Raw genomic sequence first — 57,671 nt, 5'->3', positions numbered from 1 at the left:
GGGTTTGAGCCGTCGCCGATGGATCCGATGATGCTGATGGTGACGTTGGGGGATTTGGTGGAATTAGTTTAATGGTTATTTATTCCTAAATGCCTCCTCTGATGGATTTCACAATTATATAACTGTATGAAATTATTTAAGATGAGTAGGGGTTTTCTTCATTCCTTGTACGCGGAAAACAACGACTGAATAGGTTGCTGTCCCACTGTGAGGAGTTTTCTGGAATACATTGATCAAATTACGAAGATGATCACTTCCACCTCCTCGATCAAAAAGATCAAGTACCATTAAGATACAGAACCTCATGTTGGTTCGTTGATAAGCAGTTGCCTGTAAGCCAAATTCATCAACCAGCTTTTCGAGGGTTCGATCGTGGTGAGTTTTCTTCAGTTCCGCCACTGTTTTGATACCGTTTTGCGTGAAATAAACATCGACTCTCCCATGTGCTACATCTCTACTCTCACTTTGTGCCAATGCGTGCAAGGGAGTTGCTTGAAGAAAGTTAAAATAGTCTTTATGAAGATCGGCTTCTAAGGGGGGATTATTCGGATCTCGATTAAATAAATACTCGATTCCAGATACTGAACCCATCGACATGTTCTCACGTGACGTTACGAATAAAATTGTGTAGTACAGGATCAGACAAAAAAACTGCTGTGCGTTTCTTTGGTAGTCAGGGTTTTCCTGTAATTGATTATGAATAGATTCCAGTATTTCACACGTAACTGTATCGCTCCTTTCCAGCTCAAAAGTAATTACTGCATCGGTAAGTAATTTTTGAGCACTCATATTCAATACTGTGGGAAGCTTGGCTTTATCGAGGATCGCAGCAGCGCTAGCCGGAATCACTGCTGCGTCAATGGGGTTTCGGTATAAGCTCGCTTCTATAGCTGCATCAATTTCCTTTCGCATAATTAGTGCGGTGGGCGTAGATAGCGAATTCTTATTTTCAATTAACCACTGGTCTAACATTGTAAGCTGAACCCGATTTTCTTGTAGGGTACCAATGATCTGGGGCCGAACGATAGCCTCAATTCCGCCAGCGGAGTTACGTCGTAATATTGACCTACTCGCTTCGAATATTCTGAAAAGTTCTTCTTCGATAATTATTGCCGCGTTTAGCCATGCTCTCTTCAATAAGTTAATATCAAGCATTGCCAGTCGGATTCCTAATTCAGCCCACCGCAGCCCTTCGAGCGATGAAGCTCCTGGCCACGTATCGCGATTAATTTGTCGATCGGACGGAATGAGAAATGCGGAATACTCAAAAGCAGCCTGACGGAGCATTGTTAACTTTTCTTCCAGACTTTTATCGTATGTTCCCTTCTGAAAATCGAGTAATATGCTTAGGCATGCGACATACAGAGATACGTCTTGTCTGCCTTCACTGGAAACAATTGCACGTTGCATGAAGCAGTGCGCACGGTGAAATGCTTCAAGTGCAACTTTTCTTTCATCCTCATCCAGAGCATCTGCGATTGCCAATAAACCGAGTGCAAATGACGCTTCATCTTCTGCCTCTGGAACCAAAAGTAGTTCATGCAACGCCAAATTTAGATCTTGATCTCGAATGTGTGTAAGCACTAACCCATTAATTTTTGCGACGCTTCGCAAATAGTCACCATCATCCTGCGACTCGATATCTAAAAGATGGGCCTGTAGCCGCCTTAATAGTGAGGGATATTCTTGAGATAGGTTTAGTGAACCGAGTAATGCTAAAGCTCGTGTACCGCTATGGAGTCCTTTATTACTGGATTTATCCAGAAATACCTTATGTAAACTACGGATCACATTTTCGGATAAACTAAAAGGAACAGTGAGATGCTGAACGATCTCAGCCATGACTCCTGGATCATTGGTTGAAGTGAGCAGGTTAATCGCAGCCAATACAGTTGAAGTGGTTTCTGTATCAAGGAGCGCCATAAAGAAAGCGGCGCAAGCTGGGGTATCTGCAAGTTGTACTGATGCTTCGGTAAGTTCGGTAATTGCCTGATTCGACAAATCAATAGATTCATCATGTTGAAACGCTTCTAAAAATCTATTCGCCAGATCGCTCATTCGATTCTCCTAGAACAACGTTTCTGTACCTACTGCGATTTTGCGTCGTTTTTGAGGTACTACGGGTTCTAATTCAGATCGCATTATTGCGCCGACTATAACCTGAATACCGGGGATTTCATTAACAGTCGCTGCGACTGCACCAATCAAAGCTGAAAAATTATCGGCACTCATCTCGGAGGCCGCCGGTGAATCAAGAATAAGTAGGCCAGGATGTCTGCCGAAACCTCGCGAACGGGCCACCTTTAATGTAGCCAACGCCGCAGCCACACGAATCCGTAGATTTTCACCAGAGTTGAGGCCACTGAATGTAACATCAACCCCACCCTGGCGGAGATCCATGCGGTGAGCTTTGAATGACAATGCTTCGAGGTTACGAACACCAAATCTCTCTGCAAGATCGAAAAGCTCCTTTTCTACTTCTTTCATTATTTCTGCTTGGAGCCCCTCCATAGCTTTTTTTGTAATGATTTCTGCCGAATTGAGTACCCGTATTATTTCATTTTCTTGAGGTGTTTCTTGGCTGGAGGTAACGAGCATGGAATTCAACTCTTCGATTCGTCCATCAATTCCGGCAATTTCTCGTAAAATCCGATCTGTATCATCGGAACCAGATAATACATCTCCCAACTTATTGAGTTGTTCGAGCGTCGCATCACGTGATTCATCTGCTTTGAGAAAAATATTTTTAGTTTTCGCTAATACTTCAACTGCATTTTTTCGTGCTGTATCTGAATCATTGACAGCTATTTCCAGTTCGTTGAAATCTATAGCCTCATGCCCATCTATTTGAAGAGATTCATTACCGCAAAGACCACATGCCTGAATAATATGGGAGGAGAAACGGTCTGGTTGTAGTTTTGTTTCGCATGCCGGACAGCAAACAGGTTGAAGTTTGCGGAAAACATAACCAGCAGCAGCCTCATCCTTGGCTTGTTGTAACATTTGTCGCGCTTCGGCATGAGCAACTGTAGTCTCCTGAACAAGAGTTTGGGCTTTATTCAATTCATTTCGTAGGCTTATGACTTTCTCTTGCTCTATTGATAATTTGTAATCTAGGGAACTGAGCTCTCTTCGTATGTGGTTACGATCGGATAATTGAGACAGTTCGCATTCCTTTTCCTTTTTTTCCTCTTGCAGGGACTCGATTCGTTCAGCAACCTTAAAGTTACCTGCCAGATTATCGTTTTGAGCTTTATCGTATTCACTCTTTGCTTTCTTTAAGGCAGTAGAAATAGCTGTATAAGTGGATACCCAAGGCAAACCTATAAACATCTGGATCAGGCGCAACGGAAGGCCATCCTCGGTATGATCTCCAAATATAGCCGGGCCTGGTCCGGTTACGAATAGTGCCGAGGAAAGTGCGGTCCAGCCGTGCTCTACTACCGTGTTTTTATTAGATCTATAAGCATGAAAATGGTCAAAACCGAGTTCATCCATAAAAACATCTTCGATAGCTGTACGCAGTCCCTCTCCAGCCAAACCTGTATAGAGCGGGAGCTCTATGCCGCCAATAATGCGAACTAGTGAAGCCTCGGCCTTATTCTCGTCGGTTTCTGTGGGCTGTTTTTGCAATTCAATCTCATAGGAGGTATCGTCGATTTTGAACCGTACTTTTAGATTAGCAATCCAGCTCCAGACATCAAGCTTGATTTTACCCGGAAATCTCCCTTGTATAGCAGCACGAAATACAGCTAACGTGCTGGATTTCCCTTTGAAATTTCCCTCTGACAGGAGAGCCCATAGTCCATCTGAGAGCTCGGACCATTCAAATGAAAATGGTGTTTCTTGGTTTTTCTCACACTTCTTTCCCGTCATTTGAATGGATAACAAATTTAGTGTTCGAGCGCGCGGCAGAACCGGCCTTGGTCGAATTTTCAGTTCTTCGAGAATAGATGCCACTTTCTCAGGCAGTGAACCTGCTCGTTTTGCAATAGCCGCATGCCATTCGTTAATACTCATGCTGGTGTTTTTTTCAGTCATGCTGGCTCCTGTATACTAATATTTGATATCCGTTTTAATACACGATCTTTGATAGAGGGGATGGTTGCTCCATATGGTGTTGCGGCATATTCACCCTCTGAATAATGCATGTCTTTTAGTGCGCTTCCGCTTTTATTTTTTGCTACTAAAAATGCAAGTTGAGTTTGCTTTTCATACCAGGCAAGCTCTGGATATTCAGCGATAGTTTCATCTAAGAAAGTGCGCGCCAGAGTGCCAGTCAAATATTCATACTGATAATGACCAGTTGGTAACTTGCGTTTCATTGAACGAGCCAGCCCTCTGTACCCTAACATTGCCAATGATGTTTGCAAGTTGTCAAAGGCCCCTCTGCGCCAGCGAATCATTCTGACAAGACGAATGTCTGGCTCATCATCATCGAAAATATGCTTTGCGGCTTCAAGCACCGATATATCCAGAGTATGTGAGTAGATGTTTAGTAATTGGTCTGCGAGATAGTCTGGATAGCGAAGCCAGAAATCAATAGCCAGTGCACGTTTTTCTCCCAAAAATACGCGATCCCAGCCATCAGCAGGTTGTTTCAAGGGTTCACTTCCCCGAACTAAAATGAACAAGAGACGGAGTGCATCCCGGTAAACGTAGCCATTACTGGTTGAAATTGAATGTTTCATACCATCTGCTCCACTTATTTCGTGACGAATCGTATCACTGAGCTGTTTAGACTTTTATCCTTATACTTCGCTGTTGTGTTGCCACCACTTGAGCCAACTTTGACCTCTGGTACTGCCTGCGTAGTGGTTTTAATGCCGACGATGTTTATTTTACGGACAGTCCACCAATAAAACAAAGAGATAAAAGAATATTCTGACAGGGTAAATCTACATATAGCTTGGATTGTTGTATCAGTTCCCCTTGCCGCCTACTTCCAATCGCAGTATCCTTGTTTCGCACCTGCAAATTCAGGTGCCGGGCTTGACCTCCTGAATATATTTTGTTGGCGACATATTGACGCGCCTGCGTCTTTTTTTATGTCGTACGCGCGGCTACATCTCAATGGTGGGCTGGGCGGGGGCACCGCAAGGTGCGCCGGTTGCCAACAAAGCCGGTAAGGTCAACCCCGTCCAGTTCCACCACCCACGAGATTGACCTCTCAGGTGGTGGTTTATCAACTTTTGTTGGAGATTGCCACCATGGCTACGATCCCTACCCAAACACACCCGTTACTTACCGTTCCCTTCAGCGCCGCCACGGATTTCACCGCTCTGGCCGATCACTGCGACCGCTTCGCCGAAACCCTGATTGAAAGCGACGATCCGACGCTGCGGCTGGCGCTTTGCGGACGGCTTGCCGCCTGCCTCTCGCTGCTCCAGCCCACTCTGAACGATCCCATCCCGCCCCACCTGATTGAAAGCCTGACCACTGATACCCTTCCCGCCAGTTACCCCTGCTTTGAACCCGGTTCCGAATTACTTTGTGACTACTCACTCACGCTGGCGCAGCTTCTGACGGGGCGGGCGTTACTGCCGAAAATGGAACAGACGCTGACCGGATTACTGTGTGAGCTGGTCTGGTACTTTGCCGCCGAACTCAAAGCCCCGCGCTGGATACACACCGCCGACGGCGTAAAGTTTATTGACGAGGTGACAGTATGATGCAGCAAGACTGGCACTCCGCCGACATTATCGCCGGGCTGAGAAAGCGGGGCACCTCACTGGCGGCGTTGTCCCGTCAGGCCGGGCTGGCGTCCTCCACGCTGGCAAATGCCCTTAACCGCCGCTGGCCTAAAGGTGAAAGGTTGATCGCTGAAGCTCTGGGCGTTGCGCCAGAGCAAATTTGGCCTTCCCGCTACCGTAAACCTGAAAATTGATAAATAGCTCTCCCGTTCTTCTGATGGCTCTGTTGTCAGAAGAGCGGGAGAAGGCAAGCGAAGCGCGGCAGCGCAGGTTCGCAAAAATCCTTTTTGACGCACAAACAGTTTTTCCTTTCTGCACCATCGATACTGGCATAGTCTCCCTCCTGCTCCATGCTGTCGTTGACAGCGCCCAACGCTTCACAACCTGAAAGAAGCGCCTGTTATCAGGACGGTTGAGCCGTTTACCAGTGCAGAACTCTGCAAACACCGGGTCGCAGAACATCGCGACGGAGGCCCGAGTTTTTACAACTGTGCCAGAGTACTGCGCCCATCTCACCACACCGGAATTATCCCGGCCAGCGTATATTGGCTGACACCATCAGCGCCTTTTACCTTACGGCCTGCGGCCTGCATTTGCCGCAAGGCATTTGCTGCCGCGTGGCCGTAAAACTGCACCAGAAACGCAACGTTTAAACACTGAACCAGTGCCAGTGCGTCACTTTGACCGCGTAAAGCGGGAAAGTGACGCACGCAGCCTTTTCGACCTGCACCAGAAAACTCAACTGCGCCAGCTCATGGCTGGATCCTGACACCGCCTTTTCAGGCCATTTGACCAATAAGGAGAACATGAACCGATACCGGAGGGGGATCAGGACGATCCGGGGGATAACCCGCTAACGCGGGCGGCTGCTCAGAGAGCACAACCGAAGCCCCACCACACCTCAACGGCTGCCGCCCCGGCGCTCAGGTATCGTTCGCAGCCCCGATAAAACTCAGGGGCTATTGGCCTACGCGCCGGGGAAAGTTGTATCCGTGTTGGGTTTTTGGGATGAGTTTGCGGCAATCATGAAAAGGGGAATGTATGGGAATACTGGAGCAGGAAATGAAGCGACTGGCGCAGCAGGCAGGCGGTAGCCATAAGACCGTTCACGATCGCATTAAGCTGGCGCAGCGGCTTTGTGAGCGTCTGGTACTGGCGCAGAATGTGCAGATCCGCCGGGTGGAGCAACTTAAGGAGCGGCATATTGAAGGCTATATCCGGGAGCGACTGGCGCAGGGCATCACAAAGCGTTCCCTGCAAAACGAGATGGCAGCGGTACGCTGCATTCTGAAACAGGCCGGGCGTGACAGGCTGGCGCAGAGTGAGCGGCTAAATAACCGCTCGCTGGGATTATCCGGCGCATCCCGTAACGGTACGAAGCTGGCTATCACGCCGGAGCACTATTGCGATGTGCTGGGGACGGCCCGCGTAAAAGATCCGGGGATGGCGGTAGCGCTGGAACTTTCAAGACTGATGGGGCTGCGTTCGCAGGAGGCGGTGCAAAGTGTGCAGTCATTAAGAACGTGGCGGCAGGCAGGCGCTGGAGCGTGGCGATACCCGGTTAACTGTAGTTTTCGGCACTAAAGGCGGGCGGGCGCGTGAAACCATTATTCTTGATGCTGGCGCAGTCAAAAAAGCGCTGGATAATGCGCTGGCTGTGGCAGAAGATCGTCACGGCAGGCTGATAGATAAGCCGGATCTGAAAACCGCCATGAAATACTGGCACAGCCAGGCGTCGGGTCTCGGGTTAACTGACGCATATTCCCCGCACTCGTTGCGCTATGCGTGGGCACAGGATGCGATCCGTCATTATCTGGCGCAGGGATTCTGTGAGAAGGAAGCGCTGGCAATGACGGCGATGGATTTAGGTCACGGCGACGGGCGCGGACGGTATGTGGCGCAGGTGTACGGGCAGGGGGATACTGACTGATAGCCGTTGTCTTTCGTAAGACCCGTTATTAATCGGTTTTTGTACAAAATTATTTGCCCCCAAATAATTCTGGGTGATTTTCTATTAATCCCGGGTTATTCATAGGTTTTCGTACAAAAAATTTTGGGGCCAAAATTTTTTATATACGTTCCTATCAATACTGACAAGAACAATAACTATCGGCTATTAAATTCATGATTATTAATTATAAATTAATGAATTATGTTTGGATGGTCGATTTTTGATAGCCATTACGTTATAAAATACCCTTTATTCATCGTTATCCACCGAAAAAATTTCTACGTAGAAATTTTTTGTACGGTTTCCTCTTAATAACGGTACTTACAAACGGTATAGCCTATTAACAGGATTCTGGTGCAGCATTACAGTATTTTTCTGATGATTGCGCCAGCAAAAGGAAAAAGGCCAGATAAAGGTAAAGGGCGACTAAGGGTAACAGCGCCAGACCGGAAAAGGCCAAAGGGCTGAAAGGGCCTTAACACTGGCGCAGTTCTATATTTATCCGATTATATCTGGTGCAGTTGTGGCGTATTGGCAAATCAGGTTCTGGTGCAGATTGTCTGGCAGTTATCGCCTGAAGTATTCACCTCAAATAATTTTCGATATTCACCTATTGATTTGTGATGAATCGATAGAAGAGTACCCAATTTTATATGGCCCCGTATAAAATCGGGCGCTTTCCGATGAATAACCAGAAAAACGAAGTCAGAACCTTTTAATGCAAAAAAGCAGCTCCCGGACAACCAGAAACCGCTTTTCCATGACGCTGCGACTAACTCAGGCCGCCTTATGCCGCCGCGCATAAATGTACGGTGCCACGTACCCCTCGCGGCTCACATCGAGATAATCTGACCACCACTGCATCATCTCCATACGCGCTTCCAGATGCTCCGCCTTATGCACATACGCCGCCCGCACGCCGTTGCGCTCCTTGTGGCTCATCTGGCGCTCGATGGCATCTTTAGACCACAGCGCGGATTCGTTCAGGGCGCTACAGGCCATTGTTCTGAAACCATGACCGCAAACCTCGGTTTTGGTGTCGTAGCCAATCACGCGCAGCGCTTTGTTGATGGTGTTTTCGCTCATCGGCTTATTCATTGAGTGCGCACCTGCAAACACGAAGACAGACTCTCCGGTAATTTCCTTAATCTGCTCCAGCAGGGCGACGGCCTGCGCGGATAACGGCACCAGATGCTCATCCTTCATTTTTGCGCCACGCGATGAAAATCTCACTCCCTTAACCGCTTCCCGCTGTGCAGGCACTGTCCAGATACGGGCTTTCAGGTTGAACTAATCCCAGCGGGCGAGCCGCAGTTCGCTGGAGCGCAGGAAAACGTGCAGATTAAGCTCCAGCGCCAGACGGGTCAGCTCCCGCCCCTTGTAGCCATTAATCTTGTCCAGCAGCTCCGGCAGGCGTTTCAGGGGCAGAGCAGGGTGATGTTGGGTCACAACTGGGGTCACGACGCCATCCAGATCGTAAGCCGGATTATATTTAATCGTTCCCTGCTGTACGGCGTGGCGCATGATTTTGGTCAGATGCTGGCGCACCCGCCCGGCGACATCATGCACACCTTTATCATCGATAGATTTGACCAGTTGGGCCAGATGGCGGGTTTCAACCTCTGCAATGTCCATTGCGCCAATATCAGGGAAGACATAGCGCTTCAGGCAGGTCAGGATTTTGTCCGCGTGGCTTTCCGACCAGAGCTTAAAGCAACTGGTGTGCCACGCGGTAGCGATGTACTGAAAGGTGCGCGTGCCGTCAACGGCGGCTTTTTCCGCCTTGCGGGGCAGGGAAGGGCAAATGCCCGATACCAGCAGCTTACGCGCCGCATCGCGCTTTTCGCGCGCTTCTGCCAGCGTAACCTGTGGTAGCGAAGGCCAGACGGTTTTCCTTACCTTCAAAACGATAGCGGAAATACCACAGCTTAGAGCCGCTAGTGGATACCGTCAGGTACAGACCTTGTGCATCAGTGAGTTTATAGGATTTTGTGAGGGGTTTCGCGGCGCGGATCTTGCTGTCAGTCAACATGAGGGTCTCTCCATTCATCGAACTGAATGAACCCTCAATCTGACCCACAATTTTCCGGATACGTAGGGATAAATCAAAACGCATCCGGAAAGATTTTTACGCTAACTCATTGAATCACAAACACATAGGGATTTATAAGGAAGCATAAAAAAGGAAAGGTGGTGCCCGGACTCGGAATCGAACCAAGGACACGGGGATTTTCAATCCCCTGCTCTACCGACTGAGCTATCCGGGCAACGGGGCGCATTAAACCGTAATCGCGCCCGCCAGTCAACCTAATTTCCCGAAAAGCAGTTCAACTGCTTAACTTTGCGGCGATTCGGGCATAATTCAGCGACGTTAACCCGCCATCACAGTGCGCCGTTATCGCCTTCCCGAAACTGCCAGTCACTTTTTATCGACGTTGCCTGCCGCAGGCCGGAGATCGCATAGCCGCCCACAATATCACCTTTTTCAGCGGGCGAGCTGAGGACCACCTCGGCATCCACACCATGGTCATAAAATCCGTGATGGCTGAAGACGGTGCCAATATAACATTTCTCGTTTAGCCAGACGGGAACCAGGGCGACGGTTTCTATGGTGTAATGGCCTGCCAAGCCGCTATAGTACCATTCCGCGTCTTCTGCTGAGATGCCTTCAGGAACCGGGCAGATAGCGGTGTCAGGCTGGTCTGGGGGGAGGTCTTTAAGCAGATGGTCCTGCATTACATCCAGCGCCCTGAATAGCCCCGCCTTGTCCTTGTCGCTCAGCGCGGGGGTCAAGGGGCGGCCTTCTTCTGCTGAGTCGATGACGTCAAGCGTATAGTGATAGCGGAGGGTCACTACCGGCACCTTATTGTCTGTGCTGAACGGACGCAGCAGATAAATGTTATCTTCGCCAAAGACGCCGTTGAACCAGAGTGCGTAAACCTGACCGTTGATCCGTACCCACTGGCTCCACTGGTTAGCACCGCGGCCATTTTCCGAAAATAGCGCGCCGGGTACCCCAACGTCATCGTCGTTAGCGTTTTCATTCACGGTTAAGAATGCGCCATCACCCCGTTTAAGCACGCCGGTATAGCTGAAGAGGCCCGTCCCGCCAATATAACTGTCGATAATAAGATCGCGCTTGCCATCGCCGTCCAGATCAACCAGCGTAAAATTCACCTGACCATTTTCTGCATAAGCGCGAATGTTGGAATGCAAAAATGCCCTCCATTCATCGTCACTGATTTCCGGTGATGGTTTTGTCGTCGGCTGCGATGAATCTTCCGTGTATGAAAGGGTGAAGTCGGTGAACTGGCCCGTCAGCGGGAACCGTTTGGCGATTTTGCTCAGGTCGAGTTCGGGATCGATTTTTTGTTGCTCTGTTATGGCGTCGTAAAGCGCTTTCAGGGCGGCGTTGTCCGCATCCACATCAGACTGCGCGCGTACGTTACTGACAAACGTCGGGAGCGTCCAGACGCCGCCGACAGAGAGCGTTCCTTGTCCGCCGCTATGGTATTCATCACGCAGAATGAAGTGCTTTCCATTCCAGACCCAGAACTGAACGGGGCCGCTGAAGCGCGCTATCTCGCCATTTTCATATTCGCTGGCATCGCTGGTAATCAGTACGGGCGGAGAGGTCAGTTCGGCATTGGTCAGCCAGAGAGCAAAACGGGAAGCGTCAAAGCATTCGGTCTGGATCAGCGTATGCTGTTTATCCACCGGAATGCGGTAATAAAGTCTTTCCTGACCCTCTGCAGGTTCACGGCACCCCATCTCCGGAGTAAGTCTGAGCTGATGCGCCATTTTTAGTCGCTGTGTCGCCGTTAAAGGTTCCACCTCCGGAGTGCGAATGACCGGTTGGGTGATGATGAGCGGAGCAGGCTCGGCCTGCAGCACATCATTGCTGTTTTTATCTCCCGGATGCAGCAGAGCGCTTTGGGTAGAGAGACGTTTTTGAAACTCATCCATTTTCAGCAACACCGCGTTGGAACCGGCAGAGGAGAGCGGTATGCGGTTCCCGTCGGCTGCAAACTCAATGGTATTATCCTGGCGTAAGGCGGTGAGAAACGCGCTGCGAAGTGCGTAGCTGAGGGTGAAGTAGCCCTCTGCGGAGGGGGTTAATGCCCCTTCCTTTTGACCGTCAATAAAAAGCGCCGCGTCTGTCAAGGGAGGCTGGTTTTCCATACGTTGGGCAAAAGCCACCTCAACTGTTACGCTGGTGTCGGGGCCTGCCGGCCGCTTGAGCAGAACGCTAACCGCATTATCACTGTAACCCGCAGCCCGACAGGTGCCTGTGTTATCACAGGCGACCTCCCAGTCTTTGTGAGCAAATGAAAAGCCGTTTAGCGGTGCGGCGAAGAGCGGCATAGAGAGAAGGCCCGTCAGAAGGGCGCAGGGCAGGAGACGCATATAATTCCTTTTAATGAGTCGGCAGTGGCGAAATTATATGCGATTCAAAGAAGTAACGAAATGATAATCAGGTCAGCGCGCCGCCCAGGCGGCACTGGGCAAAGCGCAGAATGTCCTCCGCCAGACGGCGGGCGGTGTCCACATCGGCCTGACTGCGGTTGACCAGCATTCGGCTCAGGCAGCCTTCCAGCACCAGTTCCATCTGCCGGGCGACCATCGCCGGGTCGTCAACTTCGAGCGTGGTTAGCAGCTCATGGGTGAAGTCGTGCGCGGCGCGCTTTTGCTGGTCCGCCAACTGATGGATGGGATGCGCCGGATCGGGATAAAAGGTACAGGCGGCGATAAACAGACAGCCGGGATAGCGGTTATTGCTTACGCATTCGGTCAGCGCGGCGTAACGCGCCAGCAGCTTCTGTTCCGCAGTCTGCGTCTCATCCAGCATCAGCTGGCGCCGCCAGGTATCCACTTGCTGGCTCAGGTAGCGCAGAGCATCATACAAAAGGGCCTCATCATCGGGCCAGAAACGCTGCATCTCTTCTGGCGGGTAATCAACGCGTTCGGCCACCATCTTCAGCGTGGTATTGGCGATCCCGTGGATCTCTAATAATTTTAGGGCTTCTCCCAGGACATCTTCACGTTGCACGGTATTTTCCTCCGACTTTCCTTTTGCAAGTGTCGCTCACGGTTGGCGATCGCGCAAATGCGCGCTAAACGTCGCCGCGTCCATAAAGCCCGTCACCCGCGCCTGCGGGTGCTCATGACCCTGCGCATCGAAGAACAGAATGGTGGGCAGGCCAAGCACCTGCAAATGTTTCAGCAGCGCGACGTCCTGCGCGTTGTTGGCGGTCACGTTGGCCTGTAACAGCACCGTATCGCCCAGCGCCTGCTTCACCTGCGGGTCGCTGAAGGTGTATTTCTCGAACTCTTTACAGGCAACGCACCAGTCGGCGTACAGATCGAGCATCACTGGTTTGCCACTGGCTTCCGCCAGCGCCTGATTCAGCTCGTCGATATTCGTCACCTGTTTAAAGCTCAGATGCGTCTGCGACTGTACAGGAGACGCGCCAAACGTCCAGTCCTGTAACGGACGCACGCTGACCAGCGCCGCCGCCAGCAGGATAATCTGCACGATGCGCATCCAGCCGCGCCTGGCCTGCAGACTGGTGATAAACGCCCAGCCAAAGAAGGCGACGCCCAGCAGCGACCACAGACGCATACCCCAGACATCGCCGATAATGCGCTCCAGCAAAAAGACCGGCAGCGCGAGGATCACAAAACCGAAGGCGGTTTTGACATGCTCCATCCACGGACCGCTTTTCGGCAGCAGACGGTTACCGAAAATGGTAACCAGCATTAGCGGCAGCCCCATTCCCAGCGCGTAGAGGTAGAGCGTCCCGCCGCCAAGCCACAGATTGCCGCTCTGGGCGATGTACAGCAGTATGGCGCTCAGCGGGGCGGTGGTGCACGGCGAGCAAATCAGCCCGGCGATAGCCCCCATCGCAAAAACGCCGCCCGCAGAACCGCCCTGCTGACGATTGCTCATCAGCGTCAGGCGCGTTTGCAGCGCAGATGGCAGCTGTAGCGTGAACAGGCCAAACATCGACAGCGCAAGCAGGGTAAACACTGCCGCCAGAGTGATGAGCACCCAGGGATGCTGAAGCGCGGCCTGGAACTGCAACCCGGCGGCCGCGACCACCAGGCCCAGCGCGGTATAAGTGAGCGCCATCCCCTGCACATAAATAAAGGTCAGCAGCAGCGCGCGTCCGCTGGAAAGGCGCTGTTTACCGCCCAGCACAATGCCGGAAATAAGCGGATACATCGGCAGTACGCAGGGCGTAAAGGCGATACCGATGCCGATCAGCAGCGCCCATAGCGCGGAGAAGGGAAGCTGCGCGGGCGGCTGTCCGGCCGGTTGAACGGCTACCGGCGCTGGCGTTGCGGCAGACTGCGACGTGGCGCTGGCGACCACTTCGCTTAGCGGCACGGTTCGGGTTTCCGGCGGATAGCAAAAACCGGCGTCAGCGCAGCCCTGATACGTTACCGTCAGCGTCGCGCCAGCGGCAGCCTGTTGAACGATAACCGGAATTGTCAGCCGTTGGCGGTAGATCTCACTTTTGCCGTAAAACTCATCTTCATGCCAGACGCCCGCCGGCAGTGCGAGAGTGTCGATTTGCGCCTGCGCAGGCGTAACGCGGATTTGTTTGCGGTACAGGTAGTAGCCGTCCTTTATCTGCCAGTTGAGATTCAGGTTGTGCTGGTTTTGCTGAAAATCAAAGGCGAACGCCTGGTCAGCAGGGACAAAATTCGAGCGACCCGGCGCGTCGAACAGTCCGGCAAAAGATGATGCGCTGCAAAGCAGCAGGATCAGCGTAAGGATGCGTTGAGCCATGAGAGGTAATCATTGTCTCCGTGAGTGACGGGTAAAACCAGAAGTTCAGGCGTCTGATAAGGATGATGCGACTTCAGGCAATCGAGTAAAGCCTGCTGGTGCTGCACCGACGTTTTTAGCAGCATTTGCACTTCATACTCCTGCTCCAGTTTGCCTTCCCAGTAATAGAGCGACGTGGCGCCGGGAATCAGCGTGGCGCAGGCGGCCAGTTTTTCGGCCAGCGCTTTGGCGGCCAGATCCTGAGCGGTGGCTTCATCCGGTGCGGTGCAAAGCACAACAACGGCATCGGGGATGGACTTGTCCTGACGGCTAACATCAAGCATAAACACCTCGAATGAACGGAATGACCAGCAAGAAAGTGGTCACTATACAACGGACAAGGGCGAGATGTCAGATAAAGGGGAGGGAAATGCGGGGCGTGAACACGCCCCGCAGGTCATGCTTACAGTATAACGCTGCCCAGCAGGAAGCCGAAGCAGACCGCCAGAACCACACCCAGCGTACCGGGAATGAAGAACGGGTGGTTGAAGACGAACTTACCGATACGGGTGGTGCCGGTGTCATCCATCTGAACCGCCGCCACCAGCGTCGGGTAGGTTGGCAGAATGAACAGACCGGAAACCGCCGCGAAAGAGGCCACGGCAGTCAGCGGAGAGACGTTCAGCGCCAGCGCCATCGGCATCAGCGCTTTTGCGGTTGCCGCCTGAGAGTACAGCAGAGCGGAGGCAAAGAAGAAGATCACCGCCAGCAGCCACGGATGGCCCTGAATCACTTCGCCCGCCGTATCTTTGATCCAGTCAATATTGTGGGAGACGAAGGTGTCGCCCAGCCACGCCACGCCCAGAATACAGATACAGGCGCTCATACCGGCTTTGAAGGTGCTGGAGTTAAGAATGGCGTCGGTTTCCACTTTACACAGGATAGTGGTCAGCGTCGCGACGCTCAGCATGATGATCAGGATAGCGTTAGTGGTGTTCATCAGCGGCTTCTCAACCAGACCGAGGCTCGGGCTGTTGATAATCGCGTAAATGACCACCCCGACCACGCCCAGCAGGAACAGCCAGACGGAGTTTTTCGCCATCGGTTTGATTTCAATCTGCTTCTCGCCGCGCAGTTCAACCAGTCCCTCTTCCAGACGCTTGCGGTACACCGGATCGTCAGAGAGTTTGGAATTGAACAACATGGTGACGATGAAGGACATCACCAGCACCGCCAGCAGGGTGGACGGAATGACCACCGACAGCAGATGGATGTAGCTAATGCCATGTCCTTCCATTACCGAAGACATATACACCACCGCCGCGGAGATCGGCGATGCGGTAATGGCGATTTGAGCAGAAACCACGGCGGTGGAGAGCGGACGGCAAGGCTTGATGCCCTGTTCCTTCGCCACTTCCGCGATAACCGGCAGCGTCGCCAGAGAGATGTTCCCGGTGCCTGCAAAAATGGTCAGGAACCAGGTGACAATTGGCGCGAGAATAGTGATGTACTTCGGATTGCGACGCAGCAGTTTTTCCGTCTGGTTAACCAGATAGTCCAGGCCGCCAGCAACCTGCATTGCGGAGATGGCAGCGATAACCGCCATGATGATTGAAATGACATCGAACGGAATGTTACCGGGTTTGACGCCGATAGCGGCAAGCACCAGTACACCCAGCCCACCTGCAAATCCTATCCCGATGCCCCCAAGTCTGGCGCCCAGAAAGATTGCCAGCAAAACAATGATAAGTTCGACAACTATCATATTAGCCTACCTTGTTGTTTAACAAGTTGATATTAAATTGTTGTTATTTAGTAACTTCCGATAAGAAAAAGGGCACGTCATCTGACGTGCCCTTTTTGGTACTACCCTGTACGATTACTGTTCGCTTTCATCAGTATAACGTTTTGCTTTATAAGCCGGGTGCATCAGGTTTTGTGCGGAGAAAATATCGTCAAGCTCTGCTTCCGTCAACAGGCCGCGCTCCAGCACCACTTCACGTACGCTCTTACCGGTTTCGGCGCAGATCTTACCGACGATGTCGCCGTTGTGATGGCCGATGAACGGGTTGAGGTAGGTGACGATGCCGATAGAGTTAAAGACGTACCCTTCGCACACTTCTTTGTTAGCGGTGATACCGTTAACGCATTTTTCCAGCAGGTTGTAGCAGGCGTTGCTCAGGATATGAATGGATTCAAACATTGCCTGACCAATCACTGGCTCCATCACGTTCAGCTGCAGCTGGCCTGCTTCAGCGGCCATCGTGACGGTGGTGTCGTTGCCGATAACTTTGAAGCACACCTGGTTAACCACTTCCGGCACGACCGGGTTCACTTTCGCTGGCATGATAGATGAGCCCGCCTGCAGTTCCGGCAGGTTGATCTCGTTCAGGCCGGCGCGTGGACCAGAGGAGAGCAGACGCAGGTCGTTACAGATTTTGGACATCTTCACCGCCAGGCGCTTCAGCGCGCTGTGAACCATGACGTAAGCGCCGCAGTCGGAGGTCGCTTCAATCAGGTCTTCTGCCGGTACGCAGGCGAAGCCGGTGACTTCCGCCAGTTTTTGTACGGCCAGCGGGGAGTACTCTTTCGGGGTGTTCAGGCCAGTACCGATAGCTGTTGCGCCGAGGTTAACTTCCAGCAGCAGCTCAGCGGTACGCTCGATATTTTTCACTTCTTCTTTCAGCAGGACGCTGAATGCGCGGAACTCCTGACCCAGCGTCATCGGAACGGCATCCTGCAACTGGGTACGGCCCATTTTCAGGATGTCCTGGAACTCGACAGCTTTACGTTCGAAGCCTTCACGCAGCTGGTTGATAGCGTCGATCAGTTTAACGATGGAGGCGTAAACCGCGATGCGGAAACCGGTTGGGTAGGCGTCGTTGGTAGACTGACATTTGTTCACGTGGTCGTTCGGGTTCAGGTACTGATATTCACCTTTCTGGTGACCCATCAGCTCCAGCCCGATATTGGCCAGCACTTCGTTAGTGTTCATGTTGACGGAGGTGCCTGCACCGCCCTGGTAAACGTCTACCGGGAACTGGTCCATGCATTTGCCGTTATTCAGGACTTCATCACATGCGGCAATGATGGCATTCGCCACACTCTTAGGAATGGTCTGCAACTCTTTATTTGCCAGCGCTGCGGCCTTCTTGACCATGACCATTCCGCGCACAAACTCAGGGATATCGCTGATTTTGCTGTTGCTAATGTAGAAGTTTTCAATCGCTCTCAGAGTGTGAACACCATAGTAGGCTTCAGCTGGAACTTCCCTGGTACCCAACAGATCTTCTTCGATACGAATGTTGTTTAACATGTGAACCTTCTTTTTTAAAGCTGCCAATGAATGCACTAAATCCACAGAACATATGTGGTTTCGATTGTTTCCTGACCGACGATTATCCCCTCCATCGGTCTGCTGTACGAGATCATATTCTGCTTCAGGAATTGTGCCGTAACCTGGATCACTTTAAACGGCAGAAAATACCTCATAATTATTATTTTGTGAAATGGGTCACCGCTTTAGGATTAACTCTAAAAATAAGTGTACAAACAGCTTGAAATTTTGCGAACCATCCCCACAAAGAGTTAATGCGATTCGCCACTAATTTTGGGCCGACGTGGGTAAAACGGCGGTCTGCCACAGGAGAAACCCTTGCGCTGGATACCGTTACTTGCTGTCTTTCTCTATGTTTATATTGAGATTTCTATTTTTATTCAGGTCGCCCACGTCCTCGGCGTGCTGATGACGCTGATCCTGGTGATTTTCACTTCGGTGATCGGCATGTCGCTGGTGCGCAACCAGGGATTTAAGAACTTTTTATTGATGCAGCAGAAAATGGCGGCAGGTGAAAGCCCGGCAGCCGAGATGATTAAGAGTGTGTCGCTGATTATTGCGGGTCTGCTACTGCTGTTGCCCGGCTTTTTCACCGATTTCCTCGGCCTTCTTCTTTTATTACCGCCGGTGCAGAAGCACCTGACGATGAAACTGCTGCCGCATCTGCGCTTCTCCCGGATGCCGGGCGGCGGTTTTCATGCCGGAACCGGCGGCGGGGAAACCTTCGACGGCGAGTTTCAGCGTAAAGATGAAGAGCGCGAGCGAATCGAACATAAGGACGATCGTCGCGACTGATTACTGAGCAGCCGTACAGGCCCGGTAAGCCCCACCGGGCAACTAGGTATTCTTTGACGGATGGCACTCCGGCCTGCGCGGTAAAAACAGCCACAGTCCCGCCAGCATAATCAGCGCATACAGGCTCTTCCAGCCGACCATCAGTAACAACAGCAGACACAACAGGCCGCCGAGCGCCGCCAGCGCGCGATAGCGCCCTTGCAACAGGCGGCATCCCGCCAGCATGCACAGCAGGTAGATCATAATAAAGATGCCGTTGGCGTAGACGATAAGCGCATCAAGATTGATCTCCAGCGCGTAAATCGCCAGCGTGCTCGCCACGCAGCAGCCCAGCACGGCGTTCAGCGCATTACGTGGAATATGGCGTGAAGAAAGCCGGGCCAGATAATGATCGGGTCGGTATTGCGCCTGCGACCATACGAGACGGGCAAAGCTCTGTATATAAATGTTGAGGCTGGCGAAGCAGGCCAGATAGCCGATCGCGCAGGCCACCCACAGCGCCTGGACGCCAAACAGCCGTACCACGATATTCGGCAACGACGCCGCCGCCGCGATGGTTTCGCCCCAGGCGTCAAAGCGCAGCACCGCCACGGTACAGGCCCAGTAAACGGAGCCCGCCAGCAGCAGACCAATCATCAGCGCGCGCGGGAAGTCGCGCTCCGGGTTTTTAAATTCAGAGGCGAGATGGGCGAACGCTTCCAGACCGACAAAGCACCAGAACATCACCGACAGCGCAGAGAACAGCCCGGACGCGTCAATATCAGCAGGCGCAGGGAAGGGGATCTCCGCAGGCTTCAGGTCGCCTGCCCACCAGATAGCGACGATCAGCGTGATGATTAACAGCGCGATCGCCGTTTGCAGATTGGCGCTGGAGCTGGCGCCGCGCGAACCGACAAACCACACCAGCGCCAGCGTGCCGAGTTCCGCCAGCAGCAGCTGCCAGCCGTGCCAGCCGAACATCGCCTGCGCAAAACCGGCGGCGATGTGCAGGGCGGCGGGAAGGCCCACCGGGATCACCGATAAAAACAGCCAGCCGGTCACCCGTTCCAGATGAGAACCAAACGCCATGCCGACGAAATGGGCGACGCCGCCCGCGCTGGGATAATGGCGGCCCAGCAGGGCAAAGACGATGGCGATGGGGAACACTAAAACAATCAGAACCGGCCAGGCCCACAGGCTGTTATTGCCCGCCACCAGCGCGGCGAGAGCGGGGACGGCAAATACGCCGGTGCCTAATAATGATGTCGACAACAGGCCGATGCCCTGAGCCAGTCCCAGCTCTTGCTTTAGTCCACTCATGAGATGTTATCCGGTTGCGCCTGTTTCCAGGCCACTGCGCAGGTTTTTGATGTTAACACAATCAGATTTGCTTATGACGGTGGCGGGAAAATAGACGAGAAATGTGAGGTAAGTCGTGTTTTTGCAGGATTTTTTGCTGAACGCAATTTTTTTTCACGTTACCCCTTGAAGGGGGAAAAACCGATCCCCATCTCTCTGGTCACTAGCCGGCGAACCTGTATGGGACCGGCGTCACCCATAGATGATAAAGACCTTCTCAAAGGAGAGCTATCAATGAGTATTCGTCCGTTACATGATCGTGTGATCGTCAAGCGTAAAGAAGTTGAATCCAAATCAGCTGGCGGCATCGTTCTTACCGGTTCTGCAGCGGGTAAATCAACTCGTGGCGAGATCATCGCTGTCGGTAAGGGTCGCATCCTGGATAACGGCACCGTGCAACCGCTGGACGTGAAAGTCGGCGACATCGTGATTTTCAACGATGGCTACGGCGTGAAATCTGAGAAGATCGACAATGAAGAAGTGTTGATCATGTCTGAAAGTGACATTCTGGCAATTGTTGAAGCGTAATCCGCGAACGACACTGAACATACGAATTTAAGGGAAAGAGAAAATGGCAGCTAAAGACGTAAAATTCGGTAACGACGCTCGTGTGAAAATGCTGCGTGGCGTTAACGTACTGGCAGATGCAGTAAAAGTAACCCTCGGTCCGAAAGGCCGTAACGTAGTGCTGGACAAATCCTTCGGCGCACCGACCATCACCAAAGATGGCGTTTCCGTAGCGCGTGAAATCGAACTGGAAGACAAGTTCGAGAACATGGGCGCGCAGATGGTGAAAGAAGTTGCCTCTAAAGCAAACGATGCGGCAGGCGACGGCACCACCACCGCAACCGTACTGGCTCAGGCGATCATCACTGAAGGTCTGAAAGCCGTTGCTGCGGGCATGAACCCGATGGATCTGAAACGTGGTATCGATAAAGCGGTTACTGCTGCGGTTGAAGAACTGAAAGCGCTGTCCGTACCGTGCTCTGACTCGAAAGCGATTGCTCAGGTAGGCACCATCTCCGCTAACTCCGACGAAACCGTAGGTAAACTGATCGCTGAAGCGATGGATAAAGTCGGTAAAGAAGGCGTGATCACCGTTGAAGACGGCACCGGTCTGCAGGACGAACTGGACGTGGTTGAAGGTATGCAGTTCGACCGCGGCTACCTGTCTCCGTACTTCATCAACAAGCCGGAAACTGGCGCTGTAGAACTGGAAAGCCCGTACATCCTGCTGGCTGACAAGAAAATCTCCAACATCCGCGAAATGCTGCCGGTTCTGGAAGCCGTTGCGAAAGCAGGCAAACCGCTGCTGATCATCGCTGAAGACGTGGAAGGCGAAGCGCTGGCGACGCTGGTGGTTAACACCATGCGCGGCATCGTGAAAGTGGCTGCGGTTAAAGCGCCGGGCTTCGGCGATCGTCGTAAAGCCATGCTGCAGGATATCGCTACCCTGACCGCCGGTACCGTTATCTCTGAAGAGATCGGTATGGAGCTGGAAAAAGCGACCCTGGAAGATCTGGGTCAGGCGAAACGCGTGGTGATCAACAAAGACACCACTACCATCATCGATGGCGTGGGCGAAGAAGCGGCAATTCAGGGTCGTGTGACTCAGATTCGTCAGCAGATCGAAGAAGCCACTTCCGACTACGATCGTGAAAAATTGCAGGAGCGCGTAGCGAAACTGGCAGGCGGCGTTGCGGTAATCAAAGTTGGCGCAGCTACCGAAGTTGAAATGAAAGAGAAAAAAGCACGCGTTGAAGACGCCCTGCACGCGACCCGTGCGGCGGTGGAAGAAGGCGTGGTTGCCGGCGGCGGCGTTGCGCTGATTCGCGCAGCATCGAAGATTGCCGATCTGAAAGGTCAGAACGAAGATCAGAACGTGGGTATCAAAGTCGCGCTGCGCGCGATGGAAGCGCCGCTGCGTCAGATCGTGCTGAACTGCGGCGAAGAACCGTCTGTTGTGGCGAACACCGTGAAAGGCGGCGACGGCAACTACGGTTACAATGCGGCGACCGAAGAATACGGCAACATGATCGACATGGGTATCCTGGACCCGACCAAAGTAACCCGTTCTGCACTGCAGTACGCGGCTTCTGTGGCTGGCCTGATGATCACCACCGAGTGCATGGTGACCGACCTGCCGAAAGGCGATGCGCCTGACTTAGGTGCTGCTGGTGGTATGGGCGGCATGGGTGGTATGGGCGGCATGATGTAGTGCGACGAGAGTCGCATTCCTCTGCGTAAGTAACTGAATAAACAGAGAATTATCTCTAACAGTTATCTTGCGCGCCCTTGGTGAGCGGGGCTTGTCCCCGCTCCCAAAACCCTTTAGCGTAGCAGAAGGTGGAGCCGTTTCGACGGTGGAATACGCCCCCGAAGTTTGGGTTACCTTTAAGTCAATGAGCAGTAACGCGCCCATTACTTTCACTCAGTTATCCGCAGTAGTTTACTCTGCGCGGAGTGCCCATCAGGGCAGACGTCGGCGACGCCAAAATCGACGTTACATCCTTAAAGATTATGGCGCGGTTTGCCATACATCATCACTTCATCCTTTCATGGTTTCATGAACAGGACGGGATCGTTTTGCTCACGATCTTCACAAGAGGAATGCAGCGCAAGCTGTACGGGTGATTGTTCTGTCGCTTTTCTGAGCAGAAACAGCGAAGAAGAACCCGTTGTTCAGCCAACGGTAGCCTAAGGATAGTGCGTCACTGGTAACGGTGAGGTGCGAAGCTTCCTGACAACGTACTCCCGCGCAAGCGGCGGCTGGTATCCGCGAGGACGCCATCTGGATTGGTCTAACGACATGACCATGAGAGGCCAGGCTGTATCGTAAGGTTAACGTATGTGAACTGCTGTTAAACACCGTCAGCCGCATTGAGCGTAAGTCGTTGATACGCTCTGACCAAAAGGTGGGTGGCCAGGTTATCCCTCTTACATCTGGGGATACGCTGATATGAGCGCCACCGGTGGATAGGCAGAACCTAACCGATACGTGTCATCTGTACGGAACTCGGTAAGCCCGTATATTCGCCTCACTGAGGCAGGGGAGTCGCAAGGCGAACTGTTGGATATGCGGGTAAAGGAGGCTGGAGAAAGCAAACGCCGCGCTGTAATGGTGGGGATAGAGGCATGAAACAGGGCTTCACCGGAAACGGGGCAGACTTCCAGCTGGTCTTAAATCGTAATAAGGCTTGTAAAGCTTATTGAATGTAAAACCCCGAGGGGCGAAACGTGATTTCTCCCTCGGGGGAATCCACGTCCGTCCTCAGGGTGCTCTGCACGAGCATTCAGGAGGATAGCAAGGTGAATACCGAAACGCGAGTTGAATCGCAGGCGGTATCTGCATCTTCCCGCCCGGAAAGGTGGCACGCCATAAACTGGCGTAAAACCTCAGAAGCGGTGAGAAAGCTACAGGTACGCATTGCGAAGGCAGCGCAACGGCAGGAGTGGCGGCGCGTAAAAGCGCTGCAACGAATGCTGACCCGTTCGCTGGCGGCTAAGGCATTAGCGGTCAGGCGAGTCACGGAAAACCGGGGCAAGGATACCCCCGGAGTGGATGGAAAGTTATGGAGTACCCCGAAAACCAAATGGGAGGCCATCTTCGATATGAAGAGAACCGGATATCACCCTAAACCGCTGCGGCGGGTGTATATCCCGAAGTCGAACGGCAAGCTGCGTCCGCTCGGGATACCGACCATGAGGGACAGGGCCATGCAGGCGTTATATCTGCTGGCGCTGGAACCCGTGTCGGAAACCACAGCCGACCGCAACAGTTATGGTTTTCGTCCGATGCGTTCAACGGCGGATGCTATTGAACAGTGCTTTGTGGCGCTCAGCCGGGGCAACTCGGCGCAGTGGGTGCTGGAGGGCGATATCAAAGGGTGTTTCGATAACATCAGTCATGACTGGTTACTGGCGCATATCCCGATGGATAAGCAGGTGCTGGGTAAATGGCTGAAGGCAGGTTACATGAAGTCTGGTCATTACCATGCAACCGGCGCGGGAACGCCTCAGGGCGGCATCATCTCGCCGGTACTGGCCAACATGGCGCTTGACGGACTGGAAGCGGTACTTGAATCCCGATTTGGGGTGAAGAATACCAAAGCCAGCTACAAGACCAAGGTCAACTATGTGCGTTATGCAGACGACTTTATCATCACCGGTATCTCACAAGAGTTGCTGGAGAATGAAGTTAAACCTCTCGTTGAGGCCTTTATGGCGGAACGGGGGCTGCAATTATCGCCGGAGAAAACGGTGATAACGCACATTGAGCAGGGTTTTGACTTCCTTGGTCAGAACGTGCGCAAGTATCGCGGGAAAATGCTGATAAAGCCTTCCCGTAAGAACCTGCGAACGTTTCTGGCGAAGGTGAGGGACATCGTGAAACGTCATCCGACGCAGTCGCAGGGCTGGTTGATACGACAGCTCAACCCAGTATTACGGGGCTGGGCGAACTATCATCGGCATGTGGTAGCGAAGGAAACATTCAGCTATGTGGACTACCGTGTCTGGAAGCTGCTCTGGCGCTGGTGTTGCAGGCGGCATAAAAACCGCCATAAACGCTGGGTGAAAGAGAAATACTTTCACGCGGTGGGCAACCGGCACTGGACGTTTCAATGGCGGGAGAAAGAAGAGAAACCGGCGATGCTGGTATATCTGAAAGAGACCGTCATTAAACGGCATACCAAGATAAAGGCGGAAGCTAACCCTTATCTGCCTGAATGGGAACTGTACTTCGAGCAGCGCCTTGAGCGTCGCTGGAAGGAAACCATGCAGGGCAGGAAGAAATTACTGGCGCTTTGGCTCAGGCAGGAGAAACGCTGCCCGCTCTGTAACCAGTTAATCACAATGGATACAGGCTGGCATGTTCACCATAAGCACCAGAAGCATCTGGGCGGCGGTGACGAGCTTGAGAATCTGGTAATGCTGCATCCCGGCTGTCACATCCAGTGGCACGTGAATGAGGAAAAGACGCGCAGCCGGTTCAACCCGTCGGTTGAACTTATTAAGGCTTGAGCCGTATGCGGGGAAACTCGCTCGTACGGTTCTTAGGGGGCGGCGGCGCAGTAATGCGCTGCTGCTACCCGACATTTAATCTTCATAATTCACGCCGCATGTTGGCGGCGTGAATTATTCGGTTAAATACACTTAGCGAACCTATCGCGAAAAATGAGAAACCCCCGGGCAGAAATGCGCGGGGGTTTTTCTTTTGGACCTCTTTCTAGTATAAGATTCAACTACGGACACAGGGTCCAGCTCATTGATTATGGGGAATAACATGCACGTGAAATATTTAGCAGGGATCGTTGGTGCCGCGCTACTGATGGCGGGTTGTAGCTCCAGTAACGAACTGAGTGCCGCCGGTCAAAGCATCCGCTTTGTGGAAGATAAACCCGGCGCTGAATGTCAGTTGATTGGCACCGCGACCGGTACGCAGAGCAACTGGCTTTCCGGGCAGCATGGCGAAGAAGGCGGTTCTATGCGCGGCGCGGCAAACGATCTGCGTAACCAGGCTGCGGCAATGGGCGGCAACGTGCTCTACGGCGTAAGCAGCCCATCACAGGGCATGTTATCGAGCTTCGTTCCAACCGCCAGCAAGATGGTCGGTCAGGTTTATAAGTGTCCTGAGTAATTCACGTTTGTTGCCGGATGGCGACGCTGCGCGTCTTATCCGGCCAGTAAACAGTGCAACCCCGGTCACATAGCGGTTTCTATGCTCCCGGGGATGACTTCGTTTGCCGCCGTCACGCTATCAGGCGTTCTGTGTCTGACTCACTGACTGAACGCGTAAATGGTGTAAAGCGTGCAGGCACTGCTCCTGGGTCAGCTTTTCCGCCGTCCCGGTGGTTAGCGTCCTGATAAATACCTGACACGGTTTCCCTGCCAGTTTCTTCAGCCGTGGACTAAAGTTGGGCAGCCGATGAGAAATCGCTTCCGCCTCTTTGCTGTTCGACGGCACGCGGGTTTTGACCACCGTGCCGCTGAACTGCGCTTCTCCGGCATCGTCCGTAAAACGATAAATAAAAGCGAGATGATGGGTAAAAAGCAAATGCTTCCACTCTGGCTGGGTATAGGCGTCATACTCCAGACGTTCGGCGCCTGTGCAGTCCGCATCGTATAACGGTAAGAAATCCAGCAGCGAGGTAATACGCAGCGCCAGCTCACGCATCCCCGCATTTTCTACTGCGCGAACCATCGCCCTGGCCATCGTATCAATCTGCAATTCGTTCACCAGCAGTTCGCAGGAACTGCCGTCATGAAGGGTCAAACCGAAGGTTAAATGACCCTCCGCTGCGCTGTTTAAGGTGACGGAAGTGACGCGGCGGGTAATATCTGCATTGCGCAGCTCTTCTTCTACAATTGCGGGAATATTTTCCAGCATTTTCTTACTGGCTTTATCGCGCGCTTTTTCATACTGCTGCCGTTCGCTATCATTAAGTTTATGCTTTTCATCTAATTTGCTTTCAAAGGCGATCAGCAGATCTCTCAACTCCAGCACCGGGAGAAAAAACAGCGATTCTTTATTGCGTGGTTCTTTTATTTTCAACGCCAGCGCAAGAAATTCATTCGCTTTACGAATAACGCCCGTATTAACGCTTTTGATACTGATAGCCATAAAGGTTCTCCCTAACCAATTATTGATTTAATTATTAGTTGTGAGCTATATATATGTTTTTTAAATATATAATGCGAAAGGTTCCATTAAAATAACATAATATGTGGTCAGAAAACGGATATTTTGAGAAAGGTGTCCGAATCCGGACACCTGCTTGCGGTTAGTGCTGACGTAGCTGTAAATCGATCGGGGTCTTACTTGGCTCGCCGCCAATTTCCCGCGCCAGTTTTGGCACCATATACCCTGAAATCAGCGTTAACAGTTCGCGCATAATCTGCCGTGCTTCGTCGTCGGTGACCATGAAATGGGCCGCTCCCTGCACTTTATCCAGTACGTGCAGGTAATAGGGCATTACGCCTGCGTCAAACAAGGCGTTGCTGAGGTCGGCAAGCGTCCGGGCGTTGTCATTCACGCCGCGCAGCAGCACGCTCTGATTGAGCAGGGTGACGCCAGCCGCGCGCAGTTTCGCCATCGCCTCGCGGAAATCGCCGTCGATCTCGTTGGCGTGGTTAATGTGGTTGACCAACAGGATTTGCAGCGACGACCGTGCGAACCGGGCCGCCAGCTCCCCGGTGATCCGCGCCGGAATTACCACGGGCAGGCGGCTGTGGATGCGCAGGCGCTTTACGTGCCCGATGTCTTCCAGACGGGTAAGCAACCACTCCAGCTCATGATCCTTCGCCATCAGCGGGTCGCCGCCCGAGAAAATGATCTCATCCAGCTCAGGATGCGCGTTGATATAGTCCAGCGCGGCCTGCCAGTTTCGCTTATTGCCCTGATTTTCCGTATACGGGAAGTGACGGCGGAAGCAATAGCGACAATTTACCGCGCAGCCGCCTTTCACCAGCAGCAGCGCCCGGTTGCGGTATTTATGCAGCAGGCCAGGCACCACGCTGTGCTGTTCTTCCAGCGGGTCGGTGGAAAAGCCGGGGGCGGCGATAAACTCCTGCTGCGAGGTAAGTACCTGTCGTAAAAGCGGATCGTCCGGGTTACCCTTCTCCATACGCGCAATAAACGCGCGCGGTACGCGCAGGGCGAACAGGCGTCGGGCGTCGCGTCCGGCCAGCAGATTTTCATCTGTGTCTAACTGCAAAAGACGCAGGAGTTCATCAGGATCGGTCACAACATCGGCAAGTTGCGATAACCAATCTTCTCTGGATGGGGTATTTAGGGTTACAATATGCGCCATTTTGTGGCTTAGCTACCAGTTAACAATTTTCAGAGGGCCTTATGGCAACGTACTATAGCAACGATTTTCGCGCTGGTCTTAAAATCATGTTGGATGGCGAACCTTATGCCGTTGAATCCAGCGAATTCGTTAAACCAGGTAAAGGTCAGGCTTTCGCGCGCGTTAAGCTGCGCCGCCTGCTGACCGGCACCCGCGTAGAAAAAACCTTCAAGTCTACTGATTCCGCGGAAGGCGCAGACGTTGTCGATATGAACCTGACTTACCTGTACAACGACGGTGAGTTCTGGCACTTCATGAACAACGAAACCTTTGAGCAGCTGTCCGCAGACGCGAAAGCGATTGGCGACAACGCTAAATGGCTGTTGGACCAGGCTGAGTGCATCGTGACCCTGTGGAACGGTCAGCCGATCTCCGTTACGCCGCCGAACTTCGTTGAGCTGGAAATCGTTGATACCGATCCGGGTCTGAAAGGCGATACCGCAGGTACTGGCGGTAAACCCGCAACCCTGTCCACTGGCGCAGTGGTTAAAGTGCCGCTGTTCGTTCAGATCGGCGAGGTAATCAAAGTGGATACTCGTTCCGGCGAATACGTTTCCCGCGTGAAATAAGCCACGTTATCCTGAATGATGTAGCAATCAGTGATTCTGGTGCAGCCCTTTCGCTGCACCACCGTTTCTCCAGGGCAGGAATAATGAAACGTCTTCTTGGTTTTGCCACTCTGCTTTTTCTCGTCACGGCGTTGCTGTCGGGCTGTAACACCGCGCGTGGTTTCGGTGAAGATGTCAGGCATCTCGGCAATGCTATCTCCCGCGCCGCCAGCTAATTTTTTCCCATCGTCTTAAAATTCCTCTCTTTCCCGTCATTTTTCGGGAAGTTGTCTATCCTTAAAAAGCTATACACAAATAACATTGGCTAGAAAAGGAAGACGTTATGGTTAAGAAAACAATTGCAGCGATCTTTTCTGTGTTAGTACTTTCCTCCGTATTAACCGCATGTAATACAACGCGCGGCGTGGGTCAGGATATTTCTGACGGTGGCGATGCCCTTTCGGGCGCAGCGACAAGAGCGCAGCAGTAACCGCATCAACGGTACGACAGTCCTGTCGTGCCGTTAATTTTTCAGCTCAGGAAGCGCAAGGAACGGGGAAAAGCGATTACCCATATGTAACTTCATACGGATATTGCGTTTATAGGTATATACCGTCTTGCCGTGAATGCTGAGCGCACAGGCAATCGCATTATTACTCGCCCCCTCCATCCACATCGTAAGCACTTTCTCTTCCTGTGGCGTCAGCAGCGGCGAAGCATTGTCGGGCGCTTCTTTGACCGAAGCGGACAGCAGCGCAGTGTGAATATTATCCGCCAGCTCATGGAGAGGGATTTGCTTTGTTAACGCCGCGCGGACCGGATGGCGCAGTGGCGCAGTGAGGCCGCCGGACTCCAGCAAAATCAGCGGGCTACTGCCGCAGGCGAGCAAGAACGGCGTAATGTGCTGCAGGGATAACGCATCGTTGAGAAAGCCATAGAGATCCGCGATCACCAGGTGAGGCTTCCATTGCTGAATATGCTCTTTAACCAGCAGCAGATTGTTGAGCCCGGAAACCACAAACGAAGCAGTAAAGCGTTCAGAATGATTAAGCCACGCCTCAATCCCGGTGCGGGTAAAGTGGCAGCGGTCAATCACTAATATTTTCAACATAACGTTTTCGCTTTAAGAGGTATGGCAACTGACTTTCTGACGTCAGAAAGCGTTCCATCATAGAGAAGTCCGATGAGTGCTGAATGCGCAAAATGCGCGTCGAAATGGGGTTAATTCGGGCTTTCAGGCCAAAAAAAGAAAAAAGTTGAAATTTGCTGTCGCCCGGGCAAGAATGGTTTTTCTACCCTCCGCTTTGCAGGACGACCTGCAAACGCGTCTTTCACCGGGGACGGCCCCAATTTTTCGGAGCTGATATGTCCTGGATAGTCTTGTTTATTGCCGGCCTGCTGGAAGTGGTTTGGGCAATAGGTCTGAAATATACCCACGGTTTTAGCCGCCTGACGCCGAGCGTTATCACTATTGCCGCGATGATTGTCAGTATGGCGCTTCTGGCATGGGCGATGAAAACGCTGCCCGTTGGCACCGCCTACGCGGTATGGACGGGCATTGGTGCCGTAGGGGCGGCCATCACCGGCATTATCTTGCTGGGTGAATCCGCTAACCCGATGCGTCTGGCAAGCCTGGCGTTAATCGTCGTCGGGATTATCGGCCTGAAGCTGAGCACCCACTAAGCGCCCGGCTTTAACCCAGATCAGTTTACTGACATCAAACCCTTGCCGGGTCGCGACGGCCAGCATCTGCTGTTTCATTTCTTCTGAAATGGCGGGCGTGCGGGAGAGTATCCACAGGTAGTCGCGATCCGGGCCGCAGACCAGCGCATGACGGTACTCCCTGTCGAGCGCGATGATGTTATACCCGCCGTAGAACGGGCCAAAGAAAGAGACTTTCAGCGCTGCCCGGCTGGGATCGCCGGTAAAATACGCTTTTCCTTCCGTTTGTTGCCAGCGACCTCTCTCCGGGTTATAGCCTTTATTGACGACGTTAAGACCGCCATCGTCGCGCAGGCTGTAGGTCGCCGTCACTTTATCGAGACCGCGTTCAAAACGATGATCGAAACGCGCGATCTCATACCAGGTGCCGAGATAGCGTTTTGTATCAAAATGATTGACTACGGTAACGCCTGGCGGCGGCGTCGGGTTACTGCAGGAGACGACCAGAAAAGCCGCGGCCACGGCGGCAACGACAGGGAACAGGCGCATAGGTCTTCCTTAAGCGATTTTTTACTTAAGTGTAGAACCTGACGGGAAAATAGCGGCAGGGGGGAGAAAAAATCGCCCTCTTATCTGGCCGACAAGAGGGCGGGGGAGCTTAGAGAGTCAGAATGCCGATAGCGGTTACGACGGTCAGGATGGCCGCCAGTCCGTAGAACACCCACTTGCCGGCCGGCACGTGAATTTTCAGGTCATGCATCGCATGGTGCATACGGTGTAAGCCACACCACAGCGGCAGCACGATCATCAGGAACAGGAACGCACGGCCAATGAAGCTCTGCGCAAACGCCAGCACGCGTTCGTAGCTGAGCGCGTCGCCCGGGAACAGGCCCAGCGGCAGCAGAATACCGACCAGCAGTACCATCACCGGCGCGATAATCGCGCTCCACATACCGCCTGCGCCAAACAGACCCCAGAATACCGGTTCGTCAGAACGTTTTGGGTTTGGATTAATCATCCCGGACTCCTTACCAGAACAGGGCAACAAACAGTATGACTACGGTTACCACGACAGTAACCACCCAGAGACCTTTGATGATCGGCTCCGGCCCCATTTTTTCATCTTTTACGATGACGTTGGCTGCTTTCGGCGCCAGTTCAAACCAGGTTTTGGTGTGCAGCAGCGCTGCCGCCAGGGCGATCAGGTTAAGGATCACCACCACCGGGTTTTGCAGGAAGCCGACGAAGCCTGCCCAGGATTCAGCGCCGTGTTTGAGCGCGAACAGGCCGAAAATCAGCTCAATGCTGAACCACACAGCCGGAACGGCAGTGCCTTCGCGCAGCATGTAGAAGCGATAAAACGGCAGTTTTTTCCACCAGGTGGACGTCATCGGCCGCACATAGGGTTTGCGTTTAGTCGTCATGTTGCACTCCTTAGCGTGGTTTCAGGGTAGCGATAAGAAAGTCTTTCGAACTTTCCACTTTACCCTGCTGAATGGCGGCGGCCGGATCGACGTGTTTCGGACAGACTTCGGAGCAGTAGCCCACAAAAGTACAGCTCCATACGCCGTTCTGACTGTTCAACTGCGCCATACGCTCCTTCTTACCGTGGTCGCGGCTGTCTTCGTTGTAACGATGCGCCAGCGTAATCGCAGCCGGTCCGATGAACTCAGGGTTCAGGCCGAACTGCGGGCAGGCGGCATAGCACAGACCACAGTTGATGCAACCAGAGAACTGGTGATACTTCGCCATTTGCGCCGGGGTCTGGACGTTCGGACCCTGATCCGGCGTGCGCGGATTGCCGATAATGTACGGCTTGATGGCTTCCAGGCTTTCAATAAAGTGCGTCATGTCGACCACCAGATCGCGTTCGATCGGGAAGTTCGCCAGCGCTTCAACTTTCATGCCGCTGGTGTAGTCGCGCAGGAAGGTTTTGCAAGCCAGTTTCGGTACGTTGTTGACCATCATGCCGCAGGAGCCGCAAATCGCCATACGGCAGGACCAGCGGTAGCTCAGGTCCGGCGCCAGGTTATCTTTGATATAGCCCAACGCATCCAGCAGCGACGTGGTTTCGTCATACGGCACTTCGTAGAAAGCACTGTGCGGCGCGGTATCGGTTTCCGGGTTGTAGCGCACCACCTCAACTTTCAGGTTTTTCATCTCAGCCATTACGCCTTCTCCTTCTTATCGGCTGCTTCCGCTTCCGCACCGTAAACGCGTTTTGCCGGCGGCAGCGTGGTGATTTTCACGTCGCTATAGTCGAGGCGAGTCGTGCCATCAGCGTCGCGGAAGGCGAGAGTATGTTTGAGGAAGTTGACGTCGTCACGCTCGGTGCAACCTTCATCCAGACGCTGGTGAGCGCCGCGTGATTCTTTACGCGCCAGCGCGGAGTGCGCCATACATTCCGCGACGTTCAGACCGTGGCCCAGCTCGATGGTGTAGAGCAGGTCGGTGTTAAAGACGCTGGAGTTGTCGGTGATACGGACGCGTTTGAAGCGTTCCTGCAGTTCGGCCAGTTTATCAATGGTTTTCTGCATGAGTTCCGGCGTACGGTAGATGCCGCAGCCTTCTTCCATTGAGAGACCCATTTCGTCGCGGATCTTCGCCCAGTTCTCGTTACCCTCCTGGTTAACCAGATCTTTCAGGCGTTTTTCAACGTCAGCGGCCTGCGCTTCCAGCGCGGCGTCATTCGCGGCGCCAGCGGTAGCGGCACGTTCCATCGCCTGCTCGCCCGCCATGCGGCCAAAGACCACCAGTTCAGCCAGCGAGTTGGAGCCCAGACGGTTAGCGCCGTGCAGACCCACGGAAGAACATTCGCCAACGGCAAACAGACCCTGAATGCGGGTTTCGCAGCGCTGATCGGTTTCGATACCACCCATGGTGTAGTGCGCGGTCGGGCGAACCGGAATCGGCTCTTTCACCGGATCGACGCCCACGTAAGCTTTCGCCAGTTCACAGATAAACGGCAGGCGTTCGAGCAGTTTCTTCTCGCCCAAATGGCGCAGGTCGAGATGAACCACATCGCCGCGCGGCGTGGAAATGGTGTTGCCTTTACGCCATTCGTGCCAGAAAGCCTGAGACACTTTGTCGCGCGGGCCCAGTTCCATATATTTGTTTTTCGGCTCGCCCAGCGGGGTTTCCGGACCCATGCCGTAATCCTGCAGATAACGGTAGCCATTTTTGTTGACCAGGATACCGCCTTCACCACGGCAACCTTCGGTCATCAGAATACCGGATCCCGGCAGGCCGGTCGGGTGATACTGCACGAACTCCATATCACGCAGCGGAACGCCGTGGCTCAGCGCCATGCCCATCCCGTCGCCGGTAACGATGCCGCCGTTGGTGTTATAGCGGTACACGCGGCCTGCGCCGCCCGTCGCCATCACTACCGCGTTGGCGCGGATCTGCACCAGCGTGCCTTCCATCATGTTCATCGCTACCAGGCCGCGGGCATGGCCCTCATCGACGAGAATATCCAGAACAAAGTGTTCGTCAAAGCGTTGGATTTGTGGGAACTGCAGGGAGGTCTGGAACAGAGTGTGCAGCATATGGAAGCCGGTTTTATCCGCGGCAAACCAGGTACGCTCAATTTTCATCCCGCCGAAGCGACGGACGTTTACGCTGCCGTCCGGACGACGACTCCAGGGGCAACCCCATTGTTCCAGTTGCGTCATTTCAGTCGGACAGTGATGGACAAAGTAGTCCACGACGTCCTGTTCACACAGCCAGTCTCCGCCCGCTACCGTATCGTGAAAGTGGTAGTCGAAGCTGTCATGATCCTGGGCGACAGCGGCTGAGCCCCCTTCAGCAGCAACAGTATGGCTGCGCATTGGGTACACTTTTGAGATCAGTGCTATTTTTGCATTGGGATTCGCCTGTGCGGCAGCAATTGCAGCACGTAATCCCGCGCCACCGGCGCCTATAATGGCAAGATCGGCTTGAAAGGTTTGCACGACATTCCTCCAGATTATTGTAATTTCACGACCCTGCGATTTCAGATAAAGACCTAAATCATTCGTTTCGTGAATGCGTTTCCACTGCTCCTTTATAGGTACGACAGTATAGTCATTGCGATGTGTGCGAAATTTGACGTGTTCGATTTTTTTAGCGCGTCACAGGGGCGAATTATCACTGAATTCGATTAATTTAATTACTAAACCATCGTTTTGCGATTTTTTAACCTGTTGGCCCTGTTTTATTATGGCTGCGCAAAATTTGTTTCGTCGGCGCGTTACGAGTAGACTTCGTGCCCTTGTCTGAAACTGGAGAAAGAACCATGAGCGAAACGGCAACCTGGCAGCCGAGCGCGTCCATACCTAACCTGTTAAAACGAGCGGCAATCATGGCGGAAATACGCCGTTTCTTTGCCGATCGCGGAGTGCTGGAGGTTGAGACGCCCTGCATGAGCCAGGCGACGGTGACCGATATACATCTGGTGCCGTTCGAAACGCGTTTCGTCGGCCCCGGTCATTCTCAGGGGATGAGCCTGTGGTTAATGACCAGCCCGGAATACCATATGAAACGTCTGCTGGCGGCGGGCTGCGGTCCGGTTTTCCAGCTGTGTCGCAGCTTCCGCAATGAAGAGATGGGCCGTCATCACAACCCGGAATTCACCATGCTCGAATGGTATCGTCCCCATTACGACATGTACCGGCTGATGAATGAGGTGGACGATCTGCTGCAGCAGGTGCTGGAATGCCCGGCGGCGGAAAGCCTCTCTTATCAGCAGGCGTTTCAGCGCCATCTGGAGATCGACCCGCTCTCAGCGGATAAGACGCAGCTGCGCGAAGCTGCGGCGAAGCTGGACTTAAGCAATATTGCCGATACCGAAGAGGATCGCGATACCCTGCTGCAACTGCTGTTCACGATGGGCGTGGAGCCGCACATCGGTAAAGAGAAGCCCGCGTTTGTCTACCACTTCCCGGCTAGCCAGGCGTCGCTGGCGCAAATCAGCACCGAAGATCACCGCGTGGCGGAGCGTTTCGAGGTCTATTTTAAAGGCATTGAGCTGGCAAATGGCTTCCATGAGCTGACGGACGCGCGCGAGCAGCAGCAGCGCTTTGAGCAGGATAACCGTAAGCGCGCCGCGCGTGGCTTACCGCAGCAGCCGATCGATCACAATCTGCTGGAAGCGCTCAAAGTGGGGATGCCGGACTGCTCCGGCGTGGCGCTGGGCGTCGATCGCCTTGTCATGCTGGCGCTGGGTGCGGAAAGCCTCGCGGAAGTGATCGCGTTTACCGTCGATCGCGCTTAAGCCTTCTCTATAGAATAAAGTGGCGTATATTTCGCCACTTTGTAGCATATGCTTTCATTTTCCCTTCAATGGCCACATTTTAGTTCTGGATATTTGATATCATTCAGGTATCAATCCTGTGTTGATTTCATATTTGCTGTTCACTTAATTGTGAACGGCGCGATTCAGTGAGCGCAGCGCGTAGCGCGCGCCCGAAGTGGGGGAGGGTTAAATGACCCAGACAATAAAAAAGATGAGCCTGATGGGCCTCATCCTGATGATATTTACGTCCGTTTTTGGTTTCGCTAATAGTCCTTCTGCTTTTTATTTAATGGGTTATAGCGCAATACCGTGGTATATCTTTTCCGCCTTATTATTCTTTATTCCATTTGCATTAATGATGGCTGAAATGGGTTCCGCTTACCGTAAAGAAGAGGGCGGGATCTATTCATGGATGAACAAGAGCGTTGGTCCGCGCTATGCGTTTATCGGCACTTTCATGTGGTTCTCGTCGTATGTGATCTGGATGGTCAGCACTGCGGCAAAGGTCTGGGTTCCGTTTTCCACCTTTGTCTTTGGCGCTGATATGACCCAGCACTGGCGCATTGGCGGCCTTGAGCCGACGCAGGTTGTCGGGCTGCTCGCCGTGGCGTGGATGATTGTGGTCACCGGCGTTGCCGCCCGGGGCATTAATAAAATCGCCCGTATTACGGCGGTGGGCGGTATTGCGGTGATGTGTCTTAATTTAGTTTTACTGATCGTAAGTGTCGCCATTTTGTTATTAAACGGTGGGCATTTTGCACAGGAAATTAATTTCACTACCTCGCCGAATACCGGTTATCAGTCCGGTCTGGCAATGTTGTCTTTTGTGGTATTTGCTATTTTCGCCTATGGCGGCATTGAAGCGGTCGGCGGTCTGGTCGATAAAACCGAAAAGCCGGAAAAGAACTTTGCCAAAGGGATCGTTTTTGCCGCGCTTGTTATTTCTGTCGGCTATTCGCTGGCGATATTTTTATGGGGCGTGAGCGCCAACTGGCAGCAGGTGCTCAGTAACAGCGCCGTTAACCTCGGTAATATTACCTACATCCTGATGAACAGTCTCGGCATGACGCTGGGCAATGCGCTACACCTGTCTCCGGATGCGACGACGACGCTGGGCGTCTGGTTTGCGCGCGTTACCGGTTTGTCGATGTTCCTTGCCTATACCGGCGCGTTCTTTACGCTGAGCTATTCGCCGCTGAAGGCGATCATTCAGGGGACGCCGAAAGCGCTGTGGCCTGCGCCTGTGACGCAGCTGAATACCGTCGGGATGCCCGCCACGGCAATGTGGATGCAGTGCCTGCTGGTGAGTCTGTTTATTCTGCTGGTCTCGTTTGGCGGCGATACCGCCTCGGCCTTTTATAACAAGCTGACGCTGATGGCGAACGTCTCCATGACGCTGCCGTACCTGTTCCTCGCGCTGGCGTTCCCGTTCTTTAAGGCGCAAGCCTCTCTGGAAAGGCCGTTCGTGATGTTTAAAACCAAAGCCTCAACGCTTGTCGCAACCGGCGTGGTGCTGCTGGTGGTGACGTTCGCCAACGTGTTTACGATTATCCAGCCGGTCATTGAAGTCGGAGACTGGAACAGCGCCCTGTGGATGACCGGCGGCCCGGTATTCTTCTCGCTGCTGGCGATGGCGATTTATCAGAACTATATTCGCCGGATGGCGAAACAGCCGCAATGGGCGATGGAATAGCGGCACGCTGTAGGCCGGATAAGGCGAAGCCGCCATCCAGCATTTATTGCCGATGGCGCTGCGCTTATCAGGCCTGGGTCATGCGTTTACAAACTTCCCGCCGGGCGGCTTCTGCGCCCGGCTGAGGTCAGCGTTCTCGCCGTTTGTTTGCCGTTCAGGCTTTCCAGACGCATCTGGAACGGCGGGAACGGCATATCAATACCGTGCTCATGGAAGCCCGCCAGAATCAGCTGGTGGATTTCATGACGCAGCGGCATCCGGTGTCCCATTTCCGCAGCATAGATACGCAGTTCAAAGATCTGAATACCCTGCTGTAAATCGACCAGGAAGACCTCCGGCGGCGGGTTGTCTATCACCAGCGTACAGCGCTCTGCCGCCGTGTAGAGGATTTGCGTCACCTCCTCGCTGTTGGCGTCGGCGGGGGCCGGAACGGTGAGCACCACGCGGGTTACCGAGTCGGAGAGCGACCAGTTAATAAATTGTTCGGTGATAAACGCTTTGTTCGGCACGATAATCTCTTTGCGGTCCCAGTCGCTGATGGTGGTCGCTCGGGTATTAATCTTTGTCACGCTGCCGGTCAGATCGCGGATCGTCACCGTATCGCCAATACGAATCGGCTTTTCAAACAGGATAATCAGGCCGGAGATAAAGTTGGCGAAGATCTCCTGCAAGCCAAAGCCAAGGCCGACACCCAGCGCCGCCACCAGCCATTGCAGTTTCGACCACTCAATGCCAATCATCGAGAAGCCGACCAGCCCGCCGATCAGCATCAGCAGATATTTGGTTATGGTGGTAATGGCGTAGCCGGTGCCTGGCGTCAGATCGAGATGCTGCAACAGCGCCAGCTCCAGCAGCGCGGGAAGGTTGCGCACCAGTTGGGTGGTGATGATAAACACCAGGATCGCGATCAGCACGGCGCCCAGCGTGATCGGCTCGAGGCTTTCGACGCCCTGCACCGTGGAGGTAACGTCCCACAGCGAGATATTTTCCAGGAAGCCGAATGCGGAATGGATTTCTGACCACAGCACGATCACCGACAGCAGGGCGATCAGCATCAGGATGGAACGCACCAGCCGCAGCGACTGGGTGCTGATGGTGTCGAGATCGACTTCGCTTTCATCAATGTCGACGGCGCCTTCGAGGCTGGTGGAATGAGCGGGCTCTTCTTCGCCGCGCGCGCGTTGCGCCAGCATCTCTGCGCGGCGGTGCTTGGCGCGATCGAAGGCCAGCCTCCGGCGCTGAATCAGCATCCAGCGGCGAATAATATGATAGATAACCAGCAGCAGGAACCAGATAGCGACCGAGGTTTCCAGCCGCGCCAGCAGCGCCTGCGAGGTGGCCAGATAACCCACCGCGGCAGCCAGAATCGCTATCAGCGGCGCGCCGATCATCATGTTCCACAGCATGCTGTTAACCATGTTGTCGCCGCTACCCTCTTTATCGAGATAGAGCGGGATACCGGCCTTTTTCAGGCTCAGCGTCACCAGCGCCAGCGCGCCGCAGATCAGAATAAAGCACAGGCGACCCAGCGAGCCGGAGAACTCCCGGTCGTTCAGATTATCGAACATGATGAGCGCCATGATCAGCGGTACGATAAGCCCGATGCTCATCAGATAGTAGCGCATCGCCCGCGTTACCCGCTCGCGCGGCCAGCCGAAGTGAGCGATAAACAGGCCGTTCGGACGGGCAAAGGTCGCGCAGATCATCACCACCCACAGCAGCGGCACCGTTGCGGTGACGCCATCGCCTATCGCCACCGCCAGCGGATACGGCCACGCTTCGCGCAGCCCGTAGCCCAGCGTCATCCATAAAACCGGCAGCGGCGAGGCCACCAGGATCGACCAGAAGACGGTGCGCAGCGTCAGCCAGAAGTGATCCTGGGTGACTTTGCCGACCCTGGCGGCGGAGCGCTCGAGAAAGCGGGTAAAGTGGCGGCGCGAGTAGATGCTAAAGCCCACCAGAATCAGCGCGCCAAACAGCGGTAACAGCGTTTCCCGGCTGGTTAACATCATCAGGCTGGCTTTGCCTAACTGGCTGACGGTGTCGAGCGAGATAAGGCGACGCAGATCCTGCACGATATCAATCGGCCAGGAGAAGGAAACAGGGCGAACATCCGACGTCCAGAACAGGTAGCGGTGGGTCGCTTCGTTCACCTCTTTTAAGGCGTCTTCAAGCTGGCTGTTGGAGACTTTCAGCTTGGTCAGCTCGAGGATCAGCGTGTCGCCGCCCTGTAGCAGCGAGTTCAACAGTTCGCGCTGAGTACGTAGCTGGGCCTCCAGGATGCGATTCTGCTCCGCGGTGAGCGGCTGCCCGTTGGTCTGGTGCAGTTGACGCAGCTGTGGCTGCTTATTGAGCTGATCCTCATAGCGCAGGCGCTGCACGCGCAGTTGCGCCATTTCGGTATCAAGCTGCTGCGGCTTTGGCATTTCCGGCAGTCGCGCGACCTGCGCGCGCAGCGCTTCGCCGAGCAGATTCGACGAGCCTAACCACTGCGACTGTTCCCGCAGCGTCGTCAGCGCCTGACGTACCTGCTGGGTCTGACTGGCGGCCTGGCGCTGCTGAGAGGCAACCAGATCCATGCGCTGCGCCTGCTGGTTCAGCGCGGCTGACAGCTCGCGGTTGACCCTGAACTGTGCCACGATATCCGGCGGCAGGTCAGCGCTGTTTTCCGCCAGCAGTTCGGTGCTTTCCAGCGCGCGTTCCGCTTCACGCTGGCGCTGGCTGTTCAGCTGATTGCGCAGCGCCTGCAGATAAGCATCAAGCTGCTGACTTTGCTTTTGCGCCAGTTCGGAACGCATCCGCGCCAGTTCCTGGCGGTTATTGGCGGAGAGTTGCGCCAGCTCAAGTTCATCAACGAGCGCTTTCAGACGCGCGGATTCGGCCTGCATACTGTAATTTTGCGCCTGGCTGACAGGCGTATTGCCGGTTGCCGTGCCGATGCGGCGTTCAATTTCGTTGAGCTGGCGGCGGGCATCGGTTTGCTGTTGCGGAAGCTGGCTGAGCGAGTCGGCGATTTCGCGCGCGCGTTCCTGTTCCTGCTGGGCCTGACGACTTTTCTCCAGCAGCTGGCTGCTGATCTGGAGAATTTCCTGGTTCAGCGCATCCGTGGACAAATCCGGTGGAACGCTGCGCGGTTCATCGTGCAGGTTGGCGAGCTGCGCCCGCAGCGAGGCGGACATTTTGGGGAAATTGTCGATGACCTGCTGGTACTGCTGAGCGCGCTCAAGGGAGCCTTTACGCTCCTCAAGCGAGTTCAGCGCCGCCTGAAGCGCCTCAACGGCTTCCGGCTGGGCGGGTTTCGCCGCTTTCGCCTGCTCCAGTTCCTGGGTGAGCTGTTTGGCGTCGGGGGCCGTCGCAGCGTACGCCCCCAGGCTGAGGCACCAGGCCATCAGAAAAGTGATTATCAGGCGCACAGCAGCAGTTCCTCTCCACTTCACCATTCAGGCCGTCCTGGCGCATCCTGAAAACGGTGTGTCTGTTTCAGATTTCGTCTTTCTTGTCGTCTACCAGCGGGCTGGCGTCATGTTCGGCTTTGACTTCTTCTTCAGGCAGCGGCGCGGGCTCAGCCTCCACCGGGGCCACGAAGGTCTCGGTAGCGATCGCCAACGGCTGACCGATTTTGGTGACAGAGAGGCTTTCAAGCGACCCGACCAGATCCACTTTCCCTGGCGCAAACAGGTTAATGACCGTCGATCCCAGCTTAAAGCGCCCCATCTCCTGGCCTTTCAGCAGCGCCACGGAGCCTTCGCTTTCCCCGGCAGGCCAGGTCCAGCGTTTGATGATGCCTTCACGCGGCGGGGTGATGGTGCCAGCCCAGACGGTTTCGATACTGCCGACGATAGTCGCCCCGACCAGAATTTGCGCCATAGGGCCAAATTCGGTATCGAAAAGGCAGATAACGCGCTCGTTACGGGCGAACAGGTTCGGCACGTTGCGGGCGGTCAGGTGGTTTACCGAGAACAGATCGCCCGGCACGTAGATCATCTCGCGCAGGATGCCGTTACACGGCATATGTACGCGGTGATAATCGCGCGGCGACAGATAGGTGGTGACAAATGACCCGTTGCGGAACCGATCCGCCATCAGGTAGTTGCCGGCCAGCAGGGCTTCCAGACTGTAGTTATGGCCTTTCGCCTGCAAAATTTTATCTTCTTCAATGTTACCCAACTGGCTGATAACGCCGTCGGCAGGCATCACCAGCACGTTCGGGTCGGTATTCAACGGGCGTACGTCGTCGCGCAGCGGACGAACAAAGAAATCGTTAAAGGTGCGGTAGCTGGCGGTATCCGGCTTCTGCGCCTCCTTCATATCGACCTTGTAGTACTTCACGAACAGATCGATAACCAGTTTTGTCAGCCATCCTGCTCGTTTGCTCGCGCCCCAGCCCGCCAGGCGAGTGAGCCATAGTTTCGGCAGAATGTATTGTAGCGAAAGTTTAAATGAATTTAACAAGGTAGCCTCCAGGCCATTGTTTTGTCATTCCCGATCCGGCTGCGACAGCCGGAACCTGAAAAAAGGGGACGATTCTAACGAGGCTTAGCCTATCTGTCAGTCGTCCGTGGCAGAAAAGTTTTTACGTGTTTTTACCTGCGCCATGCTGTCAAGAATACGGTGATAGTTCTCAAAGCGGGATTCCGCAATTTTTCCCTCTTCTACCGCCTCGCGGATCGCGCAGCCTGGATCGGTGTCGTGTTTACAGTCGCGATATTTACACAAACCCAGGAAGTCATGAAATTCGACAAAGCCGTTGAAAATTTGTTCCGGCTCAAGATGCCAGAGGCCGAATTCACGCACGCCCGGAGAGTCGATCACGTCGCCGCCGTGGGGGAAATGGTAGAGACGCGCTGCGGTGGTGGTGTGCTGACCGAGTCCCGAGTTGTCGGATACATCATTGGTGAGGATCGCTTCCTGCAGGCCCAGCAGCGCGTTCAGCAGGCTGGATTTGCCGACGCCGGACTGCCCGGCAAAGATGCTGATGCGACCGGTCAGCGCCTCTTCCAGCGGCTTCAGACCATCCTGGGTATGGCTGGAAACCATCAGCACGCGATAGCCGATGTCGCGGTAGATATCCATCTGCTCGTTAACAAACGCCAGACCGTCATCATCCAGCAGATCGATTTTGTTGAGTACGATTATGGGTTCGACCTGCAAGGTTTCACAGGCCACCAGATAGCGGTCGATAATATTGAGCGACAGCTCCGGTAAGATGGCGGAAACGATAACGATTTGGTCGATGTTGGCGGCAATCGGCTTGACGCCGTCATAAAAGTCCGGACGCGTCAGCACCGAGGTGCGCTCATGCACCGCTTCAACGATGCCTTTTACGTTCACCCCTTCGGCTGCGGCTTTTCCCGGACGCCAGACCACGCGGTCGCCGGTTACCAGCGAGCGGATGGTACGGCGAATATTGCAGCGGTGAACGTCGCCGTCGGCGGATTCGACGTCGGCATGCATGCCAAAGCGGCTAATGACGATGCCTTCAGCGGTTTCGCCGAACAGATTGTCATCAAAGTCTGGCTTCTCCTTAGACGTTTTGAGACGACGCTGGTGATTCGCGTTCACGCGGCGCTGCTGGCCTTTGGAGAGTTTATTTTTACTCAATCGTACTGACTCCTGGTCGCCCATGATGGGCAAAACATTTATGATACACGCAATTCTGAATGAATATAGTCACACTGATTGTGACCCCTGAAGGGTGGAAAATAGCATGAGTGCCAATGAAAACAACCTGATTTGGATTGATCTTGAGATGACCGGTCTGGATCCCGAGCGCGATCGCATAATTGAAATCGCCACGCTGGTCACCGACGCTAATCTCAATATACTGGCGGAAGGGCCGACCATCGCGGTGCATCAGTCCGATGCGCAGCTGGCGTTAATGGATGACTGGAACGTGCGTACCCACACCGCCAGCGGGCTGGTGGAGCGGGTGAAGGCGAGTACGATGGGCGATCGCGAAGCCGAACTGGCGACTATCGAATTTCTGAAGGCGTGGGTTCCGGCGGGCAAGTCGCCGATATGCGGAAACAGCATCGGTCAGGACAGGCGTTTTCTGTTTAAGTATATGCCGGAGCTGGAGGCATATTTCCACTACCGTTATCTGGACGTGAGCACTCTGAAAGAGCTGGCGCGTCGCTGGAAGCCGGAAATCCTCGCCGGCTTTACCAAGCAGGGCACCCATCAGGCGATGGATGACATTCGCGAGTCGGTGGCGGAGCTGGCTTACTACCGCGAGCATTTTATTCAGCTTTAAGTGAGCGGTTGACCGGGTACGGCTGCGCCTTACCCGGCCCTGTATGAAGGTAGTCGGCTTGCGCCGACGGAGAATTGCCGCTAAATTATACGTCTTGCTGATAAAATCAGCACTCAAACGAATTTCATAAAAAAATGCGTTTGAAGGGGTTGCAGGCGGAAGGATTTCTCGTATAATGCGCCTCCCGTAACGACGCAGAAATGCGAATTACGGCAGCAGTAAAAGTAACAAATTTGCGGGAATAGCTCAGTTGGTAGAGCACGACCTTGCCAAGGTCGGGGTCGCGAGTTCGAGTCTCGTTTCCCGCTCCAGAATTTGAAGGTGCTGCAAAAGCACAGACCACCCAAGCGGGAATAGCTCAGTTGGTAGAGCACGACCTTGCCAAGGTCGGGGTCGCGAGTTCGAGTCTCGTTTCCCGCTCCAGAATTTGAAAGTGCTGCAAAGCACAGACCACCCAAGCGGGAATAGCTCAGTTGGTAGAGCACGACCTTGCCAAGGTCGGGGTCGCGAGTTCGAGTCTCGTTTCCCGCTCCAGAATTTGAAGGTGCTGCAAAAGCACAGACCACCCAAGCGGGAATAGCTCAGTTGGTAGAGCACGACCTTGCCAAGGTCGGGGTCGCGAGTTCGAGTCTCGTTTCCCGCTCCAGATTTTCTCCCTGTCAAAAAATTATCCACAGCTGCCTGCGCCGCTGAAAGGCCTTTTGTTTCAATCGTAACAGTATTATGTACAGAGTTACCCACAGGTAATACGATCCTTTTCTAAAACTGAAAAATTTGATCTGGCTAGCATCAGAAATTTAACCTGTTGTTTTATCTTATAAAATATCCTGTAAAGGAAAGCCCGTTTTTTTCGCTTTCTTCTGCGACTCTGTCTGTTAATTTTTTTATCCACAGAAAGAAATAAGAGAAGCGCCGACAATTCAGGGGAATTTTATGCGGGATAATCAGGGTAAAAAGTTGACGCAAATAACAGGCTGGCGGGAAGCCATCACCCGTTGCAATAACGGATGATGGCGATTGAGAAAAGAGACAGAGCGTCGTTTAATTAGCCGCAATGGCCCCAGTGCAAGTTTTTCGGCAGCGTTCCCCATGTCTCCAGACAGGTGTTTTTATAATCCGTTAGTTTAAGATTGTAGAGAGAACGTCCCGTTCCCGTTACGCCGCGAACAGAGACCTCTTTCGCACCTTGCGGGACCGTATGCTGGGCGGTGTTGCCCATCATTAATTTATATTGCTTCGAAAAGTTGTTTCCTTCCTTCGTCTTATACTGCACGGTGTAGTAACCCACATAACCCCCCTTGTTTTTCAACGAGAGGGTGAACTGGCGTTCTTTAATTGTATAGTCGCAGACTGGCGTGAGCAGCGTGCGGCTGGCTATAAGGGTTTTGTTTCCCTTATTTGTCATTTCATAGATATTCAGCTTCAGCTTTTCATAATCCACTTCTGCGAGCAGGAATTTTCCCTGGAAAGTGGCGGGAGAGGTAAAACTGGTCTCTTTACTGCTATCGGTGTTGTGGGTGTGACCAACGAACATCGCTGTCACGTTGTATTTACCGCTACGCCCGGCAGTAGCCCAGTCGTTAACATCGTATTTTTTGACACACCCCGAGGCGACTTTACAGTCAGCTTTGGTGATCGGTTGCGATGCGTGACGCAATAATATAATCGCTTTACCTTTTTTACGCGCCTCAGCCATTTGCTCTTCCAGCCAGGCGTCAGATTTTTGCACATGGATGGTATAGCGGCGGGCATCGGCAGAATTAAAGCCAGCAATCTCCCTGACGTAACCCGGTTTAAAATTCGATTGAATGAACCGGATGCCGCCGATATCAAAGCTGTAAGAAAAGCTGCCCGTATACGTTGTATCCAGTGCGGCGCGTTTGTAGCCAGAAATGACGGAGTAATCCACTGCCTGCACATCGGGGGCGCTATTAATATGATCGACCAGATTGCGTACGCTGCGGATTGCGCAACGGTTTTCATGTAACGCACAGTCGTTGACGTTGTTATCATAGTCGTGGTTACCCAGCCCATACCAGTAAGGATGGTTGAGGGTTCCCAGCGCTTGCTTCATGAATTTCCACTGCCAGTCATGTCCAAATGCAGTGATGTCGCCGTTAATAATCGTACCGCGATACGCGTCGCCATAGGTTTTCTTAAGCGTGTTCAGCAGCGTATATTGTTCAAGAATGACATCCCGGGATTTGGCTTCTGTTTCAAGCCATGGATATTGCGGGTCGGCTGTCATGGCGTAATATTCAACAGGATGAATGACCCGCCACCACTTATTGTCTTTTCTGTTCGTTGGATAATAGGCTTTCAGGATACTGGTGTTGCCCGTGAATTTAGATTCGAACAGGGTGCGCTTACCCTCCACGGTGCCTTCATGGATTTCACCTGGCGTCGTATCTTCATACCAGTATTTAGGTTGTGAAATATTACCGTAGCGGACCGTAATTTCGTCACTTTTATATTGGCTGAGCATTCGGCTATAAAAATTATCAACCATTGAAGCGACTTCTTCCGCAGAGTCAGCAGCGAAGTTATACTTGATATTATAATCATTACCATGACGGCGATAATGGTATTCGCCTTGCGCTGACTGGCGATCGGCGGACGAATGGCTGAGATCTTTCTCCTCGGCGAATTCCGTGATACTTCCTGAACCGGCCTTGAGTTTGACTGTTTCCGGACGGGTAAATATGTTTTTCTCACCGTCCTGACTGACGATACCGTATATCGCGGTATCTTCCGCAATGGGGCCATCATCCTCACGGTTGTAGCTTTCGTCATAATAATCGGGCGCAGCGTTTTCTGTATTTTCTAATACCTCTGCCGTAGATATACACGAAAAGGAAGCCGCAACGCATAGCGTTAGAAATTTTAAATTCATAGTTCATCCCTGATTAAGGCTAAAAGTAGGCGCGGATGAACTGTATATTCCTCATAATTTCATTACAATATGTAGCATTAAAAACCAGGATTATATTTATAGCCAGAAACATTCACGCGCTTAAATCAAGCGTCGCGCGTCAGCCCCTTTTCAATAGCCCTTACCAGACGCTGTGTTTTCGGTAACTGTACTTCGACACCCTGCGCATTTCGCTTCGCGATCTGCTGCTCTCTGGCCCACTGTATATGTTCATCAAGAAGTGGGTGCTCACCCCGGCGACTTTCCAGCGCGTTAAGAATCGCTTCGTTCCACGGGGCATTACCGAGCGCGACGGCGATATTACGCAGCCAGCGCAGGTGACCAATACGCCGGATGGCCGAACCTTCGGTGATTTTCAGAAAGGTCGCTTCATCCCAGCCAAAAAGCGCTATCAGTTCGGGGGCGTGAAGAGATTTGCGCGGACTAAAATCGGCTTCGTCCGTCAGTTGGGAATAACGATTCCACGGACAGATAAGCTGGCAGTCGTCGCAGCCGTAAATCCGGTTGCCCATTAACGGGCGCAGGGCTTGCGGGATCGCGCCTTCGAGTTCGATCGTGAGATAGGAGATGCAGCGGCGGGCATCAACCGTGTAAGGCGCGACGATTGCGCCTGTCGGGCAGGTGGTCATACAGGCGACGCATTTTCCGCAACCTTCCGCGACGGGGTGATCGACCGGCAAAGGTAAATCAATCAGCAATTCCCCCAGAAAGAAAAACGAACCCGCCTCGCGGTTAAGGATAAGTGAGTGCTTACCTGTCCAGCCAAGACCGGCTTTTTCCGCCAGCGGGCGTTCAAGAATGGGCGCAGAGTCGACAAAAGGTCTAAAATTCAGCGAAACACAATGCTGCTGAATCTTCTCGCCGAGTTTTTTGAGTCGGTTACGTAACAGCTTATGGTAGTCGCGGCCCAGCGCGTAGCGGCTGACGTAGCCCAGAGCGGGATTTTTCAGCGTACTGGCGAAGGCGGCGTTGGCCGGAAGGTAATTCATTCGCACGCTGATCGCGCGTAGCGTGCCGGGCAGCAGCTCGTGCGGACGCGCGCGCATCATGCCGTGGCGCGCCATCCACTCCATCTCGCCGTGATACTGTTTGTCCAGCCATGCCTGCAGTGCTGGCTCTGCTGCGCTAAGGTCGGTATCGGTAATACCGACCTGCTGAAAGCCCAGCTCCAGCCCCCACTGTTTGATATTTTGCGCTAACTGATTGAGATCGAGGGGCTCTGACATGACGGACCATACTATGAAGAAAAACCCCGTAAGTATACCACACTCCATCTGGTCCGCCGACGACATCAGGCGGCTGGAGCGTGAGGCCGCTGACGGGTTAGGGTTAACGCTGTTTGAACTCATGCTGCGCGCGGGAGAAGCGGCGTTTGACGTCGCGCGCGAAAGCTGGCCCTACGCCCGTCACTGGCTGGTGCTTTGCGGCCACGGCAACAATGGCGGTGACGGCTATGTGGTCGCGCGGCTGGCGAAAGCCGCCGGGATTCATGTGACGCTATTAGCCTGGCAGCCAGACAAACCGCTGCCGGAAGAGGCGGAACAGGCGCGGGAGGCCTGGCTTAACGCGGGCGGCATGATTCATGCGCCGGATATTGTGTGGCCGGAAAAAGTGGATCTTATTATCGACGCTCTGCTGGGCAGCGGATTAACCCAGGCGCCTCGCGAACCGCTTACCAGCCTGATTGCCCAGGCCAATGCCCATCCCGCCCCCATCCTGGCCGTGGATATCCCGTCCGGCCTGCTGGCGCAAACCGGCTCGACGCCTGGCGCGGCGATCAACGCCGATCGCACCGTGACCTTTATCGGCCTGAAGCCGGGTTTGCTGACTGGAAAAGCCCGTGATGTGGTGGGGAATCTCCATTTTAACGCGCTGGGCCTCGAGGAGTGGCTGGCGGGGCAGGAGGCGCCGGTTCAGCGTTTCGACGCCTCGCAGCTGGCCCGCTGGCTGAGGCCGCGTCGACCCACTTCGCATAAAGGTGATCACGGTCGGCTGGTGATTATTGGCGGTGATTACGGCACCGCCGGGGCCATCCGCATGACCAGCGAGGCGGCGTTACGCACCGGTGCCGGGCTGGTGCGGGTGCTGACGCGCAGAGAGAATATCGCCCCGCTGTTGACCGCTCGCCCCGAGCTGATGGTTCACGAACTTACCCCGCAGTCGCTGGAAGAGAGTCTGCAATGGGCGGATGTCGTGGCGATCGGCCCCGGCCTCGGCCAGGCGGAGTGGGGCAAAAAAGCGCTGCAAAAGGTGGAAAATTTTCGCAAACCGATGCTTTGGGACGCCGATGCGCTGAACCTGCTGGCAATCAATCCCGATAAACGTCACAATCGCGTCATCACGCCGCATCCCGGGGAAGCCGCGCGCTTGCTGGGCTGTTCTGTTGCAGAAATTGAAAACAATCGCTTACATTCTGCGCAGCGTCTGGTACAACGTTATGGCGGCGTTGTGGTGTTAAAAGGCGCAGGCACGGTCGTCGCCGCGGAGCCAAACGTATTGGGCATTATTGATGTCGGTAATGCGGGAATGGCCAGCGGCGGTATGGGCGATGTACTCTCCGGGATCATTAGCGCATTGCTTGGACAGAAGCTTAGCCCGTATGATGCCGCCTGCGCAGGTTGCGTCGCCCACGGCGCGGCGGCCGATGTGCTGGCGGCGCGCGTCGGGATGCGCGGCATGTTGGCCACCGATCTCTTTTCCACGCTACAGCGTATTGTTAACCCTGATGTGATTGACGTTTATCATGATGAATCGAGTAATTCCGCTACCTGACGAACAGGCGACGCTAGACCTGGGCCTGCGGGTCGCCAACGCCTGCGACGGCGCGACCGTTATCTATTTATATGGTGATTTAGGTGCGGGCAAAACCACCTTTAGCCGCGGTTTTTTGCAGGCCTTAGGTCATTGCGGGAATGTGAAAAGTCCAACCTATACGCTGGTCGAGCCCTATACGCTCGACAATCTGATGGTCTATCACTTCGATCTGTATCGGCTGGCCGATCCGGAAGAACTGGAGTTTATGGGGATCCGCGATTATTTCGCCAACGACGCCATTTGCCTGGTGGAGTGGCCGCAGCAGGGGAAAGGCGTGCTGCCCGATCCGGATATCGAAATACGGATAGATTACAAGGCGCAGGGGCGTGAGGCGCAAATCAGCGCCGTCTCCTCAGCAGGCGAATCGCTGCTTGCGCGTTTAGCCGGTTAACCTTAAAGGTGGCGGGATGATATATCGTATCAGGAAATGGGTGGTGGCAACGCTGGTTCTGCTGTGCGCGCAGGCCGGTGCCGCCAGCCTCTCAGACATTCAGGTTTCTAATGGCGATCGGCAGGCGCGGATCACGCTCAGCTTTATCGGCGAGCCGGATTATGCCTATTCGCAGTCCGGAAAACGCACCGTTGCGCTGGACATTAAGCAAACCGGCGTAATTCAGGGGCTACCGTTGCAGTTTAGCGGTAACAACCTGGTGAAAACGATACGTTCCGGCACCCCGAAAGATCCGCAGTCGTTACGGCTGCTGGTCGATCTCACTGAAAACGGGAAAACTGAAGCGGTCAAACGGCAAAACGGCGGTAATTACACCGTTGTGTTTACCATTAACGCCGACGTTCCGCCGCCGCCACCGCAACCGCCCGTGGTGGCAAAGCGCGTGGAAACGCCGGTCGTGACGCCGTCGCGCCCGGCCGAACCGGCGCGGAATCCGTTTAAATCCAGTAACGATCGCACCACGGCAGTGACCAGCAGCAATACTGTCACCCGACCTGCTGCGCGGGCGGCGGCCAGCAGCGGCGACAAAATTGTCATCGCCATTGACGCCGGCCACGGCGGTCAGGACCCCGGCGCAATCGGCCCCGGCGGAACGCGTGAAAAAAATGTCACTATCGCCATCGCCCGCAAACTGCGCACTCTGCTCAATGCCGATCCGATGTTTAAAGGCGTGCTGACCCGCGACGGCGACTACTTTATCTCCGTTATGGGGCGTTCTGACGTGGCGCGTAAGCAAAACGCCAACTTCCTCGTCTCGATTCACGCCGATGCCGCGCCGAACCGGAGCGCGACCGGCGCCTCGGTGTGGGTGCTGTCGAACCGTCGCGCTAACAGCGAAATGGCTAACTGGCTGGAAGAGCATGAGAAGCAATCCGAACTGCTGGGCGGTGCGGGCGACGTACTGGCGAACAGTCAGTCCGATCCTTACTTAAGCCAGGCGGTGCTGGATTTGCAGTTCGGCCATTCCCAGCGTGTAGGGTATGATGTGGCGACCAATATGTTAGGCCAGCTCGAACGCATCGGGTCGCTGCACAAGCGGCGTCCGGAACACGCCAGCCTGGGCGTGCTGCGTTCGCCCGATATTCCGTCGGTGCTGGTTGAAACCGGCTTCATCAGCAATCATGGCGAAGAACGATTGCTGGCGAGCGATGAATATCAGCAGCGGCTGGCCGAAGCGATTTACCAGGGACTGCGTAACTACTTCCAGGCGCATCCGCTGCAGTCGGCGCCGGAGGGAACGCAAACCGCGAGCGCCGTCACGCCCGGCGAGTCGTTGATTAATTAAGGAGTGATCATGCCGATTCAGGTGCTGCCGCCACAACTGGCGAACCAGATTGCCGCAGGTGAGGTGGTTGAACGACCTGCATCGGTGGTTAAAGAGCTGGTGGAAAACAGCCTTGATGCTGGCGCGACGCGTATTGATATCGATATTGAGCGCGGCGGCGCAAAGCTGATTCGCATTCGCGACAACGGCTGCGGCATTAAAAAGGACGAGCTGGCGCTGGCGCTGGCGCGTCATGCCACCAGTAAAATCGCCTCGCTTGACGATCTGGAAGCCATTATCAGCCTGGGCTTTCGCGGCGAAGCGCTGGCGAGCATCAGTTCGGTGTCCCGCCTGACGCTGACCTCCCGCACCGCGGAGCAACAGGAGGCCTGGCAAGCCTACGCCGAAGGGCGCGACATGGATGTGACGGTAAAACCGGCGGCGCATCCGGTCGGCACCACGCTGGAAGTGCTGGATCTGTTTTACAACACCCCGGCCCGGCGTAAATTCATGCGCACCGAGAAAACCGAATTCAACCATATTGATGAGATCGTCCGTCGCATTGCGCTGGCGCGCTTTGACGTGACGATTAACCTGTCGCACAACGGAAAAGTCGTGCGCCAGTACCGTGCGGTGGCACAAGACGGGCAGAAAGAACGGCGGCTGGGGGCGATTTGCGGGACGCCGTTTCTTGAACAGGCGCTGGCGATTGAATGGCAGCACGGCGATCTGACGCTGCGCGGCTGGGTCGCCGATCCCAACCATACCACGACGGCGCTGGCGGAGATTCAGTACTGCTACGTGAATGGTCGTATGATGCGCGACAGGCTGATCAATCACGCTATTCGTCAGGCATGTGAAGACCGGCTTGGCGCCGATCAGCAGCCTGCTTTCGTGCTTTATCTGGAGATTGACCCGCATCAGGTGGACGTGAATGTTCATCCGGCCAAGCATGAAGTCCGTTTCCACCAGTCGCGTCTGGTGCACGACTTTATCTATCAGGGCGTACTGAGCGTGCTGCAACAGCGGCTTGAAGCGCCGTTGCCGCTGGCGACGGACGATGAGCCTGCGCCGCGGCAGGTGCCGGAAAACCGCATCGCAGCCGGACGTAACCATTTTGCCGAACCCGCCCAGGCGCGTGAAACGGCTTCTCCGCGCTATGCGACGCCTTCGGCGGCGGGCGGCGGTTCGCGCCCGGCATCAGCGGCCTGGCCGCATGCCCAGCCGGGATACCAGAAGCAGCAGGGCGAGGTGTATCGTCAGTTGTTGCAAACTCCCGTACCGGCCTCAGCGTCGAAAACGCCTGCGGCGGAAGCGCCAGCCCCGGCGCTGGAAGGGCACAGCCAGAGCTTTGGCCGCGTACTGACGATTATTGCTCACGACTGCGCGCTGCTTGAGCGTGACGGGCAGATTCAGCTGCTGGCGCTGCCGGTGGCGGAACGCTGGCTGCGTCAGGCGCAACTGATGCCGGGGCAGGGACAGGTCTGCGCACAGCCGCTGCTTATCCCGCTGCGGCTGAAAGTGACCGCCGACGAAAAGGCGGCGCTGGAAAAAGCGCGCGATACGCTGACGGCGTTGGGTATTGAATTTCAGTCCGATGCCCAGCATGTGACCGTTCGGGCAGTGCCTTTACCCTTACGCCAACAAAGTTTACAAAACTTGATTCCTGAACTGATAGGCTACCTGACGCAAAAGTCAGCGCCGGAACCGGACACTCTGGCGCGGTGGATCGCGCGTAATCTGCTGAGCGAACACGCGCAGTGGACGATGGCCCAGGCCATTACCCTGCTGGCTGATGTGGAGCGGCTTTGTCCGCAGCTGGTGAAAGCGCCGCCGGGTGGTCTGTTACAACCTGTTGATTTACAAACGGCGATGAATGCCCTGAAACATGAGTGATACCCCTAAGGCGAGCCTGCCAAAGGCAATTTTTTTGATGGGGCCGACGGCCTCAGGCAAAACGGCGTTAGCGATTGAACTGCGTAAAGTTTTGCCAATTGAGTTGATAAGCGTTGATTCCGCCCTTATTTACAAAGGGATGGATATCGGTACGGCGAAGCCGGACGCGCAGGAGTTAAAGGCCGCTCCGCACCGGCTGCTGGATATTCGCGATCCGTCGCAGGCGTATTCGGCGGCAGATTTCCGTCGCGATGCGCTGGCTGAGATGGCGGACATCACCGCGGCGGGACGCATCCCGTTACTGGTGGGCGGTACGATGCTGTATTTTAAGGCTTTGCTGGAAGGACTGTCGCCGTTACCGTCGGCAGACCCGGAGGTCAGAGCCAGGATTGAACAGCAGGCGGAAGAACAGGGGTGGGAAGCGTTGCATCAGCAACTCGCGACTATCGACCCGGTTGCGGCCAGACGTATTCATCCGAATGATCCGCAAAGGCTTTCCCGGGCACTGGAAGTTTTTTTCATTTCGGGTAAAACTTTAACGGAACTGACGCAAACGTCAGGTGATGCTTTACCGTACCATGTGCATCAGTTCGCTATCGCTCCGGCGAGCCGGGAAGTGTTGCATCAACGCATCGCGCAACGTTTTCATCAGATGTTGGCTTCAGGTTTTGAAGTAGAAGTTCGGGCGCTTTTTGCCCGTGGAGATTTGCATACGGATTTGCCTTCCATTCGTTGTGTGGGATATCGCCAGATGTGGTCATACCTTGAAGGCGACATTTCCTATGATGAAATGGTTTATAGAGGTGTTTGCGCCACGAGACAGTTGGCGAAGCGTCAGGTGACCTGGCTGCGCGGTTGGGAAGGGGTGCACTGGCTTGACAGTGAACAGCCTGACCAGGCGCTAAGCGAAGTATTACAGGTAGTTGGTGCTATCACGAACTGAATGTGTACAATTGAGACGTATCGTGCGCAATTTTTCAGAATCGAAAGGTTCAAAGTACAAATAAGCATATAAGGAAAAGAGAGAATGGCTAAGGGGCAATCTTTACAAGATCCGTTCCTGAACGCACTGCGTCGGGAACGTGTTCCAGTTTCTATTTATTTGGTGAATGGTATTAAACTGCAAGGTCAAATCGAGTCTTTTGATCAGTTCGTGATCCTGTTGAAAAACACGGTCAGCCAGATGGTTTATAAGCACGCGATTTCTACTGTTGTCCCGTCTCGCCCGGTTTCTCATCACAGTAACAATACCGGTGGTGGTACCAGCAGTAACTATCATCACAGTAACAACGCGCAGGGTTCTTCTGCGCCGCAGGACAGCGAAGAAACTGAATAAGGTTTCTGGCTGTTTTATACACGGGGAGCCAGGGTATCTGCGTTCCCCGCTGATCTTTATCGAGGGGTTGACGCTTGTTTGACCGTTATGACGCCGGTGAGCAGGCGGTACTGGTACACATCTATTTTTCGCAAGACAAAGATATGGAAGACCTCCAGGAGTTTGAATCTCTGGTTTCTTCCGCCGGTGTCGAAGCAATGCAGGTGATTACCGGTAGCCGTAAAGCACCGCACCCGAAGTATTTTGTAGGTGAAGGTAAGGCTGTTGAAATTGCGGAAGCCGTAAAAGCGACTGGCGCTGCCGTCGTGCTTTTTGACCACGCGTTGAGCCCGGCTCAGGAACGTAACCTGGAACGTTTGTGCGAGTGTCGCGTCATTGACCGTACTGGTCTTATCTTAGATATTTTTGCCCAGCGTGCGCGGACCCATGAGGGGAAGCTGCAGGTTGAGCTGGCGCAGCTGCGCCATCTGGCTACGCGTCTTGTCCGTGGCTGGACCCACCTTGAAAGACAAAAAGGCGGGATTGGTTTGCGCGGTCCGGGTGAAACCCAGCTCGAAACCGACCGCCGGTTACTGCGTAATCGTATTTTGCAGATCCAGTCGCGCCTGGAGAAAGTTGAAAAGCAACGTGAGCAGGGGCGACAGTCGCGCATAAAAGCGGATGTCCCGACCGTCTCGCTGGTGGGCTATACCAACGCCGGCAAATCCACTCTTTTCAACCAGATAACAGAAGCGCGGGTTTATGCGGCAGACCAGCTGTTCGCCACCCTCGACCCAACGCTGCGTCGTATTGACGTGGCGGACGTCGGCGAAACCGTGCTGGCGGATACCGTTGGGTTTATCCGCCATCTTCCGCACGATCTGGTGGCGGCGTTTAAGGCGACCCTCCAGGAGACGCGACAGGCCACGCTGTTATTGCACGTGGTTGACGCCGCTGACGTGCGGGTGCAGGAAAACATCGACGCAGTGGATACGGTTCTCGAAGAGATCGACGCTCATGAGATCCCAACCCTGATGGTGATGAACAAAATCGATATGCTGGACGACTTTGCGCCGCGTATCGACAGAGATGAAGAGAACAAACCGATCCGTGTCTGGCTTTCCGCGCAGACAGGGGCAGGGATACCACAGCTTTTTCAGGCTTTGACGGAGCGGCTTTCCGGCGAGGTGGCGCAGCACACGTTGCGTTTGCCGCCGCAGGAAGGGCGCCTGAGAAGTCGTTTTTATCAGCTTCAGGCCATCGAAAAAGAGTGGATGGAGGATGACGGCAGCGTAAGCCTGCAGGTTCGCATGCCGATCGTTGACTGGCGTCGCCTCTGTAAACAAGAACCGGCACTGGAAGACTATGTTGTCTGACCTGCCGGATATGGTTTGAAGATTTTTTCGCCTCTATACCTTTTGGATTTTGAGATGCGGAAAGGCGGTAAGTACTGATATCGCCGGACACAGCGCAAGAGACAGAGATATAGCATCGCATAACAAATATGGAGCACATACATGGCGTGGAATCAGCCCGGTAATAACGGACAAGACCGCGACCCGTGGGGAAGCAGCAAACCTGGCGGCAACTCTGAGGGAAATGGAAACAAAGGTGGTCGCGAGCAGGGGCCACCTGATCTTGACGATATCTTCCGTAAACTGAGCAAAAAACTCGGCGGCTTTGGGGGCGGTAAAGGCACAGGCTCCGGCGGCGGCAGTTCATCGCAAGGCCCGCGTCCCCATCTGGGCGGTCGCGTTGTCACCATCGCGGCGGCGGCGATCGTCATTATCTGGGCGGCAAGTGGTTTCTATACCATTAAAGAAGCAGAGCGCGGCGTGGTGACGCGCTTCGGTAAATTCAGCCATCTGGTTGAACCGGGCCTGAACTGGAAGCCGACGTTTATCGACGAAGTGACGCCGGTGAACGTCGAGGCAGTTCGTGAGCTGGCCGCATCCGGCGTGATGCTGACCTCTGATGAAAACGTTATGCGCGTGGAGATGAACGTTCAGTACCGCATTACCGATCCGCAGAAGTATCTGTTTAGCGTGACCAGCGCCGACGACAGTCTGCGTCAGGCAACGGACAGCGCGCTGCGCGGCGTTATCGGCAAATACACCATGGACCGCATTCTGACCGAAGGGCGTACCGTCATTCGTAGCGATACCCAGCGTGAACTGGAAGAGACGATTCGTCCGTACAACATGGGGATTACCCTGCTGGACGTTAACTTCCAGGCCGCTCGTCCGCCGGAAGAGGTGAAAGCGTCGTTTGACGATGCGATTGCCGCCCGTGAAAACGAACAGCAATACATCCGTGAAGCGGAAGCGTATACCAACGAAGTCCAGCCGCGCGCCAATGGTCAGGCGCAGCGTATTCTGGAAGAAGCGCGCGCTTATAAAACGCAAACCATCCTGGAAGCGCAGGGTGAAGTGGCGCGCTTTGCGAAGATCCTGCCGGAATATAAAGCCGCGCCAGAGATCACTCGCGAGCGTCTGTATATTGAGACGATGGAAAAAGTGTTAAGCCATACCCGTAAAGTGCTGGTTAACGACAAGGGCGGCAACCTGATGGTTCTGCCGTTGGATCAGATGCTGAAAGGCGGTAATGCGCCAGCGGCGAAACGCGATAGCGGTTCCGACCTGCTGCGTCTGCCGGCGACATCCTCTTCCGGCAATAGTGGAGCAAGCAACACATCGTCCGCCACTCAGGGCGATATTATGGACCAACGCCGCGCTAACGCGCAGCGTAACGACTACCAGCGTCAGGGGGAATAACGATGCGTAAGTCAGTTATTGCGATTGTCATCATCGTGCTGGTAGTGCTGTATACCTCAGTCTTTGTGGTGAAAGAGGGTGAGCGCGGAATTAAGTTCCAGTTCAGCAGCGTGGTGAGAGATAGCGATAAGAAACCGCTGATCTATGAACCGGGCCTGCACTTTAAGGTGCCGTTTATTCAGTCGGTGAAAATGCTCGACGCTCGTATCCAGACGATGGATAACCAGGCCGATCGTTTTGTGACCAAAGAGAAGAAAGACCTGATCGTCGACTCTTACATCAAATGGCGTATCAGCGACTTTAGCCGCTACTTCCTGGCAACGGGCGGCGGCGACGTTTCGCAGGCGGAAGTGCTGCTGAAACGTAAGTTCTCTGACCGCCTGCGTTCTGAGATTGGTCGTCTGGATGTGAAAGATATCGTTACCGACTCCCGCGGTCGTCTGACGCTGGAAGTGCGTGACGCGCTGAACTCCGGTTCTGCGGGCACCGAAGACGAAGTGACAACGCCAGCGGCAGATAACGCCATTGCCGAAGCGGCGGAGCGCGTTCAGGCTGAAACCAACGGCAATGTGCCGGTGATCAATCCGAACAGTATGGCGGCGTTAGGCATCGAGGTGGTGGATGTGCGCATCAAGCAGATCAACCTGCCGACCGAAGTGTCTGAGGCAATCTATAACCGTATGCGCGCTGAGCGTGAAGCGGTAGCGCGTCGTCACCGTTCCCAGGGTCAGGAAGAAGCGGAGAAGCTGCGTGCGGCTGCCGACTATGAAGTGACCAAAACGCTGGCGGAAGCGGAGCGTCAGGGTCGCATCCTGCGCGGTGAAGGCGATGCCGAAGCGGCGAAACTGTTTGCCGACGCGTTCAGCCAGGATCCTGACTTCTATGCCTTTATCCGTAGTCTGCGCGCCTACGAGAAGAGCTTCGAAGGCAATCAGGACGTTATGGTGATGAGTCCGGACAGCGATTTCTTCCGCTACATGAAGACGCCGAATAGCGCAACGCGCTAAACTCAACGCGTCTGAGGCTAAACCACCGCTCTCTTCGGAAGCGGTGGT

At 54.2% G+C, this 57,671-nt stretch carries 47 protein-coding genes, 5 tRNA genes and 3 pseudogenes (1 of these 55 only partly in view); 29 read left to right on the top strand and 26 right to left on the bottom strand.

The window, feature by feature from the left end; translation table 11 throughout:
• Nucleotides 1–72, top strand: a pseudogene (locus K7R23_RS10590) (GNAT family N-acetyltransferase) (its annotated part extends 84 nt beyond the left edge of the window); the annotation flags it as partial.
• A 60-nt stretch (nt 73–132) separates the two neighbouring features.
• On the opposite strand, the gene K7R23_RS10585 reads toward K7R23_RS10590, so the two are convergent.
• From K7R23_RS10585 to K7R23_RS10575, 3 genes are read right to left on the bottom strand one after another with little or no spacing between them, the layout of a single operon-like run.
• Nucleotides 133–2,058: a hypothetical protein gene (locus tag K7R23_RS10585; RefSeq protein WP_012907285.1), complete on the bottom strand. Its 1,926-nt coding sequence runs from the start codon at nt 2,056–2,058 to the stop codon at nt 133–135.
• A 9-nt stretch (nt 2,059–2,067) separates the two neighbouring features.
• Nucleotides 2,068–4,041: a hypothetical protein gene (locus tag K7R23_RS10580; RefSeq protein ID WP_012907286.1), complete on the bottom strand. Its 1,974-nt coding sequence runs from the start codon at nt 4,039–4,041 to the stop codon at nt 2,068–2,070.
• On the bottom strand, nt 4,038–4,691 hold the full coding sequence (locus K7R23_RS10575) for a hypothetical protein (RefSeq protein ID WP_012907287.1): 654 nt from the start codon (nt 4,689–4,691) through the stop codon (nt 4,038–4,040). The genes K7R23_RS10580 and K7R23_RS10575 overlap by 4 nt, the downstream gene beginning before the upstream one ends.
• Nucleotides 4,692–5,210: 519 nt before the next feature.
• Between K7R23_RS10575 and K7R23_RS10570 the strand changes: the two genes are divergently transcribed.
• Together K7R23_RS10570 and K7R23_RS10565 are read left to right on the top strand one after the other, a co-directional pair.
• A complete protein-coding gene (locus K7R23_RS10570; RefSeq protein ID WP_024132874.1) occupies nt 5,211–5,672 on the top strand; it encodes a hypothetical protein in 462 nt (153 codons plus the stop codon).
• Nucleotides 5,669–5,887, top strand: coding sequence for a helix-turn-helix domain-containing protein (locus tag K7R23_RS10565; RefSeq protein WP_024132875.1), 219 nt, complete (start codon nt 5,669–5,671; stop codon nt 5,885–5,887). The genes K7R23_RS10570 and K7R23_RS10565 overlap by 4 nt, the downstream gene beginning before the upstream one ends.
• Nucleotides 5,888–6,342: 455 nt before the next feature.
• On the opposite strand, the gene K7R23_RS10560 is transcribed toward K7R23_RS10565, so the two are convergent.
• Nucleotides 6,343–6,501, bottom strand: a complete 159-nt coding sequence (locus K7R23_RS10560; protein ID WP_231851572.1) for a hypothetical protein — start codon at nt 6,499–6,501, stop codon at nt 6,343–6,345.
• 233 nt (nt 6,502–6,734) lie between these two features.
• Between K7R23_RS10560 and K7R23_RS10555 the strand changes: the two are divergent.
• A pseudogene (locus K7R23_RS10555) lies at nt 6,735–7,623 on the top strand (integrase domain-containing protein).
• Nucleotides 7,624–8,421: 798 nt separating this feature from the next.
• On the opposite strand, the pseudogene K7R23_RS10550 reads toward K7R23_RS10555, so the two are convergent.
• From K7R23_RS10550 to aspA, 8 genes and pseudogenes are all read right to left on the bottom strand, one after another.
• A pseudogene (locus K7R23_RS10550) lies at nt 8,422–9,676 on the bottom strand (tyrosine-type recombinase/integrase).
• A 159-nt stretch (nt 9,677–9,835) separates the two neighbouring features.
• Nucleotides 9,836–9,911, bottom strand: a tRNA-Phe gene (locus tag K7R23_RS10545).
• Nucleotides 9,912–10,026: 115 nt separating this feature from the next.
• Nucleotides 10,027–12,051 carry a DUF1176 domain-containing protein gene (locus K7R23_RS10540; protein ID WP_012907289.1) on the bottom strand — a complete coding sequence of 675 codons (2,025 nt, stop codon included), beginning with the start codon at nt 12,049–12,051 and terminating at the stop codon, nt 10,027–10,029.
• Nucleotides 12,052–12,118: 67 nt separating this feature from the next.
• Nucleotides 12,119–12,694 carry a transcriptional regulator gene (locus K7R23_RS10535; protein ID WP_012907290.1) on the bottom strand — a complete coding sequence of 192 codons (576 nt, stop codon included), beginning with the start codon at nt 12,692–12,694 and terminating at the stop codon, nt 12,119–12,121.
• Between the two features lie 36 nt (nt 12,695–12,730).
• Nucleotides 12,731–14,440 (bottom strand): protein-disulfide reductase DsbD, encoded by a 1,710-nt coding sequence (locus K7R23_RS10530; RefSeq protein ID WP_012907291.1) that lies wholly within the window; start codon nt 14,438–14,440, stop codon nt 12,731–12,733.
• Nucleotides 14,416–14,763 carry a divalent cation tolerance protein CutA gene (gene cutA, locus K7R23_RS10525; protein ID WP_024132876.1) on the bottom strand — a complete coding sequence of 116 codons (348 nt, stop codon included), beginning with the start codon at nt 14,761–14,763 and terminating at the stop codon, nt 14,416–14,418. The genes K7R23_RS10530 and cutA overlap by 25 nt, the downstream gene beginning before the upstream one ends.
• Before the next feature lie 119 nt (nt 14,764–14,882).
• The gene (dcuA, locus tag K7R23_RS10520; RefSeq protein WP_012907293.1) at nt 14,883–16,184 is read right to left on the bottom strand and encodes an anaerobic C4-dicarboxylate transporter DcuA; all 1,302 of its coding nucleotides are present in this window, start codon (nt 16,182–16,184) and stop codon (nt 14,883–14,885) included.
• 114 nt (nt 16,185–16,298) lie between these two features.
• Entirely contained in the window at nt 16,299–17,735 is a 1,437-nt protein-coding gene (aspA, locus tag K7R23_RS10515; RefSeq protein WP_012907294.1) for an aspartate ammonia-lyase, read from the bottom strand.
• 339 nt (nt 17,736–18,074) lie between these two features.
• Here aspA and K7R23_RS10510 point away from each other — a divergent pair, with 339 nt between their 5' ends.
• The gene (locus K7R23_RS10510; protein WP_012907295.1) at nt 18,075–18,551 is read left to right on the top strand and encodes an FxsA family protein; all 477 of its coding nucleotides are present in this window, start codon (nt 18,075–18,077) and stop codon (nt 18,549–18,551) included.
• 42 nt (nt 18,552–18,593) lie between these two features.
• Here K7R23_RS10510 and yjeH read toward each other — a convergent pair whose 3' ends face one another.
• On the bottom strand, nt 18,594–19,850 hold the full coding sequence (gene yjeH / locus K7R23_RS10505) for an L-methionine/branched-chain amino acid transporter (RefSeq protein ID WP_012907296.1): 1,257 nt from the start codon (nt 19,848–19,850) through the stop codon (nt 18,594–18,596).
• A gap of 273 nt (nt 19,851–20,123) precedes the next feature.
• Between yjeH and K7R23_RS10500 the strand changes: the two genes are divergently transcribed.
• The 4 genes from K7R23_RS10500 to K7R23_RS10485 all read left to right on the top strand — a co-directional run bounded on the left by K7R23_RS10500 (nt 20,124) and on the right by K7R23_RS10485 (nt 25,527).
• The gene (locus K7R23_RS10500; protein ID WP_000027827.1) at nt 20,124–20,417 is read left to right on the top strand and encodes a co-chaperone GroES; all 294 of its coding nucleotides are present in this window, start codon (nt 20,124–20,126) and stop codon (nt 20,415–20,417) included.
• 43 nt (nt 20,418–20,460) lie between these two features.
• Complete coding sequence (gene groL / locus K7R23_RS10495; protein WP_012907297.1) at nt 20,461–22,107, top strand: chaperonin GroEL; 1,647 nt, start codon at nt 20,461–20,463, stop codon at nt 22,105–22,107.
• A 1,091-nt stretch (nt 22,108–23,198) separates the two neighbouring features.
• Nucleotides 23,199–24,911: a group II intron reverse transcriptase/maturase gene (ltrA, locus tag K7R23_RS10490; RefSeq protein WP_024132878.1), complete on the top strand. Its 1,713-nt coding sequence runs from the start codon at nt 23,199–23,201 to the stop codon at nt 24,909–24,911.
• A gap of 262 nt (nt 24,912–25,173) precedes the next feature.
• Nucleotides 25,174–25,527, top strand: a complete 354-nt coding sequence (locus K7R23_RS10485; protein ID WP_024132879.1) for a DUF4156 domain-containing protein — start codon at nt 25,174–25,176, stop codon at nt 25,525–25,527.
• Nucleotides 25,528–25,647: 120 nt separating this feature from the next.
• On the opposite strand, the gene yjeJ is transcribed toward K7R23_RS10485, so the two are convergent.
• Together yjeJ and epmB are read right to left on the bottom strand one after the other, a co-directional pair.
• A complete protein-coding gene (gene yjeJ / locus K7R23_RS10480; RefSeq protein ID WP_012907300.1) occupies nt 25,648–26,511 on the bottom strand; it encodes a YjeJ family protein in 864 nt (287 codons plus the stop codon).
• A 160-nt stretch (nt 26,512–26,671) separates the two neighbouring features.
• On the bottom strand, nt 26,672–27,700 hold the full coding sequence (gene epmB, locus K7R23_RS10475) for an EF-P beta-lysylation protein EpmB (RefSeq protein ID WP_012907301.1): 1,029 nt from the start codon (nt 27,698–27,700) through the stop codon (nt 26,672–26,674).
• A gap of 41 nt (nt 27,701–27,741) precedes the next feature.
• Between epmB and efp the strand changes: the two genes are divergently transcribed.
• The 3 genes from efp (at nt 27,742) to ecnB (ending at nt 28,777) form a co-directional block, all read left to right on the top strand.
• A complete protein-coding gene (gene efp / locus K7R23_RS10470) occupies nt 27,742–28,308 on the top strand; it encodes an elongation factor P (protein ID WP_012907302.1) in 567 nt (188 codons plus the stop codon).
• A gap of 80 nt (nt 28,309–28,388) precedes the next feature.
• Nucleotides 28,389–28,523, top strand: a complete 135-nt coding sequence (locus K7R23_RS10465) for an entericidin A/B family lipoprotein (RefSeq protein ID WP_024132880.1) — start codon at nt 28,389–28,391, stop codon at nt 28,521–28,523.
• Nucleotides 28,524–28,630: 107 nt separating this feature from the next.
• The gene (gene ecnB, locus K7R23_RS10460) at nt 28,631–28,777 is read left to right on the top strand and encodes a lipoprotein toxin entericidin B (RefSeq protein WP_024132881.1); all 147 of its coding nucleotides are present in this window, start codon (nt 28,631–28,633) and stop codon (nt 28,775–28,777) included.
• Between the two features lie 33 nt (nt 28,778–28,810).
• On the opposite strand, the gene K7R23_RS10455 is transcribed toward ecnB, so the two are convergent.
• Entirely contained in the window at nt 28,811–29,398 is a 588-nt protein-coding gene (locus K7R23_RS10455; protein ID WP_012907303.1) for a helix-turn-helix transcriptional regulator, read from the bottom strand.
• A 254-nt stretch (nt 29,399–29,652) separates the two neighbouring features.
• On the opposite strand from K7R23_RS10455, the gene sugE reads away from it, so the two are divergent.
• A complete protein-coding gene (gene sugE, locus K7R23_RS10450; RefSeq protein WP_012907304.1) occupies nt 29,653–29,970 on the top strand; it encodes a quaternary ammonium compound efflux SMR transporter SugE in 318 nt (105 codons plus the stop codon).
• On the opposite strand, the gene K7R23_RS10445 is transcribed toward sugE, so the two are convergent.
• The 5 genes from K7R23_RS10445 to frdA all read right to left on the bottom strand — a co-directional run bounded on the left by K7R23_RS10445 (nt 29,926) and on the right by frdA (nt 33,902).
• Nucleotides 29,926–30,498 (bottom strand): lipocalin family protein, encoded by a 573-nt coding sequence (locus tag K7R23_RS10445; RefSeq protein WP_012907305.1) that lies wholly within the window; start codon nt 30,496–30,498, stop codon nt 29,926–29,928. The two genes, sugE and K7R23_RS10445, sit on opposite strands and share 45 nt — an antisense overlap.
• Nucleotides 30,499–30,607: 109 nt before the next feature.
• Nucleotides 30,608–30,967 carry a fumarate reductase subunit FrdD gene (gene frdD, locus K7R23_RS10440; protein WP_024132882.1) on the bottom strand — a complete coding sequence of 120 codons (360 nt, stop codon included), beginning with the start codon at nt 30,965–30,967 and terminating at the stop codon, nt 30,608–30,610.
• Nucleotides 30,968–30,977: 10 nt separating this feature from the next.
• Complete coding sequence (gene frdC, locus K7R23_RS10435; protein WP_012907307.1) at nt 30,978–31,373, bottom strand: fumarate reductase subunit FrdC; 396 nt, start codon at nt 31,371–31,373, stop codon at nt 30,978–30,980.
• Between the two features lie 10 nt (nt 31,374–31,383).
• Nucleotides 31,384–32,118: a fumarate reductase iron-sulfur protein gene (gene frdB / locus K7R23_RS10430; RefSeq protein WP_012907308.1), complete on the bottom strand. Its 735-nt coding sequence runs from the start codon at nt 32,116–32,118 to the stop codon at nt 31,384–31,386.
• The gene (gene frdA / locus K7R23_RS10425; RefSeq protein ID WP_012907309.1) at nt 32,118–33,902 is read right to left on the bottom strand and encodes a fumarate reductase (quinol) flavoprotein subunit; all 1,785 of its coding nucleotides are present in this window, start codon (nt 33,900–33,902) and stop codon (nt 32,118–32,120) included. The genes frdB and frdA overlap by 1 nt, the downstream gene beginning before the upstream one ends.
• A gap of 323 nt (nt 33,903–34,225) precedes the next feature.
• On the opposite strand from frdA, the gene epmA reads away from it, so the two are divergent.
• Nucleotides 34,226–35,203: an elongation factor P--(R)-beta-lysine ligase gene (epmA, locus tag K7R23_RS10420; protein ID WP_012907310.1), complete on the top strand. Its 978-nt coding sequence runs from the start codon at nt 34,226–34,228 to the stop codon at nt 35,201–35,203.
• A 211-nt stretch (nt 35,204–35,414) separates the two neighbouring features.
• A complete protein-coding gene (gene yjeM, locus K7R23_RS10415) occupies nt 35,415–36,917 on the top strand; it encodes a glutamate/gamma-aminobutyrate family transporter YjeM (protein WP_012907311.1) in 1,503 nt (500 codons plus the stop codon).
• An 86-nt stretch (nt 36,918–37,003) separates the two neighbouring features.
• Here the strand turns inward: yjeM and mscM are convergent, their stop codons facing one another.
• The 3 genes from mscM to rsgA all read right to left on the bottom strand — a co-directional run bounded on the left by mscM (nt 37,004) and on the right by rsgA (nt 42,518).
• The gene (mscM, locus tag K7R23_RS10410; protein ID WP_024132883.1) at nt 37,004–40,330 is read right to left on the bottom strand and encodes a miniconductance mechanosensitive channel MscM; all 3,327 of its coding nucleotides are present in this window, start codon (nt 40,328–40,330) and stop codon (nt 37,004–37,006) included.
• Between the two features lie 67 nt (nt 40,331–40,397).
• Nucleotides 40,398–41,369, bottom strand: coding sequence for an archaetidylserine decarboxylase (gene asd, locus K7R23_RS10405; RefSeq protein ID WP_012907313.1), 972 nt, complete (start codon nt 41,367–41,369; stop codon nt 40,398–40,400).
• A gap of 96 nt (nt 41,370–41,465) precedes the next feature.
• The gene (rsgA, locus tag K7R23_RS10400; RefSeq protein ID WP_012907314.1) at nt 41,466–42,518 is read right to left on the bottom strand and encodes a small ribosomal subunit biogenesis GTPase RsgA; all 1,053 of its coding nucleotides are present in this window, start codon (nt 42,516–42,518) and stop codon (nt 41,466–41,468) included.
• A gap of 106 nt (nt 42,519–42,624) precedes the next feature.
• Here rsgA and orn point away from each other — a divergent pair, with 106 nt between their 5' ends.
• The 5 genes from orn (at nt 42,625) to K7R23_RS10375 (ending at nt 43,816) form a co-directional block, all read left to right on the top strand.
• Nucleotides 42,625–43,170 carry an oligoribonuclease gene (orn, locus tag K7R23_RS10395; protein ID WP_012907315.1) on the top strand — a complete coding sequence of 182 codons (546 nt, stop codon included), beginning with the start codon at nt 42,625–42,627 and terminating at the stop codon, nt 43,168–43,170.
• Between the two features lie 235 nt (nt 43,171–43,405).
• A tRNA-Gly gene (locus K7R23_RS10390) sits at nt 43,406–43,481 on the top strand.
• A 36-nt stretch (nt 43,482–43,517) separates the two neighbouring features.
• Nucleotides 43,518–43,593, top strand: a tRNA-Gly gene (locus K7R23_RS10385).
• Nucleotides 43,594–43,628: 35 nt separating this feature from the next.
• Nucleotides 43,629–43,704, top strand: a tRNA-Gly gene (locus K7R23_RS10380).
• A 36-nt stretch (nt 43,705–43,740) separates the two neighbouring features.
• Nucleotides 43,741–43,816 (top strand) — tRNA-Gly (locus K7R23_RS10375).
• 399 nt (nt 43,817–44,215) lie between these two features.
• On the opposite strand, the gene K7R23_RS10370 is transcribed toward K7R23_RS10375, so the two are convergent.
• Both K7R23_RS10370 and queG read right to left on the bottom strand, forming a co-directional pair.
• The gene (locus tag K7R23_RS10370) at nt 44,216–46,063 is read right to left on the bottom strand and encodes a metallophosphoesterase family protein (RefSeq protein WP_012907316.1); all 1,848 of its coding nucleotides are present in this window, start codon (nt 46,061–46,063) and stop codon (nt 44,216–44,218) included.
• 125 nt (nt 46,064–46,188) lie between these two features.
• On the bottom strand, nt 46,189–47,328 hold the full coding sequence (gene queG / locus K7R23_RS10365) for a tRNA epoxyqueuosine(34) reductase QueG (protein WP_012907317.1): 1,140 nt from the start codon (nt 47,326–47,328) through the stop codon (nt 46,189–46,191).
• On the opposite strand from queG, the gene nnr reads away from it, so the two are divergent.
• The 9 genes from nnr to hflC all read left to right on the top strand — a co-directional run bounded on the left by nnr (nt 47,327) and on the right by hflC (nt 57,623).
• On the top strand, nt 47,327–48,874 hold the full coding sequence (nnr, locus tag K7R23_RS10360) for a bifunctional ADP-dependent NAD(P)H-hydrate dehydratase/NAD(P)H-hydrate epimerase (protein WP_012907318.1): 1,548 nt from the start codon (nt 47,327–47,329) through the stop codon (nt 48,872–48,874). The two genes, queG and nnr, sit on opposite strands and share 2 nt — an antisense overlap.
• Nucleotides 48,846–49,307: a tRNA (adenosine(37)-N6)-threonylcarbamoyltransferase complex ATPase subunit type 1 TsaE gene (gene tsaE, locus K7R23_RS10355; RefSeq protein ID WP_024132884.1), complete on the top strand. Its 462-nt coding sequence runs from the start codon at nt 48,846–48,848 to the stop codon at nt 49,305–49,307. The genes nnr and tsaE overlap by 29 nt, the downstream gene beginning before the upstream one ends.
• Before the next feature lie 16 nt (nt 49,308–49,323).
• Nucleotides 49,324–50,652: an N-acetylmuramoyl-L-alanine amidase AmiB gene (amiB, locus tag K7R23_RS10350; RefSeq protein ID WP_012907320.1), complete on the top strand. Its 1,329-nt coding sequence runs from the start codon at nt 49,324–49,326 to the stop codon at nt 50,650–50,652.
• Between the two features lie 9 nt (nt 50,653–50,661).
• The gene (gene mutL, locus K7R23_RS10345) at nt 50,662–52,527 is read left to right on the top strand and encodes a DNA mismatch repair endonuclease MutL (RefSeq protein ID WP_012907321.1); all 1,866 of its coding nucleotides are present in this window, start codon (nt 50,662–50,664) and stop codon (nt 52,525–52,527) included.
• Nucleotides 52,520–53,470, top strand: a complete 951-nt coding sequence (miaA, locus tag K7R23_RS10340; protein ID WP_012907322.1) for a tRNA (adenosine(37)-N6)-dimethylallyltransferase MiaA — start codon at nt 52,520–52,522, stop codon at nt 53,468–53,470. The genes mutL and miaA overlap by 8 nt, the downstream gene beginning before the upstream one ends.
• Before the next feature lie 84 nt (nt 53,471–53,554).
• On the top strand, nt 53,555–53,863 hold the full coding sequence (gene hfq, locus K7R23_RS10335) for an RNA chaperone Hfq (RefSeq protein WP_012907323.1): 309 nt from the start codon (nt 53,555–53,557) through the stop codon (nt 53,861–53,863).
• Nucleotides 53,864–53,937: 74 nt separating this feature from the next.
• Complete coding sequence (hflX, locus tag K7R23_RS10330) at nt 53,938–55,218, top strand: ribosome rescue GTPase HflX (RefSeq protein WP_012907324.1); 1,281 nt, start codon at nt 53,938–53,940, stop codon at nt 55,216–55,218.
• 141 nt (nt 55,219–55,359) lie between these two features.
• A complete protein-coding gene (gene hflK / locus K7R23_RS10325; RefSeq protein ID WP_012907325.1) occupies nt 55,360–56,616 on the top strand; it encodes an FtsH protease activity modulator HflK in 1,257 nt (418 codons plus the stop codon).
• A gap of 2 nt (nt 56,617–56,618) precedes the next feature.
• Entirely contained in the window at nt 56,619–57,623 is a 1,005-nt protein-coding gene (hflC, locus tag K7R23_RS10320; protein WP_012907326.1) for a protease modulator HflC, read from the top strand.
• Nucleotides 57,624–57,671: the final 48 nt, after the last annotated feature.

The sequence above is a fragment of the Citrobacter rodentium NBRC 105723 = DSM 16636 genome, from assembly GCF_021278985.1.
Classification (GTDB): domain Bacteria; phylum Pseudomonadota; class Gammaproteobacteria; order Enterobacterales; family Enterobacteriaceae; genus Citrobacter_A; species Citrobacter_A rodentium.
This window is presented reverse-complemented; position numbering and strand designations above follow the sequence as displayed.

Bases quoted from the DNA above. Each gene is read 5' to 3' on its own strand.
- K7R23_RS10585 (WP_012907285.1), bottom strand. From the start codon at position 2,058: ATGAGCGATCTGGCGAATAGATTTTTAGAAGCGTTTCAACATGATGAA.
- K7R23_RS10580 (WP_012907286.1), bottom strand. From the start codon at position 4,041: ATGACTGAAAAAAACACCAGCATGAGTATTAACGAATGGCATGCGGCT.
- K7R23_RS10575 (WP_012907287.1), bottom strand. From the start codon at position 4,691: ATGAAACATTCAATTTCAACCAGTAATGGCTACGTTTACCGGGATGCA.
- K7R23_RS10570 (WP_024132874.1), top strand. From the start codon at position 5,211: ATGGCTACGATCCCTACCCAAACACACCCGTTACTTACCGTTCCCTTC.
- K7R23_RS10565 (WP_024132875.1), top strand. From the start codon at position 5,669: ATGATGCAGCAAGACTGGCACTCCGCCGACATTATCGCCGGGCTGAGA.
- K7R23_RS10560 (WP_231851572.1), bottom strand. From the start codon at position 6,501: ATGTTCTCCTTATTGGTCAAATGGCCTGAAAAGGCGGTGTCAGGATCC.
- K7R23_RS10540 (WP_012907289.1), bottom strand. From the start codon at position 12,051: ATGCGTCTCCTGCCCTGCGCCCTTCTGACGGGCCTTCTCTCTATGCCG.
- K7R23_RS10530 (WP_012907291.1), bottom strand. From the start codon at position 14,440: ATGGCTCAACGCATCCTTACGCTGATCCTGCTGCTTTGCAGCGCATCA.
- cutA (WP_024132876.1), bottom strand. From the start codon at position 14,763: ATGCTTGATGTTAGCCGTCAGGACAAGTCCATCCCCGATGCCGTTGTT.
- dcuA (WP_012907293.1), bottom strand. From the start codon at position 16,184: ATGATAGTTGTCGAACTTATCATTGTTTTGCTGGCAATCTTTCTGGGC.
- aspA (WP_012907294.1), bottom strand. From the start codon at position 17,735: ATGTTAAACAACATTCGTATCGAAGAAGATCTGTTGGGTACCAGGGAA.
- yjeH (WP_012907296.1), bottom strand. From the start codon at position 19,850: ATGAGTGGACTAAAGCAAGAGCTGGGACTGGCTCAGGGCATCGGCCTG.
- K7R23_RS10500 (WP_000027827.1), top strand. From the start codon at position 20,124: ATGAGTATTCGTCCGTTACATGATCGTGTGATCGTCAAGCGTAAAGAA.
- groL (WP_012907297.1), top strand. From the start codon at position 20,461: ATGGCAGCTAAAGACGTAAAATTCGGTAACGACGCTCGTGTGAAAATG.
- K7R23_RS10485 (WP_024132879.1), top strand. From the start codon at position 25,174: ATGCACGTGAAATATTTAGCAGGGATCGTTGGTGCCGCGCTACTGATG.
- yjeJ (WP_012907300.1), bottom strand. From the start codon at position 26,511: ATGGCTATCAGTATCAAAAGCGTTAATACGGGCGTTATTCGTAAAGCG.
- epmB (WP_012907301.1), bottom strand. From the start codon at position 27,700: ATGGCGCATATTGTAACCCTAAATACCCCATCCAGAGAAGATTGGTTA.
- efp (WP_012907302.1), top strand. From the start codon at position 27,742: ATGGCAACGTACTATAGCAACGATTTTCGCGCTGGTCTTAAAATCATG.
- ecnB (WP_024132881.1), top strand. From the start codon at position 28,631: ATGGTTAAGAAAACAATTGCAGCGATCTTTTCTGTGTTAGTACTTTCC.
- K7R23_RS10455 (WP_012907303.1), bottom strand. From the start codon at position 29,398: ATGTTGAAAATATTAGTGATTGACCGCTGCCACTTTACCCGCACCGGG.
- sugE (WP_012907304.1), top strand. From the start codon at position 29,653: ATGTCCTGGATAGTCTTGTTTATTGCCGGCCTGCTGGAAGTGGTTTGG.
- K7R23_RS10445 (WP_012907305.1), bottom strand. From the start codon at position 30,498: ATGCGCCTGTTCCCTGTCGTTGCCGCCGTGGCCGCGGCTTTTCTGGTC.
- frdD (WP_024132882.1), bottom strand. From the start codon at position 30,967: ATGATTAATCCAAACCCAAAACGTTCTGACGAACCGGTATTCTGGGGT.
- frdC (WP_012907307.1), bottom strand. From the start codon at position 31,373: ATGACGACTAAACGCAAACCCTATGTGCGGCCGATGACGTCCACCTGG.
- frdB (WP_012907308.1), bottom strand. From the start codon at position 32,118: ATGGCTGAGATGAAAAACCTGAAAGTTGAGGTGGTGCGCTACAACCCG.
- epmA (WP_012907310.1), top strand. From the start codon at position 34,226: ATGAGCGAAACGGCAACCTGGCAGCCGAGCGCGTCCATACCTAACCTG.
- yjeM (WP_012907311.1), top strand. From the start codon at position 35,415: ATGACCCAGACAATAAAAAAGATGAGCCTGATGGGCCTCATCCTGATG.
- orn (WP_012907315.1), top strand. From the start codon at position 42,625: ATGAGTGCCAATGAAAACAACCTGATTTGGATTGATCTTGAGATGACC.
- K7R23_RS10370 (WP_012907316.1), bottom strand. From the start codon at position 46,063: ATGAATTTAAAATTTCTAACGCTATGCGTTGCGGCTTCCTTTTCGTGT.
- nnr (WP_012907318.1), top strand. From the start codon at position 47,327: ATGACGGACCATACTATGAAGAAAAACCCCGTAAGTATACCACACTCC.
- queG (WP_012907317.1), bottom strand. From the start codon at position 47,328: ATGTCAGAGCCCCTCGATCTCAATCAGTTAGCGCAAAATATCAAACAG.
- tsaE (WP_024132884.1), top strand. From the start codon at position 48,846: ATGATGAATCGAGTAATTCCGCTACCTGACGAACAGGCGACGCTAGAC.
- amiB (WP_012907320.1), top strand. From the start codon at position 49,324: ATGATATATCGTATCAGGAAATGGGTGGTGGCAACGCTGGTTCTGCTG.
- mutL (WP_012907321.1), top strand. From the start codon at position 50,662: ATGCCGATTCAGGTGCTGCCGCCACAACTGGCGAACCAGATTGCCGCA.
- miaA (WP_012907322.1), top strand. From the start codon at position 52,520: ATGAGTGATACCCCTAAGGCGAGCCTGCCAAAGGCAATTTTTTTGATG.
- hfq (WP_012907323.1), top strand. From the start codon at position 53,555: ATGGCTAAGGGGCAATCTTTACAAGATCCGTTCCTGAACGCACTGCGT.
- hflK (WP_012907325.1), top strand. From the start codon at position 55,360: ATGGCGTGGAATCAGCCCGGTAATAACGGACAAGACCGCGACCCGTGG.
- hflC (WP_012907326.1), top strand. From the start codon at position 56,619: ATGCGTAAGTCAGTTATTGCGATTGTCATCATCGTGCTGGTAGTGCTG.